The 57,671-nt window shown below is 48.6% G+C and carries 49 protein-coding genes and 2 pseudogenes; 43 read left to right on the plus strand and 8 right to left on the minus strand.

The window, feature by feature from the left end; all coding sequences use genetic code 11:
- The first annotated feature begins 150 nt into the window (after positions 1-150).
- Complete coding sequence (locus tag DXB18_RS12460; RefSeq protein ID WP_118708118.1) at positions 151-1,641, plus strand: C69 family dipeptidase; 1,491 nt, start codon at positions 151-153, stop codon at positions 1,639-1,641.
- Positions 1,642-1,689: 48 nt separating this feature from the next.
- The gene (locus DXB18_RS12465; protein WP_118708120.1) at positions 1,690-1,935 is read left to right on the plus strand and encodes a LysR family transcriptional regulator; all 246 of its coding nucleotides are present in this window, start codon (positions 1,690-1,692) and stop codon (positions 1,933-1,935) included.
- A gap of 87 nt (positions 1,936-2,022) precedes the next feature.
- On the opposite strand, the gene DXB18_RS12470 is transcribed toward DXB18_RS12465, so the two are convergent.
- The gene (locus DXB18_RS12470) at positions 2,023-2,943 is read right to left on the minus strand and encodes a LysR family transcriptional regulator (RefSeq protein ID WP_182430567.1); all 921 of its coding nucleotides are present in this window, start codon (positions 2,941-2,943) and stop codon (positions 2,023-2,025) included.
- A gap of 261 nt (positions 2,944-3,204) precedes the next feature.
- On the opposite strand from DXB18_RS12470, the gene DXB18_RS12475 reads away from it, so the two are divergent.
- The 6 genes from DXB18_RS12475 (at position 3,205) to DXB18_RS12500 (ending at position 11,255) form a co-directional block, all read left to right on the plus strand.
- Positions 3,205-4,377 (plus strand): isocitrate/isopropylmalate family dehydrogenase, encoded by a 1,173-nt coding sequence (locus DXB18_RS12475; RefSeq protein ID WP_118708124.1) that lies wholly within the window; start codon positions 3,205-3,207, stop codon positions 4,375-4,377.
- 168 nt (positions 4,378-4,545) lie between these two features.
- Entirely contained in the window at positions 4,546-5,439 is an 894-nt protein-coding gene (locus DXB18_RS12480) for a MurR/RpiR family transcriptional regulator (RefSeq protein WP_347560892.1), read from the plus strand.
- Positions 5,440-5,624: 185 nt separating this feature from the next.
- Positions 5,625-6,545, plus strand: coding sequence for a 1-phosphofructokinase (gene pfkB / locus DXB18_RS12485; protein WP_118708126.1), 921 nt, complete (start codon positions 5,625-5,627; stop codon positions 6,543-6,545).
- Between the two features lie 3 nt (positions 6,546-6,548).
- Positions 6,549-8,603 carry a fructose-specific PTS transporter subunit EIIC gene (locus DXB18_RS12490; RefSeq protein ID WP_118708128.1) on the plus strand — a complete coding sequence of 685 codons (2,055 nt, stop codon included), beginning with the start codon at positions 6,549-6,551 and terminating at the stop codon, positions 8,601-8,603.
- Between the two features lie 374 nt (positions 8,604-8,977).
- On the plus strand, positions 8,978-10,408 hold the full coding sequence (locus DXB18_RS12495; protein ID WP_118708130.1) for an amino acid permease: 1,431 nt from the start codon (positions 8,978-8,980) through the stop codon (positions 10,406-10,408).
- A gap of 175 nt (positions 10,409-10,583) precedes the next feature.
- Positions 10,584-11,255, plus strand: a complete 672-nt coding sequence (locus DXB18_RS12500; protein WP_118708132.1) for a GntR family transcriptional regulator — start codon at positions 10,584-10,586, stop codon at positions 11,253-11,255.
- A gap of 101 nt (positions 11,256-11,356) precedes the next feature.
- Here the strand turns inward: DXB18_RS12500 and DXB18_RS12505 are convergent, their stop codons facing one another.
- Entirely contained in the window at positions 11,357-12,025 is a 669-nt protein-coding gene (locus tag DXB18_RS12505) for a hypothetical protein (RefSeq protein ID WP_182430568.1), read from the minus strand.
- A 239-nt stretch (positions 12,026-12,264) separates the two neighbouring features.
- Here DXB18_RS12505 and DXB18_RS12510 point away from each other — a divergent pair, with 239 nt between their 5' ends.
- Genes DXB18_RS12510 through DXB18_RS16590 form a run of 8 tightly spaced genes read left to right on the plus strand, consistent with a single transcriptional unit; the run spans position 12,265 to position 20,983 of the window.
- Entirely contained in the window at positions 12,265-13,389 is a 1,125-nt protein-coding gene (locus DXB18_RS12510) for a PrpF domain-containing protein (protein ID WP_118708136.1), read from the plus strand.
- A 47-nt stretch (positions 13,390-13,436) separates the two neighbouring features.
- A complete protein-coding gene (locus tag DXB18_RS12515) occupies positions 13,437-15,704 on the plus strand; it encodes a hydratase (protein ID WP_118708138.1) in 2,268 nt (755 codons plus the stop codon).
- A gap of 16 nt (positions 15,705-15,720) precedes the next feature.
- Entirely contained in the window at positions 15,721-17,115 is a 1,395-nt protein-coding gene (locus DXB18_RS12520; RefSeq protein WP_118708139.1) for an MmgE/PrpD family protein, read from the plus strand.
- 12 nt (positions 17,116-17,127) lie between these two features.
- Complete coding sequence (gene citD / locus DXB18_RS12525) at positions 17,128-17,430, plus strand: citrate lyase acyl carrier protein (RefSeq protein ID WP_118708141.1); 303 nt, start codon at positions 17,128-17,130, stop codon at positions 17,428-17,430.
- Positions 17,427-18,329 (plus strand): aldolase/citrate lyase family protein, encoded by a 903-nt coding sequence (locus DXB18_RS12530; RefSeq protein WP_118708143.1) that lies wholly within the window; start codon positions 17,427-17,429, stop codon positions 18,327-18,329. The genes citD and DXB18_RS12530 overlap by 4 nt, the downstream gene beginning before the upstream one ends.
- A 1-nt stretch (position 18,330) precedes the next feature.
- The gene (gene citF, locus DXB18_RS12535) at positions 18,331-19,893 is read left to right on the plus strand and encodes a citrate lyase subunit alpha (protein ID WP_118708145.1); all 1,563 of its coding nucleotides are present in this window, start codon (positions 18,331-18,333) and stop codon (positions 19,891-19,893) included.
- Positions 19,890-20,396: an SLC13 family permease gene (locus DXB18_RS16585; protein ID WP_243035311.1), complete on the plus strand. Its 507-nt coding sequence runs from the start codon at positions 19,890-19,892 to the stop codon at positions 20,394-20,396. Before citF ends, DXB18_RS16585 begins: the two co-directional genes overlap by 4 nt.
- 17 nt (positions 20,397-20,413) lie before the next feature.
- On the plus strand, positions 20,414-20,983 hold the full coding sequence (locus DXB18_RS16590; RefSeq protein ID WP_243103440.1) for an SLC13 family permease: 570 nt from the start codon (positions 20,414-20,416) through the stop codon (positions 20,981-20,983).
- A gap of 98 nt (positions 20,984-21,081) precedes the next feature.
- On the opposite strand, the gene DXB18_RS12545 is transcribed toward DXB18_RS16590, so the two are convergent.
- Positions 21,082-21,954 (minus strand): LysR family transcriptional regulator, encoded by an 873-nt coding sequence (locus tag DXB18_RS12545; RefSeq protein ID WP_118708147.1) that lies wholly within the window; start codon positions 21,952-21,954, stop codon positions 21,082-21,084.
- A 119-nt stretch (positions 21,955-22,073) separates the two neighbouring features.
- On the opposite strand from DXB18_RS12545, the pseudogene DXB18_RS12550 reads away from it, so the two are divergent.
- From DXB18_RS12550 to DXB18_RS12620, 14 genes and pseudogenes are all read left to right on the plus strand, one after another.
- A pseudogene (locus tag DXB18_RS12550) lies at positions 22,074-22,912 on the plus strand (isocitrate/isopropylmalate family dehydrogenase).
- 13 nt (positions 22,913-22,925) lie between these two features.
- Entirely contained in the window at positions 22,926-23,717 is a 792-nt protein-coding gene (locus DXB18_RS16595) for a four-carbon acid sugar kinase family protein (protein ID WP_243103445.1), read from the plus strand.
- Positions 23,629-23,889 carry a class II aldolase/adducin family protein gene (locus DXB18_RS12565; protein WP_243103449.1) on the plus strand — a complete coding sequence of 87 codons (261 nt, stop codon included), beginning with the start codon at positions 23,629-23,631 and terminating at the stop codon, positions 23,887-23,889. The genes DXB18_RS16595 and DXB18_RS12565 overlap by 89 nt, the downstream gene beginning before the upstream one ends.
- A 135-nt stretch (positions 23,890-24,024) precedes the next feature.
- Positions 24,025-25,317 carry an SLC13 family permease gene (locus tag DXB18_RS12570; protein ID WP_118708151.1) on the plus strand — a complete coding sequence of 431 codons (1,293 nt, stop codon included), beginning with the start codon at positions 24,025-24,027 and terminating at the stop codon, positions 25,315-25,317.
- 11 nt (positions 25,318-25,328) lie between these two features.
- Positions 25,329-27,062 (plus strand): PHB depolymerase family esterase, encoded by a 1,734-nt coding sequence (locus DXB18_RS12575; RefSeq protein WP_182430569.1) that lies wholly within the window; start codon positions 25,329-25,331, stop codon positions 27,060-27,062.
- 89 nt (positions 27,063-27,151) lie between these two features.
- A complete protein-coding gene (locus DXB18_RS16750; RefSeq protein WP_118708155.1) occupies positions 27,152-28,054 on the plus strand; it encodes a LysR family transcriptional regulator in 903 nt (300 codons plus the stop codon).
- Between the two features lie 158 nt (positions 28,055-28,212).
- Positions 28,213-29,250: a 2-hydroxycarboxylate transporter family protein gene (locus DXB18_RS12585; protein ID WP_118708157.1), complete on the plus strand. Its 1,038-nt coding sequence runs from the start codon at positions 28,213-28,215 to the stop codon at positions 29,248-29,250.
- 221 nt (positions 29,251-29,471) lie between these two features.
- A complete protein-coding gene (locus DXB18_RS12590; RefSeq protein WP_118708158.1) occupies positions 29,472-30,116 on the plus strand; it encodes an RraA family protein in 645 nt (214 codons plus the stop codon).
- A gap of 30 nt (positions 30,117-30,146) precedes the next feature.
- Positions 30,147-32,117 (plus strand): aconitate hydratase, encoded by a 1,971-nt coding sequence (locus DXB18_RS12595; RefSeq protein WP_118708160.1) that lies wholly within the window; start codon positions 30,147-30,149, stop codon positions 32,115-32,117.
- A 35-nt stretch (positions 32,118-32,152) separates the two neighbouring features.
- Complete coding sequence (locus DXB18_RS12600; protein WP_118708162.1) at positions 32,153-33,292, plus strand: PrpF domain-containing protein; 1,140 nt, start codon at positions 32,153-32,155, stop codon at positions 33,290-33,292.
- A 129-nt stretch (positions 33,293-33,421) separates the two neighbouring features.
- On the plus strand, positions 33,422-35,743 hold the full coding sequence (locus DXB18_RS12605) for a hydratase (RefSeq protein WP_118543030.1): 2,322 nt from the start codon (positions 33,422-33,424) through the stop codon (positions 35,741-35,743).
- 79 nt (positions 35,744-35,822) lie between these two features.
- Positions 35,823-36,332: a LysR family transcriptional regulator gene (locus DXB18_RS12610; protein WP_118543029.1), complete on the plus strand. Its 510-nt coding sequence runs from the start codon at positions 35,823-35,825 to the stop codon at positions 36,330-36,332.
- Positions 36,284-37,219, plus strand: a complete 936-nt coding sequence (locus tag DXB18_RS12615; RefSeq protein ID WP_118708164.1) for a 2-hydroxycarboxylate transporter family protein — start codon at positions 36,284-36,286, stop codon at positions 37,217-37,219. The genes DXB18_RS12610 and DXB18_RS12615 overlap by 49 nt, the downstream gene beginning before the upstream one ends.
- A 150-nt stretch (positions 37,220-37,369) precedes the next feature.
- Complete coding sequence (locus DXB18_RS12620; RefSeq protein WP_182430570.1) at positions 37,370-38,368, plus strand: LysR family transcriptional regulator; 999 nt, start codon at positions 37,370-37,372, stop codon at positions 38,366-38,368.
- 3 nt (positions 38,369-38,371) lie between these two features.
- On the opposite strand, the pseudogene DXB18_RS12625 reads toward DXB18_RS12620, so the two are convergent.
- Positions 38,372-39,002: pseudogene (locus DXB18_RS12625) on the minus strand (hypothetical protein).
- Between the two features lie 165 nt (positions 39,003-39,167).
- Here DXB18_RS12625 and DXB18_RS12630 point away from each other — a divergent pair.
- A complete protein-coding gene (locus tag DXB18_RS12630; RefSeq protein WP_118543093.1) occupies positions 39,168-40,001 on the plus strand; it encodes an aminotransferase class IV in 834 nt (277 codons plus the stop codon).
- 25 nt (positions 40,002-40,026) lie between these two features.
- Positions 40,027-41,094, plus strand: a complete 1,068-nt coding sequence (locus tag DXB18_RS12635) for a P1 family peptidase (protein WP_118543025.1) — start codon at positions 40,027-40,029, stop codon at positions 41,092-41,094.
- Between the two features lie 58 nt (positions 41,095-41,152).
- On the opposite strand, the gene DXB18_RS12640 is transcribed toward DXB18_RS12635, so the two are convergent.
- Positions 41,153-41,881, minus strand: coding sequence for a gamma-glutamyl-gamma-aminobutyrate hydrolase family protein (locus DXB18_RS12640; RefSeq protein ID WP_118543024.1), 729 nt, complete (start codon positions 41,879-41,881; stop codon positions 41,153-41,155).
- Positions 41,882-41,925: 44 nt separating this feature from the next.
- Positions 41,926-43,884 (minus strand): sigma 54-interacting transcriptional regulator, encoded by a 1,959-nt coding sequence (locus DXB18_RS12645; protein ID WP_243035309.1) that lies wholly within the window; start codon positions 43,882-43,884, stop codon positions 41,926-41,928.
- A 273-nt stretch (positions 43,885-44,157) separates the two neighbouring features.
- On the opposite strand from DXB18_RS12645, the gene DXB18_RS12650 reads away from it, so the two are divergent.
- From DXB18_RS12650 to DXB18_RS12680, 7 genes are all read left to right on the plus strand, one after another.
- Positions 44,158-45,837, plus strand: a complete 1,680-nt coding sequence (locus DXB18_RS12650) for a glutathione ABC transporter substrate-binding protein (protein ID WP_118543023.1) — start codon at positions 44,158-44,160, stop codon at positions 45,835-45,837.
- Positions 45,838-45,987: 150 nt separating this feature from the next.
- On the plus strand, positions 45,988-46,908 hold the full coding sequence (locus tag DXB18_RS12655; protein ID WP_118543091.1) for an ABC transporter permease subunit: 921 nt from the start codon (positions 45,988-45,990) through the stop codon (positions 46,906-46,908).
- 17 nt (positions 46,909-46,925) lie between these two features.
- Complete coding sequence (locus tag DXB18_RS12660) at positions 46,926-47,825, plus strand: ABC transporter permease subunit (RefSeq protein ID WP_118543022.1); 900 nt, start codon at positions 46,926-46,928, stop codon at positions 47,823-47,825.
- A gap of 14 nt (positions 47,826-47,839) precedes the next feature.
- A complete protein-coding gene (locus DXB18_RS12665; RefSeq protein ID WP_118543021.1) occupies positions 47,840-48,865 on the plus strand; it encodes an ABC transporter ATP-binding protein in 1,026 nt (341 codons plus the stop codon).
- The gene (locus DXB18_RS12670; protein ID WP_118543020.1) at positions 48,865-49,887 is read left to right on the plus strand and encodes a dipeptide ABC transporter ATP-binding protein; all 1,023 of its coding nucleotides are present in this window, start codon (positions 48,865-48,867) and stop codon (positions 49,885-49,887) included. The genes DXB18_RS12665 and DXB18_RS12670 overlap by 1 nt, the downstream gene beginning before the upstream one ends.
- A 127-nt stretch (positions 49,888-50,014) precedes the next feature.
- A complete protein-coding gene (locus DXB18_RS12675; RefSeq protein WP_118543019.1) occupies positions 50,015-50,827 on the plus strand; it encodes a M55 family metallopeptidase in 813 nt (270 codons plus the stop codon).
- A 23-nt stretch (positions 50,828-50,850) separates the two neighbouring features.
- Complete coding sequence (locus tag DXB18_RS12680; RefSeq protein WP_118543018.1) at positions 50,851-51,942, plus strand: M20/M25/M40 family metallo-hydrolase; 1,092 nt, start codon at positions 50,851-50,853, stop codon at positions 51,940-51,942.
- A 24-nt stretch (positions 51,943-51,966) separates the two neighbouring features.
- On the opposite strand, the gene DXB18_RS12685 is transcribed toward DXB18_RS12680, so the two are convergent.
- The gene (locus DXB18_RS12685; RefSeq protein WP_118543017.1) at positions 51,967-52,893 is read right to left on the minus strand and encodes a LysR family transcriptional regulator; all 927 of its coding nucleotides are present in this window, start codon (positions 52,891-52,893) and stop codon (positions 51,967-51,969) included.
- Positions 52,894-53,049: 156 nt separating this feature from the next.
- On the opposite strand from DXB18_RS12685, the gene DXB18_RS12690 reads away from it, so the two are divergent.
- The 4 genes from DXB18_RS12690 to DXB18_RS12705 all read left to right on the plus strand — a co-directional run bounded on the left by DXB18_RS12690 (position 53,050) and on the right by DXB18_RS12705 (position 56,170).
- A complete protein-coding gene (locus DXB18_RS12690; protein WP_118543016.1) occupies positions 53,050-53,772 on the plus strand; it encodes an AzlC family ABC transporter permease in 723 nt (240 codons plus the stop codon).
- Positions 53,762-54,079: an AzlD domain-containing protein gene (locus DXB18_RS12695; RefSeq protein ID WP_118543015.1), complete on the plus strand. Its 318-nt coding sequence runs from the start codon at positions 53,762-53,764 to the stop codon at positions 54,077-54,079. Before DXB18_RS12690 ends, DXB18_RS12695 begins: the two co-directional genes overlap by 11 nt.
- Before the next feature lie 148 nt (positions 54,080-54,227).
- Complete coding sequence (locus DXB18_RS12700) at positions 54,228-54,629, plus strand: DUF6465 family protein (protein WP_243103452.1); 402 nt, start codon at positions 54,228-54,230, stop codon at positions 54,627-54,629.
- A 107-nt stretch (positions 54,630-54,736) separates the two neighbouring features.
- Positions 54,737-56,170 carry an RsmB/NOP family class I SAM-dependent RNA methyltransferase gene (locus tag DXB18_RS12705; protein WP_118543013.1) on the plus strand — a complete coding sequence of 478 codons (1,434 nt, stop codon included), beginning with the start codon at positions 54,737-54,739 and terminating at the stop codon, positions 56,168-56,170.
- A gap of 35 nt (positions 56,171-56,205) precedes the next feature.
- On the opposite strand, the gene DXB18_RS12710 is transcribed toward DXB18_RS12705, so the two are convergent.
- Positions 56,206-57,642, minus strand: a complete 1,437-nt coding sequence (locus DXB18_RS12710; RefSeq protein ID WP_118543012.1) for a DUF1576 domain-containing protein — start codon at positions 57,640-57,642, stop codon at positions 56,206-56,208.
- Positions 57,643-57,671: the final 29 nt, after the last annotated feature.

The following is a 57,671-nucleotide window of genomic DNA, read 5'->3' on the forward strand; positions in this document are numbered from 1 at the left end:
GTGCAAGAGTAAACTCCACCGCCCTTTGGAGAAGTGGAATTTAAATTTTCATTTTAGGAAGGAATAGAAGTTCTGTCTTTCTCATTGTTTTTTTCTGTATCCTGCGGTAAGATTGTTATATAGAAAAATTGACATCAGGAGGATACAAACATGGCTTGTACAACAATTCTTGTAGGAAAACATGCATCTTACGACGGTTCTACCATGATCGCCCGGAACGATGATTCCGGATCCGGTCATTTTACCCCGAAAAAATTTGTAGTCATTCATCCGGAGGAGCAGAAGCGGACTTACCGTTCTGTGCTGTCTCATGTGGAAGTGGAACTTCCAGAGCATCCGTACCAGTTTACAGCGGTTCCAAATGCAGTGGAAGGAAAAGGAATCTGGGCAGCCAGCGGCGTGAATGAGAAAAATGTAGCCATGACAGCGACCGAGACCATCACCTCCAATCCACGGGTACTGGGAGCAGATCCGCTTGTAACGTATCAGCCGGCGGAGGACGAAAAAGACGAAGTTCCGGGAGGCATTGGTGAGGAGGATATCGTTTATCTGGTACTTCCTTACATAAACAGTGCCCGGGAAGGTGTACTTCGTCTGGGAAGCCTTTTGGAGACTTACGGTACATATGAAAAGAACGGTATCGCTTTCCAGGACCGGGATGAAATCTGGTGGCTGGAGACGATCGGAGGGCATCACTGGATCGCAAAAAAGGTTCCGGATGACCGGTATGTGGTGATGCCGAACCAGTTTGGCATGGATGAATTTGACCTGGAAGATGCGTTTGGTGCAAAAAAAGAACATCTCTGCTCTGCGGATTTGAGAGAGTTTATTGAAAAAAATCATCTGGATCTGAGGCTGGATGAGGAAAGTGTCTTTTGTCCGCGCGATGCGTTTGGCAGTCATACAGATTCCGATCACGTTTATAACACGCCGCGCGCATGGTACATTGAGCGCTGCCTGAATCCACATACCTTTACCTGGGATGGGGCAGATGCTGAGTATGGACCGGAGTCAGATGATATCCCGTGGAGTCTGGTCCCGGAGAAGAAACTGACCGTGGAAGATGTGAAATATGTGCTTTCCACCCATTACCAGGGAACGCCATACGATCCGTATACACACAGTGGAAATCTTTCTGAGCGGGGAAAATATCGTGCGGTTGGGATTAACCGGAATGACTTTGTGTCTGTGATCCAGATGCGTCCGGATCAGCCGGAGGATGCGGCGGTGATTCAGTGGCTGGCATTTGCCTCGAATGCGTTTAATGTGTTGGTGCCGTTTTACGCAGGTGTTTCGGAGACACCGGAGTATCTTGCCAATACGACCAAAGAAGTTTCTACCGATAACTTTTACTGGAACAGCCGCCTGATCGCAGCCATGACCGATGCTTCCTACGGAAAATCCATTGTCCATGTGGAGCGTTACCAGCTGGCAGTTCAGTCGGATGCGTATGCAATCCTGCACAAATATGATGCGTCTTTGAAAGAAACAGAAGATATGGAAGAGCGGCGGATTCTGCGGGAAGATGCAAACCGGGAGATTGCACAGATGTTAAAAGAAAAGACGGCAGACACCCTGGATAAGGTTCTGTTTGAACTGAGCAGTCAGATGAAGAATGCCTTTTCCAGATCGGATAACTAGTCTGCAAAGAAACTTGTTTGGAGTACAAGATCAAATGGGGAGAAGTGTATGAATGAGAAAGAACTTCGCTATATGAAATGCATCGCGGAGGCAGGAAGTATCCAAAAAGCAGCGGTTCTGCTTCAGAAGAATCCTTCTTCCTTAAGCCGTGCGGTACACCGGGTGGAGGAGGATATGGATATTATCCTTTTTAAGCGGACTCCAGAGGGGCTGCAGCCAACGCAGGAGGGAGAATTGTACCTTCAGGCGGCGGGAGAGATTCTCTCCATGTATGATGAGTTAAAAGAAAAATAGGATGATATAGAAAAATAGATGGTGGCAGCAGTTCATCAAATGATTGAAAAGCAGATATCTGTAAAAAAAAATCCAGCAGGCGAAGTATTACACTTCGTCTGGCTGGATTTTTTGTTTCAGAAAACGGATAAATTCTTTTGCGCACCGGGAAAGCGGGCGTCCGTTCGGGTAGCCGATGACCAGCTTCCAGGATGCGTTCAATGCCGGATCCAGTGGATAGCAGGCGAGGTTTTCGACACCGGAAAAAAGATTCAAATAAGAATGCGGGAGAAAGGTGATCCCCATACCGGCAGCAGCCAGGCGTTTGGCTGTTTCCATATTTTTTGTGGTATAACGGATATTGGGTTTGATGGAGAGCTGGGACAGAATCGAGTCTGCCACCTGCCGCAGTTTTTGTCTGCTTGCTACCATGAGGAAAGGTTCTTGTTCCAACGCTTTCAGATCGTAGATGCTTAAAGTGCGGTAGTCTGGAAATTGGTATTTACGGGCAAGCGTAAGCGGCATGACCAGATAGAAGTCATCTTCGGCTAACAGATCATAGTGGATGGCTTCATTGGGTGTTTCGTAGTGCATGACAGAAAAATCAAGTTTTCCGGACAGCATCCGTTTGTCCAGTTCCGTGGAGTTGTTTTCCTTAAACTGGACGGTAATATCCGGATAGATCTGCTGGAAAGCAGGAAGGATCCTCGGGAGAAGATAGGCGCCAAGATTGAAGGGAATGCCAAAGGTCAGGCTTCCTTTACGCATCTGGCGGTATTCATCCAGATCGGTTTCGAGCTTTTTATAGCGCTCCAGGATGTTTCTGGCTGTTTTCAGATAACGCTCTCCGAACGCTGTAGGAACCAGGCCTTCCTGGGTACGCGAAAAGATCAGGGTGCCAAATTCCTGCTCGACTTTGTTTAAAGATTCGCTGAGGGAGGGCTGGGAGATAAAAAGCTCCTGCGCGGCTCTTGTGATAGTTCCATGTTCTGCAATGGTAAGCATATAGAGCAGTTCGTTCTGTGTCATGGAGAAACCTCCGGATATTCTGGGATGATATGGCTGGCATATGGTGCGACAGCAGTGTATGGCCATGCTATAGTTTGTATAGTTCTATAGTTTAGTTTACCACACATCATGCAAAAATCCTATATGAGATATGCTGATTTATGTATTTTACCTATGAATAACTCCATGTTAAGATAAAGCCATAACAAACAACGAGATTGCAGTTCATATCCAATGTGGATCATGAGCGGCAACAGACGAATCATTCATGGAGGGAAAATCATGGAGAAGAATGTAGAGAACGTAAAAGCTGCACAGGAAAAATTCGGGGAGCTGATCCAGTCCGAGTTTGAGCGCATTGAGCGTATGAAAGCAGATAACGAGGTGACCGACTTCGATAAGCTTAAGAAGATCGTGATTGGTGTACTCCCGGGCGATGGCATTGGTCCGATCATCATGAAGCAGGCACTTCGCGTATTAAATGATCTGCTGGCACCGGAAATCGCAAGCGGCCGTATTGAGATCCGCGAGATTGAGGGCATGACCATTGAAAACCGTGCCGCAAAGCTGCAGAGCCTTCCGGATGATGTATTCGAAGAAATCAAAAAATGCAACGTCCTCATCAAAGGACCTATGGTTACCCCGCGTGCCGGCGAGCCGTGGCCGAACCTGGTATCCGCAAACAGCCTCTTACGCCGTGGGCTGGAGCTGTTCGCAGCGGTCCGCCCGATCAAGATCCCGGAGAAGAACATCGACTGGACCTTCTTCCGTGAGAACATTGAGGGTGAGTATATCTGGGGCAATAAGGGCATTCAGGTGAATGATGACCTGGCAGTCGACTTCAAGGTTCAGACCAAACAGGGAAGTGAGCGTATCGCGAGAGCTGCTTTCGAGTTTGCAAGAAAGAACGGCAAGAAGAACGTGACCATCGTAACCAAGGCAAACATCGTAAAGCTGGCTGACGGCAATTTTATCAAGGCTGTCCGCAAAGTTGGTGAGGAGTATCCGGAGATTGAGATCCAGGAGCGTCTGGTTGATGCCATGTGCGCAAAGATGCTGGATCCGGAATTCAACAAGGGCATTGAGGTTGTAGTTCTGCCGAACCTGTATGGCGATATCGTAACCGATGTAGCTGCCGAACACCAGGGAGGACTGGGAACCGCATCTTCTTCCAATCTGGGTAACAAATATGCGATGTTTGAGGCAATTCATGGAACGGCTCCGTTCCTGATCAATCACGGCAGAGGCGATTACGCAGATCCGTGTTCCCTGATCCGCGCTGCTGGCATGCTGATGGCTCACATCGGTTATGCTGACCGCAAGGCAGTCCTGGACAAGGCTCTGGATATCTGCACCATTACCGAGCGCAAGAAAGTGGTTACCACCGATGTGGATGGCGCAAGCGCAGCAGAGTTTACCGATTACCTGTTAGAGACCATCGACAAAATCAAATAGTTGAGATATTTTCCCCTTCTATGAAAAATCTGTTGCGGAAATGGCAAGATGCCGGAACTGCGGCAGATTTTTCTGTGTTTCGACATGCAAGTTAGCATGGACCTTCTCGTTTTATCCATTTCTTTTTTTGAAGAGCTGTGGTATAGTGGTGTCAGGAAATAAATTTACATGAAATCGGAAGTGGACGGAATGAATGAAGCGCGGAATGCAACGTCGGTGATCTGTTCGGCCTATGACAGTTTTTTTGAGGCAGAGAAAAAGATCGCGGATTTTTTGATGGAACACAAGGCAGAGGCGGCAGGTATGACTGTCGGGGAGCTGGCCAAAGCAAGCCAGACCAGTGATGCAACGGTGTCACGCTTTTGCCGCAGATGCGGCTTTAAGGGCTTTCAGGATTTAAAGCTGGCTCTGACCAGGGAACTTTTGGAGGAAGAGCACCAGGAGCAGGAGGTTACGAATGAGATTGACCGGAATGATCTGACGCAGTCCCTGAAAAATATCCTGGCAAACAAGGTGGCGGAGCTGACGGAGACGTTTCGTATGATGAATCCGGAAAATCTGGAGCAGATATTAAGAAAACTGGAGCATGCAAAAACGGTACAGTTGGCGGCGGTAGGAAATACCTTGCCGGTTGCACTTGATGGCGCGTTTAAATTGAATCAGCTTGGAATCCCGGCTGTGGCAGGAACCATCTGGGAGGCACAGACGGCATATGCCCTGAATCTGGGACCGGAGGACGTGGTCCTTATGATTTCGAACTCCGGTACCTCCAACCGCCTGCAGATTTTGGCGGAGGGCGCGAAGGAGAACGGAGCAACCGTGATCCTGATCACGAATAACCCGGAATCGCCGCTCGCACAGATGGCAGATTACCGTATCATTACGGCAACGAGGGAAAAACTTTTCACGGAAGAATTCTGGTTCTCCCGTGTCGCGGCGACAGCGGTGATGGAGATGCTGTATCTGCTTCTGATGGCGGGAAAGAAAGATGCCCCGGAACATATCCGGCGTCATGAAAAAGCCATTTCCGCGGATAAACAGCAGGAAAAAAGGAAAGAATAATATCGGGATTTTCAACAAAAAAAGGCGGGATTTTCGAATAGAGACCCCGTCTTTTTGTTTCATTTGACGAAAATCGATATGAAATAAACTTTCATATAAAACACTGTTGACGAAAACAAAAAATCATATTATGATGAATTCAACGATAAGAAATAAAATTTCTTAAAACCGAGGAGAGATGACATATGATTTACACAGTAACCTTTAATCCGGCCCTGGACTATGTGATCGCTGTGGATCATTTTGTACCGGGTCAGATCAACCGTACAAAGGAAGAAACGATGGTCTGCGGCGGAAAAGGCATCAATGTATCCGCCTTACTTGCTAATCTGGGGGTTGAGAGTACGGCTCTTGGATTTGTAGCTGGCTTTACCGGGGAAGAAATTGTACGCCGGTGTCAGAAGGCAGGGTTTCACTCAGATTTTATCCGCGTAAAAGAAGGCTTGTCCCGCATCAACGTGAAGATGAAATCGGATGAAGAGACCGAAATCAATGGAATGGGACCACGCATTACGGAAAAAAATGTGGAACTTCTGTTTGAACAGCTTGATTTCCTGAAAGCGGGCGATGTTTTAGTGCTTTCCGGCAGCATTCCATCGAGTTTAAGCAGCAGCATCTACAAGGAAATTATGGAACGGCTTTCTGACCGTGATATTCAGATTGTAGTCGATGCAGAAAAGCAGCTTGTCTTGGAAGTGCTTTCGCTTCACCCATTCCTCATTAAGCCAAACAACCAGGAACTGGAGACGATGGCGGGAAAAACACTTTCCACCAGAGAAGAAATTCTGGAGGCTGCGAAATGGCTGCAGGGTCAGGGGGCACGCAATGTACTGGTGTCGATGGCAAAGGATGGAGCTTTGCTTCTGACAGAAGATGGAGACGTTTACGAGGAAGGAGTATGCCGCGGAACAGTGGTCAACTCTGTGGGAGCTGGGGATTCCATGGTGGCAGGCTTCCTTGCCGGGTATTTTAAGACAGGAGATTATGGTTACGCATTAAAGCTTGGAACCGCCAGCGGCGGAGCGACTGCTTTTTCACATGGCATTGGCAGCCGGGAAAAAATTATAGAACTGTTGAAACAGCTGACTGAGAAACAGGGGGAGTAACGTATGCGTATTACAGAGTTGCTGAAAAAGGAAAGTATTGGACTGGGAGTATCCGTATCTACAAAAGAAGAAGCGATCGATAAGCTTGTTAATCTGATGGATGCGGGCGGCAGATTAAGGGATAAACAGGGGTATAAGGAAGGAATTCTGGCAAGGGAAGCACTTGGAAGCACGGGAATCGGCGGCGGAATCGCGATTCCGCATGCGAAGGTGGAAGCAGTAAAGGAGCCGGGACTGGCTGCCATGGTCGTGCCGGACGGTGTGGATTATGAAGCGTTTGACGGTTCCCTGGCACACATCCTGTTTATGATCGCGGCACCGGCAGAAGGGGCAGATGTGCATCTGGAAGCATTATCCAGACTGTCCACATTGTTGATGAATCCGGACTTTATGGAGGGATTATGGAAGGCGGATTCCAAAGAAGCATTTTTGAAGGTCATTGATGATGCGGAGACTGCAAGATTCGGAGTGGAAGAAGCAGAAGAAAAAGATGCTGAAAAAGATGCGGAAGGGAAGACCGTTGAAAATGCTGCAGAATCTGCAAAGAAAGAAAACACAAATTCTGCGGCAGTTTCTGCAAAAGATAGGGTAGAAGATAAAAAGTCTGGAGACCAAAAGTCAAAAGCGTCAGGTCAGAAGTCAGGTTACCGTGTTCTGGCAGTCACAGCTTGCCCGACCGGCATTGCCCACACCTATATGGCTGCGGAAAGTCTGGAAAACATGGCGAAAAAGCTTGGTATTTCCATCAAGGTTGAGACAGACGGTTCCGGCGGTGCCCAGAATGTGCTGACAAAAAAAGAAATTGAGGCAGCCGAGGCAATTATTGTTGCAGCGGATAAGAATGTTGGTATGGCGCGCTTCCACGGAAAACCAGTAATTCAGGTTCCGGTTGCGGATGGCATTCACAAGGCAGAAGAACTCTTAACCCGTGCCGTGAGCGGCAATGTTCCGGCTTACCATCACACAGAGGATGGAGAACAGGCAGAAAAAACAGAAGAGGGAAAGGACAGCATCGGAAGAACCATTTACAAGCATCTGATGAATGGTGTGTCCCATATGCTTCCGTTCGTGATCGGCGGCGGCATCCTGATCGCACTGGCATTTTTGCTGGATGATTATTCCATTGATCCTTCCAACTTTGGTAAAAACACACCGCTCGCAGCTTACTTAAAGACCATCGGAGAGCAGGCCTTTGGCATGATGCTTCCGATCCTTGCCGGTTTCATTGCCATGAGCATTGCAGACCGTCCGGGACTGGCTGTTGGTCTGGTTGCAGGTCTGATCGCAAAGATGGGCTGTACCTTTGCGAACCCGGCAGGCGGCGATGTGAATGCCGGATTCTTAGGCGCGCTGTTTGCCGGTTTTGCAGGCGGTTATCTGGTTCTTGGATTGAAGAAGCTGTTTTCGAAGCTGCCAAAATCCTTAGAGGGGATCAAACCGGTTCTTCTGTATCCGGTAATCGGTATTTTCCTGGCAGCTGTCGTAACAACCTTTATCAACCCGTACATGGGTATGATCAACAATGCACTGAGTAATTTCTTACATGGCATGGGCGGCACCAGCCGTATCGTGCTTGGCATGATCCTTGGCGGTATGATGTCCATTGATATGGGCGGTCCATTCAACAAGGCAGCTTACGTGTTTGGAACGGCTCAGCTTGCAGAAGGCAACTTTGAAGTCATGGCAGCTGTCATGGCAGGCGGTATGGTTCCGCCGATCGCAATCGCACTGTGCACTACTTTCTTCCCGAAGAAATTTACGGAGAAGGAACGCCAGTCTGGTTTGGTGAACTATGTCATGGGACTTTCCTTCATTACAGAAGGTGCCATCCCGTTTGCAGCACAGGACCCGCTGCGCGTGATTCCATCCTGTGCGATCGGTGCTGCGGCAGCAGGAGGACTTTCCATGGCATTCGGATGTACGCTCCGGGCACCGCATGGCGGCATGTTTGTGCTTCCTACCATCGGCAATCCGCTTATGTATCTGGCGGCGGTTGTGATCGGATCGGTGATCGGATGTGTGATTCTTGGATTTTTGAAGAAGAATATGGAAGACTAGGAGCTTGCACGGACTGGAAAAGAATGTTGTCTGCGTGAAGAAAAACGACAGGAAAAGTATAAGGGAACTTGAACGGTTTTACCAATCGGTAAATGGGAGTATTTTGCAATAAATAGGAAAGGAAGGAATCCGGCTGAGGGGAGAAAAGTCGGATTCCTTCCTTTGTTTCATAGTCCGCAATTTCTTGTGAAACAAAAAGGATTCATCGGCTGTTTGCTAAAACAGGGAGTTGGAAAGTTATGTTCATTCGTCAAAAATTGTCAACAATCTACAATAAACTATTTACAATCGAACCAATTAACGATAAAATAGGAGTACTTAGTAACTGTCGAGATATCAGATGGTTATATGATAAAAAACAAAGGAGAGGAATTATGTCAGACAAAAACAAGATCACATGGAGTGCGCTTGCTCTCATGGCATTTTCAACGGTATGGGGATTCGGAAACATTGTGAACGGCTTCGTGTATTTCAACGGAGTCCAGGTTATTTTCAGCTGGCTGTTAATGTTTGCGCTGTATTTTATCCCTTATGCGCTCATGGTAGGTGAACTGGGTTCTGCATTTAAGAGCACAAGCGGCGGCGTGAGCGGCTGGCTCTTTGAGACAACCGGAGCGAAGATCGCTTATTATGCAGGCTGGACCTATTGGGCATGCCACATCACCTACATTGCAAGTAAATCGAGCGGCGGCTTAAAGGCGTTAAGCTGGGCAGTGTTCCGCAATGCCGAGACCTACGACACACTTCCGACACACATGATTCAGATTGCAACCCTGATTGTATTCTTAATCGGCTGTTATGTAGCCAGCAAGGGCTTAAATCCGTTAAAAAAGATGCTTACCCTTGCGGGAACTACGACATTTATTATGTCTCTGCTTTACATCGTGATGATGCTCGCAGCACCAGCGATCAACCCGGCAGCAGAGTACACCCATGCGGATTTCTCATTAAAGGGTTTGATTCCGCAGTTCAATTTAGGCTATGTGACATCCATTTCTATTCTGGTATTTGCCGTGGGTGGATGTGAGAAGATTTCACCGTATGTAAATAAGGTAGAAAACCCAAGCAAGGGATTCCCGAAAGGCATGATCGCACTTGCCGGTATGGTGGTTGTCTGTGCAATTCTTGGTACTTTGGCTATGAGCCGTATGTTTGATCCGGCTGTGATCAATGCGAGTGAGGAAAGCTTCAATGCCTATGCGGCAAATGGTTCCTACTGGGCATTCCAGAAGCTTGGCCAGTATTACCATCTTGGCGATACCTTCCTGATCATTTATGCACTTTGCAACGTGATCAGTCAGTTTGCGGTTCTGGTACTCAGCATCGATGCACCGCTGCGAATGCTGTTAGACAATGAAAGCACCGCACAGTTTATCCCTTCTGCGTTAAAGAAAAAGAACCAGTACGGCGTATACAGCAATGGTATTAAGATGGTAGTTGTACTTTCCGGCGCGATCATTCTGGTACAGTCTTTTGTACCGGGAGCAGCAGCGGTTCTGCGTCAGCTGACCAAATTAAATTCTGTCTGCATGCCGATGCGTTATTTATGGGTGTTTGTTGCTTATATTGCTTTGCGCGGAGCCATTGACAAGATTCCGGCCGAGTACCGCTTCGTGAAAAACCAGGCAGTAGCAAAGTTTTTCGGCGCCTGGTGTTTCTTTGTGACGGCAGCAAGCTGTCTTTTAGGTATGTATGATAAGAATCCATTCACCTTTGCATTGAATGTGATCACCCCGGTCGTTTTAACAGCACTGGGACTGGTCCTTCCGCAGATTGCAAAAAGAGAAAAAGAGAAGCAGGCTTAATGCCGAAATAAAAAGTAAAGTGGGATATCAGAAAAACATTCTGAGTTCCACTTTACTTGTTTAAAGTGCTATGGTACAATAGCAAAAACTGATACACGAAAACACAAATTGTAGGACAAGATCAAAGCATTATGGACACGCATTGCGTGAGTTCTGGCAGAAAACAAGAGGTAACATGGGCAGACTGGATTATCGGACATTAAGAGAAAACGTTGCAGACGAGATCAGAATGAAGATCATAAGCGGGGAACTTACTCCCGGCGCAAGAATTGTGGAGCAGGACCTGGCATCGGAATTCGGTGTCAGCAGAGGTCCCGTAAGGGAAGCATTGCGTCAGCTGGAGGAAGAGGGCCTGGTAGAATATACCCGTAATGCCGGCTGTTCTGTGCGTCAGATCGGCCCGGAGGATATTTACGAGATTTATTATATGCGGGCAAATTATGAGATGATGGCGGTAAAGCTTTACGGAAAGGCATTTCCGAAAGAAACATTAGAGCAGATGCAGCATATTTTAGACCAGATGACACAGCTGGACTGCAAGGCTTATCGGGAGGTCTTTGAGCTGGATAACCGTTTTCATGCACAGATCATGGATTTAGTTCCATTTAAACGTCTGAAAAAGGCCTGGGAAGATTTAAACTATGGGAATATCGTGATCGGCTATAATATGTTCGTAGATCGTCAGGATGTCACGGAAATCCAACACCGGATCCATGAAAAACTGTTGTCTGTCTGCAAAAATGGAAGTCTGGAGGAGATTGTGGAGGCCATTCAGTATCATTATCTGTACGGCCTGGAAAAGCTTATCCGGAAGATGAAACAGGAGACGGATGTGCAGAGCGCGTAAATCGCGGAAAATGGAAGAACGTGTAAGTAAAAATAAAAAAGTAAAAGTAAAATACAAAAAAACGAGAATACGCACAAAGACGTGTTCTCGTTTTTTTAAGTTTATGACCGGCTGGAACCGGCAACGATCACGCGGGAGCCGCTTTCGGTTCTGGTCTCCTGGGTGGTCTGCTTGTTTGCGGTGCTGTTGTTCTGTTGGTTTGCTTCCTCGCCGATGGTAAAGGAGTTTGCGGTATCAACATGGGTGGTGCAGGTACCATCTGCGTTGAAGGTATAAGAAACACCGCTTATGGTGCGGGTGGTCCCGGCATACATGACACCATTTGACGGGTCAAAGTAATAGGTGTTTCCATTGACGTTCTGGAAACCGGTCTGCATCTTGCCGTCGGTTCCGAATAAGTACCAGCTGCCGCCGATTTCCATGGCAACGTTTAACGCACATTTTCCGGATTCCGGATAGAAATAGTAGCGGGAACCGCTTATGGTTCTCCAGCCGGTCCAGAGTGCACCGTCATCATTCATATAGTAGTAATCCTGATCCAGGTGAAGCCAGCCGGTAACCAGGCTGCCGTCGGAGAGGGCATAGTAGTATTTGTCGGAAGCAGTATCATGAATCAGACCAGTACCCAGAGAACCGTCTGCCTGGTAGTAATAAAGTTTACCACTTGATTTGGTTACGCCTGCAGCGTATGCACTGAAGCAGCTTCCAAGCACCATGGTTCCTGCCAGTCCGGCAAGAAGTACAGTTTTTATCTTATGATTCTTTCTCATTTCTGAAATCCTCCATTTATGTAACATCTTTTTTGTTTCTATTATAAACCCTGGAATCGTTCCAGGGTCAAGTTTTTTCACCGATAGAAATCATTTCCCAAATTAGAATTGGATATTATAGAAACATTCCAAATGGTTATTGATAACGATAAAAATAGACCATTTTACTTTATGATATGGATAACGTATAGTAAAGATAACAAAAAAACGAGCATGAAATCGGAAAGGAGTTGTCAGTTATGTATATGAAAAAGTATCCATGCGTGTATATGCGCGGCGGCACCAGCAAAGCCGTATTTTTCCATGAGAAAGACCTTCCGGAGGACAAAAGTCTCTGGGATGAAATTTTTCTGAAAGTGATGGGAACGCCGGATGTGAAGCAGATTGATGGAATGGGAGGTACCGTCTCTTCCACCAGTAAAGTCGCGATTATTTCCCCGTCAGACCGGGAGGACGTCGATGTAAACTATACTTTCAAGCAGGTTGATATCGTGATCCCGCGTGTGGATGGAAGCGCAAACTGTGGCAATATTTCTTCTGCAGTAGGACCATTTGCGATTGATGAGGGACTCGTCCCGGCAGTAGAACCGATTACAGTCGTGAGAGTATTAAACACCAACACCAACAAGATCATTGAAGAACATGTACGCGTGGAAGACGGACATGCCATGGTACACGGCGATGAGGTCATCAAGGGTGTTCCAGGAACCGGATCCCGCATCGATATGTACTTTGAAGATCCGGCTGGTTCCAAGACCGGAAAGCTGTTCCCGACCGGAAACAAGCGTGATATCTTCGATGTTCCGGGATATGGCGAGATTGAAGTGACCGTACTGGACTGCTCTAACCCGATGGTATTTATCCGGGCAAAAGATCTGGGAATCAAGGGAACCGAGCTGGTGGAATTAAACCAGAATAAAGATGTGATGGAGCACATTGAGCGAATCCGCTGCATCGCTGCACAGAAATGTGGCTTTGTAGAGAACTGGGAGGACGCAAGAACCAAGTCTACCTCCGCACCGAAGGTTTCCATCATTTCCGAGCCGCAGGATTACACCGACATGGACAAAAACGAAGTAAAAGCAGAGTCCATGGATATCTGCTGCCGGGCAATTTCCGTAGGATCCCTGCACAAAGCTTATCCGATGACCGTTGCAGTCGGAACCGGGGCAGCAGCAAGAATCCCGGGAACCATTGTCAACGAGATCGCGAAACCGGCACCGGATCAGGATATCATTAAGATTGGTCATTCCAGCGGCGTGACGGAAGTTGACGTCAAGATGGACGGCGAGCGTGTCATCAAGGGCGGTGTGACCCGTACCGCAAGACGGATTATGGACGGCTGGGTTTATGTCAGAGACTGATTGATGCTAGTCTGCATTCGTTTGGAAAATGAAAGGAGAATATTCACATGGTAACCTTACATGAAGGAAAACATTACATTGTAAAGAATGATCATATCGCAACTGCAGAGGAGGCTGCAAAGCTTTCTGATGAAGAGGGCAGGAAACAAACCCTGACCTATCAGGTGCTGGAAAAGCACAATCACTCTGATAACATGGAGCATCTGGAGATCAAATTTGATTCCATGGGTGTTTACGATAACACTTACGTTGGTATCTTACAGACGGCATACGCAAGCGGACTCAAAGAATTCCCGATGCCGTGTGTCTTCACCAACTGCCATAACTGCCTGTGCGCGGTAGGCGGAACCATCAATACCGATGTACATAAATACGCAGAGTCTGCCTGCAAGAAGTCTGGCGGTATCTTCGTTCCGCCGCATGAGGCTGTCATCCACCAGTACATGCGTGAGATGATCGTCAAATCCGGCGATATGTCCATCGTATCCGATTCTCATACCCGTTACGGTACCCAGGGTTCCGTATCTATTGGTGAGGGCGGTCCGGAGCTGGCAAAGGCAATGCTTGGCAAATATTATGAGATTGATTACCCGGAGGTTATCGGCGTATTCATGACCGGCGCTCCGAAGCCGTGGGTAGGACCGATGGATGTAGCATTGAGCATCATCGGCAAGGTATTCAAAAACAATTTCGTAAAGAATAAAGTGCTGGAATTCATCGGACCTGGCGTCAGCAGCCTGTCCATGGATTTCCGTAACGGCATCGATACCATGACCACCGAGTCTGCCTGCCTTTCCTCTGTATGGGCAACCGATGACAAGGTCAAAGAGTACTTCGAGATCCACAAGCGTCCGAATGACTTTAAGCGTATGCAGCAGGGTGACGCAGCTCTGTATGACGGCATCGTAGAAATCAATCTGGATACCATCGTTCCGATGATCGCACTGCCGTTCCATCCGAGCAATGCCTACCCGTTAGCAGATGTGATCGCAGATCCGGAGAAATACCTTGGTATGGTAGAGAAAGAGGCAGAGCGTGTCTTCGAGAACAACAAAGACATCCACTTAGATCTGCGCTCCAAGATCCACAACGGAAAGATCAAGGTAGACCAGGCAGCAATCGCAGGCTGCGCAGCAGGCTCCTTTGAGAACATTTATGCGGTAGACCAGATCGCGAAGAGGTTAAACCACGGTCTTGGAACTTTCCCGTTAAACATCTACCCGGCATCCCAGCCGATCATGTATGAGTTAAACAAGATTGGTGTGCTGAATGACTTAATGAACTATGGTGCACGCGTGAAGACTGCATTCTGCGGACCGTGCTTCGGTGCTTCCGATGCTCCTGGCAACAACGATTTCTGTATCCGTCACAGCACCAGAAACTTCCCGAACCGCGAAGGTTCTAGCCCGGCAAACGGCCAGATTGCATCGGTAGCGCTGATGGATTCCAAGTCCATCGCGGCAACCGCATTCAACGGCGGCTACTTAACCTCTGCTGAGAGCTGTCCGGTTGAGTTCACGGTTCCGGCTTACGAGTTTAACATCAACATTTACGATAACATCGTTTATAACGGTTATGGCAAGGCACAGCCGGAAACCGAGATCGTTTATGGCCCGTCCATCAAAGACTGGCCGCAGATGTCTGCCCTGACCGACAATCTGCTCCTTCAGGTGGCAAGTGTGATCCGTGATGAAGTAACCACCACCGATGAGCTGATCCCATCTGGTGAGACGGCATCCTACCGTTCCAATCCGTACAAGATCTCTGAGTTCACCCTGATCCGGAAAGACCCGGAGTACGTCGGCAAGGCAAAAGCCGTTCAGGTCTATGAGAAAGCCCGTGTGGCAGGCGAGGCAGCAAAGACTGCGGAAGTTTACGAAGTTTTAAAGGCAGTTGGCGTCAACGCACCAACGGAAGAACTCATGAAGACCACTGGAATCGGTTCTGTTCTGTATGCAAAGCGTCCGGGCGATGGCTCTGCGCGTGAGTACGCAGCAAGCTGCCAGAAGGTACTGGGTGGTCTGGCAAACATCTGCATCGAGTATGCAACCAAGCGTTACCGCAGTAACTGTGTCAACTGGGGCATGCTGCCGTTCACCTACCCGGATGACAACATCAATCTGGAGGTTGGCGAGTATGTATACCTGCCGGGCATCCGCAAGGCGGTAGAAGATGGTGCAACCCGGTTTGAGGCAACCATCATCGGAAAAGACGGAAGCACCCGTACCATGGAGCTTCAGTTAAACGGTGTGACAGAAGCAGAGAAGAAAGTACTTCTGGCAGGCAGCCTGATCAACTCTTACAAAGCAGAATAGAAATGGGGGCGTGTGTATGTCGGATCTGCGGAAATTAGCACAATTTATTCATGACATCACATGGGACCAGCTGCCGGAGCGCGTGCGGGAAACTGCCGCGCTCCGCGTGCTTGATCTGGTCAGTGTGGCAGCCGGGGCGGCAAAAGATCCGCTGGTGGCAGCAGCGAAACAGGCACTGGGCGCGGTAAGCGGCTGTGGTAATGTTTCTGTCTGGGGCGATAGCCGGAAATATCCGCTGGCAACAGCCGCGATGTTAAATGCCATGCTGGCGCACACTCTGGAGCTGGACGATGTCCATACGGCATCTAAAACTCACGGCAGCGCAAGCCTGATCCCGGCCGCCTGGTCCTGTGCGGAGTATCTTGGGAAAAGCGGAAAAGAGTTCCTTCTGGCAGTGGTCTGCGGCTATGAGACTGTGAACCGGGTAGGCATGGCATTCGGAGTATCTGCGCATCGGAACCGGGGCTGGCATGCCACGGCAACCTGCGGCGTGTTTGGCTGCGCTGCTGCCTGCGCGAAGCTTCTGGATCTGAGCGTGGACCAGATCGTGTCAGCGCTTGGCATGGCGGGAACCCAGTCGAGTGGTGTCTGGGCTTTCCTGGGAGATGGAAGTAACTGCAAAATCCTGCATCCGGCGAGAGCTGCGGCAGACGGAATCGAGGCAGCATTTCTGGCAAAGGCAGGCATGACCGGCCCGGAGCATATTTTTGATGCGAAGGATGGCGGACTTTTGTTTGCCATGTCGGACGGCGGAGATGTTTCGAAACTCAGCCAGGGACTGGGGGAAGTTTATGAGATTTTAAATATGGATATGAAGCCTTATCCATGCTGCCGGAGCGCACACTGCGCGATCGATGCGGTTCTCGACATCCGCAGGCAGATGGAAGCGCACATGGGCCTTACGATCCAGAGGGAAGGCGAGGCAGAGATTCTGGCAGAACAGATTCAGAAAATCGAGATCGATACTTATCTGGTGGGCTATAAACAGTGTGCGGTCAGCGATGGCTGTCTGCATCCAAAGACGATTCTGGATGCAAAATTTTCCACGCCATATTCCGTGGCAGCAGCATTTCTTTACGGAACCGTGGCAATGGGACAATTTGAACCGGAAGTCGTGGAGAAGAAAGCAGTTCAGGATCTGCTGGCAAAAGTTATCGTGCAGCCGTCAGACCATTTTACGGAACAGTACCCGAAACATTGGGGCTGTTTTATGAAACTGACCATGCAGGACGACACCTGCTATGAGACAGAGGTGGAAGATCCGTCAGGAAGTGTGGAACGTCCGTTAAGCAGAGCGCAGGCCAGAAACAAGGCAGAAGAATTTCTGTCGGTGGTATGTCCGGGACATGAGCAGGAGACTATAGAGAAAGTTTTAAATCTTGCTGGAAGCGAAAGGCTTCCGGTGATATAAGGAGGAAAAAGCATGTTAGTGAAGAAAGCTGCCATGGCAGGAACCCTGGAGTCCAGTGATGCCCAGGTTACTGTAGAGCCTGGAAATGGCACGGTAGAGCTTTCCATCGAGAGCAGTGTGATTCATCAGTTTGGAAAGCAGATCAAGGCAACGGTTCTGGAAACCTTAAACCGTCTGGAAGTAACCGATGCAAAGGTAACGGTGGTAGACAAAGGAGCATTGGACTGCACCTTAAAGGCACGCGTTGAGTGTGCCGTATACCGCTCCAACGATATCACGAAAAATCTTCCATGGGGAGGTGCAATTCAATCATGAGCCATCCAAATAAGAAAAGACTGAGACGTTCCATGATGTTCTTAAACTGCCAGAAGCCGGGCCTGATCAAGGATCCGTACATCTACAAGCCAGATTCCATCATGCTGGATCTGGAGGATGCGGTTGCAGAGAACCAGAAGGATGCAGCAAGATATTCCTTGTATCATGCACTGCAGGAGATTGATTACCGCGGAGTTGAGCGTGTTGTCCGCATCAACGGACTGGATACCCCGCACTGGAAAGAAGATATCCGCGTCTGCGTGGCTGGCGGCGCGGATACCATCCGTATTGCAAAGACCGATACCGCACAGGACGTACATACCGTAGAGGAGCATGTGCTGGCAGCTGAGAGAGAGTTCGGAAGACCGGAAGGCTCCACTCTGTTAATGGCAGCTCTGGAGTCCTGCAAGGGTGTCTTAAATGCCCTTGAGGTTTGTAAGTCTTCTGACCGTCTGATCGGTATTGCTCTTTCCGGCGGTGACTACACCAAGGATCTGCAGACCGTGATCACCGGAACCGGTGTGGAGCTGCAGGGAGCAAGACAGCAGATGATCATCGCCGCAAGAGCAGCCGGTGTGCAGTGCTGGGATACCGTGTTCACCAACCTGGATGCTATGGATGTGTTCGAGGAAGAGGTCAAGATGATCAAGATGATGGGCTTCGATGGCAAATCCCTCGTAAACCCGCGTCAGATCGATGTTGTCCATAAGATCTTCACCCCGACCCAGAAGGAGATCATTTTCGCAGAGAAGGTCGTAAAAGAGATCGATGAGAAGAAGGCACTGGGTATCGGCGTATTTACCGTAGACGGCAAGATGATCGATATCGCATTCTACGACGGCGCAAAGAGAACCATTGCATTAGCAAAAGCATCAGGCGTATATGAGGGGGATTTATAAGATGATCAATGCAGTAGGAAGAGAAATCCCGGAAGAGGTATTAAAGGCAACCGGTAAGGAAGCATTCAAGGGCGCTTACGCTTACGATAATCACGAGTATAAGAAAGCAGCTCCGAAGGCTCATGCCATGATGGACCCGAATAGAAGCAAGATCGTGGAGAACATTCATGAGGCACTGGTGAAGTGTGAGATCAAAGATGGCATGACCATTTCCTTCCATCACCATTTCCGCGAGGGCGACTACATCGTGAATATGGTCATGGAAGAGATTCATAAGATGGGAGTTAAGAATATTACGATCTGTGCAAGTTCTCTGGGAAAAGCACACGATCCGATTGTTCCGATGATTGAGGATGGTACGGTGACCGGAATTCGTTCCTCAGGAGTGCGTGGCAGGATTGGAGAGGCCATCTCCGCGGGCAAACTGAAAAATCTGGCAGTGATGTGCTCACACGGCGGACGTGTCAGAGCTATCGAGTCTGGCGAAGTCCACATCGATATCGCATTTATCGGCGCTCCGACCTGTGATGAATACGGCAACATGCGGGCAAACGGCGGGAAGAGCGACTGCGGCGTATTGTCCTATGCCATGGCCGATGCCGAGTACGCAGACCGTGTGGTAGCAATCACCGATTGTCTGGTGCCGTTCCCAAACATCCCGGCAAGCATTTCCATGACTCAGGTAGACTTTGTCTGCGTGGTGAATGAGATCGGTAATCCGGCCAGGATCGCAACCGGCGCAGCAAAGCCGACCTCCGACATGAGAAAGCTGAGAATGGCAGATTACTGTACGCAGTTTGTCATCCGTACCCCGTATTTCAAAAATGGATTTTCTTATCAGACCGGAGTGGGAGGTGCCTCTATTGCATCGACGATCTCCCTTGCAGATGAGATGGAAAAGCGTGGTATCCGGATGAGCTTTGGTGTTGGTGGACTGACCAAACCTATGGCTGATCTGCTGGACCGTGACCTGACAGATCTTCTGGTAGACACGCAGGACTTTGATCTTGGGGCAGTAGAGTCTATTAAGAAGCACCCAGACCGTCACATTGAGATCAGTGCTTCCGAGTATGCAAACCCGTTTAACAAGGGCGCGTATGTGAATAAGCTTGATTTTGTTATTCTGGCCGCACTGGAAGTAGATGTAAATTTCAACTGCAATGTTGTAGTAGGGTCAGACGGAATCATTACCGGCGCCCAGGGTGGACATCCAGATACCGCCGCAGGCGCAAAGTGTACCATCGTTATTGCGCCGCTTATGCAGGGAAGAATCCCGGCAATCTGCACGAATGTAACTACCGTGACGACTCCGGGTGAGACCGTAGATGTTGTCATCACCGATTATGGTATCGCAATCAACCCGCGCAGACAGGATCTCATCGACTGCATGAAAGACAGCGGTCTGCCCATCTGCACCATCGAGGAATTGCGAGATCAGGCTTATGCCATTACAGGTGCACCGGATCCGGTACAGTTTGGCGATAAGGTAGTTGGTATCATTGAAGCACGTGACGGCAGCATCATGGATGTAGTCCGCGAGGTAAAGGAGTATTCATTTTCTTGATTTCTTATTTCACCATGATGTCAGATGCGGGATTATTTGATCCGATCATCAATTTTCTGATTAAACGGGCAGGAAAGAATGTGGCAACCATTTTCATCGCAATTGTGCTTACCACTTTTGTGGCACATCTGGATGGCTCCGGGGCAACCACATTTCTGATCGTGGTTCCGGCATTTCTGCCAATCTGCAAGCGTATGGGAGTACGTCCGCAGGCACTTTTAGGAGCTATGTGCGGTGCATACGGCGTGATGAACCTGGTTCCGTGGGGCGGTCCGACCATGCGTGCGGCAAGTGTGGCAGGCGTAGAGGCCGGAGACCTGTATGGCTTTATGATTCCCGGTGTTGTATGCCTGGCAATCGCAGCGTTTGGCATTGCAATCGTAGTTTCCATGATTGAGAAAAAAACGGAGCGGAAGCTGGAATTCATGTACAGGAACTGGCGAATGCGAATGGGGAGAAGAAAGAAACAAAGAAGAGCATTTATTATTTCAACCTCGTGCTGACTCTGGTGATGTAAGTATTGCTGTTTAGAGACCTTCCGGTTCCGCTGTATTCCATTTTTATGGTAGCATTTGCAATCGGTCTGATCGTAAACTTCCCGAATGCAAAACAGCAGAACAAGAAGATCAAAGAGTATGGCACCAATGCCATGGTTATGACCATGACCCTGTTTTCCGTTGGTATCTTCATGGGCGTCATCAAAGATTCCGGCATGGTAGAAGCGATGGCAAACGCAATTGTTGCTGTGCTTCCGTCAGCAATCGCTCCGCATATGCACTGGTTCATGTGTCTGTTCTCCGTACCGCTTCTGATGATCCTTGGTACCGATGCATTTTACTATGCACTGCTTCCGATCATCATCGGTGTGGTCGAGCCATTTGGCGTAGCACAAGAGACTGTGGCGGCAGCATTTCTGCTGACTGCAACCATGGGAACTCCGGTCAGCCCGTCTGTAGCAGCAACTTATGTAGGACTTGGTCTTGCAGATGTTTCAATTGGTGAGCACATCAAATATTCCTTGAGACTGGTGTGGCCGGCAAGCATTGCGGTGCTGATTATGGCTACCGTGATCGGTGTGATCAAATTCTAAAATTTTATCAAATCAAATCAATCATTTCTGCCAAAGCAGAGACTTGTGTGAAAGGATGCAGGTCTCTGCTTTTTTGTTGCCATGTATCCGGAGGAAGATTAAAACTTATTTTCGGAAACGGAACTGCCGAGCAGTGCATCCAGAAACAGTTTTACCTGCGGGAGTTCGGCATACTGATGTTTGTAAAGCACATAGGTATTTCGGAGGAACGGAGAACCATCTTCCATATAAAGTTCTTCGATATAGCCATCAAAATCATCCAGACAGATGCGTGGCAAAATGCACCAGCCAAGGCCATACCGCGCCATTTCCTTGCAGGTATCAATGCTGTCAATCCACATATGCGGACGGATCTGGGCAAGATCGTGTGCAGTCAGCCACCGGTCAATCCGGGCGGATAAGTCTGAGTCTGTGTGGCGGCCAATGTAGGAATATTCGCTTAAAGACCGTCCCTGGTTTTCTTTGCTGCAGACGAAGCACATCGGTTCGGAAGAGATAAGCTGTATGGCTTCATCCCAGACATACTGTCCCCGCATGATCGCAATGGCAATTTCATCCCGGTTTAATAACTGGAAGAGATGCTTGCTCTGTCCGGTCGTGATCTGTACGTCCACGAGCGGATACTGGTCGGTGTAAGCCTTGATGATTCTGGGGAGCCGGTAGTGGGAGAAGTTTAAAGACGAACCGAGTCGGAGTGTGCCGCAGACTTGATTCTGACAGGCAGAAACCTGTTCCTTTAACTTCCGGCTGTTTGCCAGGATTTCAGAAGCATAGGGAAGAATCTGTTCTCCGGCAGGTGTAAATAAAATCCCCTTTTTGGAGCGCAGAAACAGGGTACACTGAAGTTCTTCCTCCATTTTCTGAATCCGTTTGGTGATGGCAGGCTGTGTCATATACAGTTTTTGCGCTGTCTTTGTGATATTCTTTGACTCATTTAATTCTAATAACAGTTCATAATCTTTTTCATCCATGGTGAGCATGCCTTTCTGAAAACATTCCAATAGGTTATTGATATTGATAAAATTATACCATTGTACTTTATGATAAGCAACTGAAGGTAGCAATCAAGGGACCGATGAGTGTAGAAAAAATGAAAGGACGGTTTGTATATCAGCGAAAAGACGGAAGCAGCCATATTTATCCATCCAACAACAATGTGATACGGCAGGAACTGGATTGCTTTGCATGCCCGAGACCGGCAAAAGGAATTCCGGGAATTTCCGGTAAAAATGCAGACATGGATGTTGTAGTGATCCGGGAAATTTCGGAAGGAATTTATTCTGCGATCGAACATCGGATTGGCGGAGATACTGCCTCGGAAGCTGTAAAACTGATCACGAAAAAAGGGGCAGAACGGATTGCAAATTATGCGTTTGAATACGCATTAAAGTATGGAAGGAAAAAGGTAACCTGTGTCCACAAGGCAAATGCAATCAGTCTGACAGATGGCCTCTTTTTGGAAACATTCCGCAGAGTAGCAAAGAATTATCCACAGATCGAATCGGATGATCTGATGGTTGATGCAACAGCCTTTTATCTTGCTACGGAACCGACGCGTTTTGACGTGATCGTTACCATGAATCAGTATGGAGACATTTTATCGGATCTGTGTGCAGGTCTTGTTGGCAGTCTGGGACTGGGGGCTGGCGCAAATATTGGTGATCAGTGTTCTGTTTTGAAGCCTGTCATGGTTCTGCCCCGGATATTGCCGGGAAAAATATTGCAAATCCAACATCCCTGCTTTTGTCCGGAGCTATGATGCTTCGCTATATGGACCTTAAAAAGTGGGGAGATCTGGTAGAGGAAAGTGTAAGAGCCGTTCTGACAGAAGGAACATGCATTACCAGGGATGTAGGCGGAACTGCGTCAACGGATGAGTTTACGGATGCAGTGATCACGAAGCTTCTGGAAAAGAAAAAGGAAATCTGAGTGGAGAAATTTTATGACCATTTTGGGATGTGTCGCAGATGATTTTACGGGAGCAGCCGATATGGCCTCTTTTTTGAAAAAAGGAGGCATGCGGACACTCTTGCTAGATGGTACACCAGAAGAAATGCAGGAAACCGATCAGGCAGACGCGATCGTGATCGCATTGAAAACCAGAACGCAGGAAACAGAGAAAGCGGTCAGCCTCTCTCTGGATGCCTTACACTGGCTGAAACGCCAAAATTGCAGTCATTTCTATATCAAATATTGTTCTACATTTGATTCTACCCCAAAAGGAAATATTGGTCCGGTGTGCGATGCTGCTATGGATTTTTTACAGGTAAAAAGCGCTTTGATCTGTCCTGCATTGCCGGTAAACGGAAGGACAGTAGAACAGGGCAACCTGTATGTGAATGGTACTTTGCTGCAGGACAGTTCCATGAAAGACCATCCGCTTACACCGATGAGGGATTCCAACCTGAAAAGACTGATGGAGGCGCAAAGCCGGTATTTCTGCCTGGAATTTTGGGAAAGTATCAAATCATATTTATCATCCGGTCCTGTTTTGGTTTATTCCAGCGCCGCACCGGGTGTTCCGGTTATGACTCCAGTGGGAAACAGGTGTTTGCGCCTGGTTCTGAAATCAGGAAATTTTGGAAATGCACAGCACCTATGCAGTTTTATGGGGAATGCAATGCGTGCCGGGTACTTTAGATGTAATGCCGGATATTACACCTTACCTTCGCATGAAACTGGGAACTGTGGGTTGTGTGGAGTATGCCATGCCCGGCTCAAAAGAATTATTTGATGCGTTTGAAAAAGAAGCGGACCACAGTGCCGGATGGCTTCTTATGCGCCATGGAACCGTCGTTCCGGGGAAGACGATATTAGATGCGTTTTACGCGCAGGAGGAGTTGGAGGAGACGGCGAAGATCCTGTGGGAGATGTATGGAAAGTTTTTGAAATTTCAGTTAGTATGATATTACTAATAAGCAATTACTTATATGTATAAAAATTATATTAATTAGACGAAAGTAAATGCTTAAATTATAATAATAATACAAAACAATCCTGGCCAGGAGAGAAATCTATTCAATAAAGTACAGGGGGTTTTTATGAATACACAATTTTGGATTTGTATTGCGATTTTTGTTTTAATGATCCTGGGGTATATGCAAAGCAAAGTTTCAAAAACAGTGGTGGCATTAACAGCGATGGTTGCCCTGGTTTTGACCGGGTGCCTGGAAGCAAAAACGGCTTTGGCTGGATTCTCGAATTCTAATACGATCGTAATGGCTACAATGTTTATCGTTTCGGAAGGATTATCGAGAACACAGGCAGTTCATAAAGTATCTACATTGGTAAACAAAATTAGTAAGGGCTCTTTTACCATGATTTTAATGGGCTATGTGTTGATTACCATGCTTTTGGCTCAAATTTCAGGAAGTTCTTCTGCTGCATTTGCAATTATGTTTCCGATTGTTTTTGCAATGTGTGACAATATGGGATTCAGTCGTTCAAAAATGTTGTTTTCTATTGGTATTGTATCGATAGCAACTTGTGCAACACTTCCAATTGGCGGAAGCGCAGCAACCTTTGCCCAGTATAACGGATTTCTGGAATCAAATGGAGCAACTGCTTATCAACTTGGTTTTTGGGATCCGATGATTGCCCGTCTGCCGAGCCTGGTTGCTGTTTGCCTGTATGCTGCGTTTGTTGCACCTAAATTTAGTCCAGACCTTAAGCCGGTTATGGTTCAGGAAACAAAAGAAAAAGAAAAGAAAAGGGAAGTACTGTCTCCGGTAAAAGAAGTAGTTGGTTATGGAACATTCTTATTTGTTATTGTAGGACTGCTTGCAGCAGATGCAATTCATGTTCCATCTTGGATCATCACATTAATTGGAGCTTTGGTTATTTGCGCTACAGGTGTGTTATCATCAAAAGAAGCATATGCTGCAGCATCACTTGGTGGAATTGTTATGATGTATGTCGGTGTTCTTGCTATGGGTAATGCGCTTACAGCAACGGGAGCTGGAGAAGCTGTAGGAAGTGCTGTAGCAAAAATGATTGGAAATACAACAAATGGATATCTTATTGGTTTGGTATTTTTCCTTGCACCATTCATTCTGACGCAGTTTATGAATAACCGTGCTGTTTCCAACATCTTTGCACCAATTGCAATTCTGACATGTAATGCGATTGGCTGCAATCCGATTGGACCGATGCTTTTGACATTATCTGGTTCTCTGGCTTCTTTTATGACACCAATGGCTACTGCCACTGTAAATATGGTTATGGGACTTGGCGGATATAGTCAAAAAGAGATGATTAAAATGAGCATTTTGCCATCTATTATTTTAACAATTGTTAATGTTGTATGGATTATGACAATTTATCCTGCATTTTAAGAGAGGACTACATGATGAAAAAAATGAAATGGGTTGTACTACCGGAAAAACAGTGTGAAGTTCCGGTAGATTTAATGAATCCGGAAAAATGTCAGGTTCACGGAGCATTTTTTATGGATTTAAAAACAGAGGAAACACAGGGAAGAATGCTGATTTATATTCCGGAATTGTGGAATAATAATGATCCGGTTCTTGTAGTAGCTTCTCCGGAATCAATAACAGAGGAAGAGTTTATGCTGAAACATGAAATTTGCGAATTTTCAGAGAAACAGGGAGTTTTAATTGCGGTCATTAGAACAGAAAAAGAAGGACATGGAGAAAAAACGGCAAGATTGTTGGGGGAAGCTTACAAAAAATTGCAGAAACGCGAATATTTTGTTGCTATGCAAGATTGCTTTTATGCCATGGGATTTGAAGAAGGAAGTCAGGCTGTCATGAAAATGATGATGGTCATGGGAAATGACTGGTCTGGAGCAGCATTTTGGGGAAAAATTACAAATGAAGCTGAAACATGGATGAAACCCGACAGGGATCAGGGGACGCAATCTGAAGAAATGTTTATATCAGGAAAGCGTGGGCAGCTGCCTGTGTGGCTTTTGCAAGAGAAAGAAACAGAAGAACTGCAGCAGGCGAAAACATATTGGATGGGGGAAAACCGTGCTCAGGATATTCCCGTATATGATTCGAGAAAAACAGAAATATATTTACCAAAGCATCTTTCTATGGTTTCTTCAATCAATGATGCACAGATTGCCCAGGTTCGGGTTACATTGGGATATAGTATAGAACAATTGTCTGAAAGTTATTTGAGCTATGTCTGGAATTATATAGGTGCAGCCAGACGACATCGTTCTTATGGGAAAAAAGTGCTTCGTTATTATCGTGACCCTGCAAACAGGGAAAATGGTGCAGAATATCATCAGATTGTAGTGGATGGAATGAAACGGGAATGGTATGAATATATACCGAAAAGATTGAAAAACACTGAAAAAAGACTTCCTGTGGTTGTGGTATTTCACGGGAGAGGGGGAAATGGACAGAGCTTTTTTGATATTACGGATATGAGCCTGGTAGCGGAAGAAAGAGGATTTATTGCATTGTTTCCAACTGCGGATCTTTACCAGATCCGTCCAGAAGGCTATCGGGCTGTACGGCTATGGAATGGAAATTATAACGGCAAAAATATTGACAGTATGCCTTTTGTACGTGCCATGTTGAAAAATCTGGGGGAAAGACAGAATATCGATGAAGAGCGGATTTATGCATGTGGTCAGTCGTCAGGAGGTTATATGACGGCATGCTGCGCATTTCAGGCTTCTGATATTTTTGCGGCAGTAGCTCCATGGTCTGGTTTTACTTATCCGGGGTCAGAAATTTTGAAGTTGCCAGACAACGTAGAAAATACCATTGCAGGGATGCCATGGTATTTACTGGCAGGAAAAAAAGATCCATCATTTGGCGCAGAAGTGCCAAACCTTTTGAATCCTCAATGTCCTTTGGATTATTTTCTTCGATATGTTGCAGACGAGAATGAATTGAATTTGGAATATGATACCTATGAATGTTATCCGATTACATATTATATTTGGAGAAAAAAAGAAGTTCCTATGCTTACATTAGGACTGGTGGACGATATGCCGCATGCAAATTATGCGGAAGAGAGTCGAATTAGCTACGACGATTTTCTATGTCGTTTCAAAAAAGATGCCAGCGGGGAACGCTATTATATGGGAAGAAAATTATAAATTTTACAGAAAGAAAAAAGAGATCTGTTTAACAGGTCTCTTTTTTGTTATAATGGAAATATACAAGTAAGGAAGGAAATCTAAAAAACATGAAATTACAGGATATGGAAATGTTTCTTGTGATGGTTCAGGAAGAAAGTTTGAATAGAGCAGCGGAAAAGAGTTATATGACAGAGGCGGCGGTAAGTCAGCAATTAAAAAAGATAGAGCAGGAACTGGGATGTAGTTTATTTTATCGGTCAAAAGGGAAAAAACTGGAGCTTTCGGAAGCAGGCACTTCTTTCAAAAAAACATCGGAAGTAATTTTGAATGAGTATCATACATTTTTGAATGAATTGAAAAACAATAAAGGATTACAAATTGGTGTTTCCATTCGGCAGGCAGAAATGGCAGTGAAAGCATTAAAAAGTATGGCAGAAGATTTTTCATCGTTGCGCTATTGTTTTATCGAAACAGGGCACATGGAACGGGAAGAAATGGTTAGAACGGAAAAACTGGATCTTGCGTTTACAAGTCTGCCGATGGAAAGTAATGGCTTGGGGTATACGATTGTACATAAAATACCGATAGGAGTTTATCTTGCAAAAAATAGTTTGCTGAGAGATTTTTCTTACAAAAAAGCAGGGAGGAGGTATTCTTATGTGGCAGCTAATATGTTAAATCAGGAACCGTTGATGCTGCCAGGGCTGTCTATGCCGCATCAACGAACACTTGCGCTTCAGATTTTGAAGAAATATCAAATTAAGGCTGATATTAAGGGTACTTTTGAGACTTTGACGTATGGGAGAATTGTGGCAGAGGAAGGAATTTGCAGTTCTATTTCTATATTGACGAGCGACATTCAGGAGATTCCAGAAAATTTCTATTTGATTGATGGATGTGACATTACATATGATATGGCAGTTATATACCGTAGAGAAAGAAGAATGGATCCAGATATTCTCAAGATTATAAAACATTTTAAGGATTATTTTTCTAATGCCCGTTTTTAGGGGTTACAATTTGTGCATTCCTACATTTAAACATATATAGAAAAAATCGTATAAAGTACATGTAAAAACATGTATATGCCGAATAACCAGCAATCGGTTAGTATAAACATATGAGCTGCAGCACATGTACGATAATATGAAAAAGTGAGGGTATTGGGATGGAGCTATTAAAGAAACGCTATTATGGAATGCCAATATGGATGATTGCGATTTGCCTGTTTCTGATTTATGGGGCCATTTATCTTGGTTTGCTTCCGGATCAGGACATGTTATCCATTATTACGATCATGTTTGCTGGTGGCTTGGTACTGTATGAGATTGGTGAGCATCTTCCGATATGGAAAGATTTCCTTGGCGGAGGAGCAGTTATGGCTTTTTTCGGAGCTGCTGTATTGGAGTATTTCCAGATCCTTCCGGCAAAATATGCAGATGCAATTACTTTCTATTATGATGATTTTGGCTTTCAGACAGTATTTATCACGTTGCTGATTGTGTCTGCAGTACTTGCGGTAAACAGAAAACAGCTTGTTAAAGCATTTAGCGGATATATACCTGCCATTCTTGGAGGTATTGCTGCAGCGATTTTATTTGGTATTTTAGGTGGTCTGATCTGCGGGATCAATTTGAAAGATATTGTTGCATATTATGTACTTCCAACTATGGGTGGTTTGTTGCTGGCCGGAGCGGTGTTTGTAGTATCCCGTGTATTTTCCAAGAATATCCTGCCGGCAATTGGTCCGGTATCTTTGCACATGTACGCTTATATGGTAGTGTTTACAGCAATCCTGAATATTGCCAATGTGATTCCGGTAGAAATCAAAGAGGGTGTGAAACGTCTCTCCAATTTCTTTACAAAGCCGCTTATGTGCTATTGCATGTTTGGTATCGGTGTTGCATTTACAGATCTTGCGGATTTTCTTGCAGTATTAAACTGGCAGACCCTGTTGATCAGTGCCATGGTTGTTCTTGGTGCAATCATTGGTTCTGGCACAATTGGTATGTTGTTTGAATTTAATTTTGTAGAATCTGCGATCACAGCTGGACTTTGTATGGCAAACCGGGGTGGCTCCGGAGATTTGCAGGTTCTTGGAGCTGGAAAAAGAATGAATTTGATGAGCTATGCACAGATTTCCTCTCGTATTGGAGGTGCAATCATATTACTTTTGGGCAGTGTAATTTTTGGCTTTATGGCATAGCTGGAAAGAAGCGGTGTTTCTGCAGATAATTGCATTTTTGAAAACGAGAAAAGAAGTGATCTTGGATGATTGCTTCTTTTTTTGTGGCAATGCGCCATGAGTGTTCTCGAACATGTCATCTCATTATAGAAAAAAGTATATAGAAACTATGTAAAATCATGTATTTTACTTATGATAATCCATGCGTTACAATCAAATCATAAAACGGAAGGGGAATACACATGGATACTTTGATAAAAAAAACACAATTCACCCGTCCGCCGAAAGACCTGATCGAACGGCTGCGGGCATTTACCACTCCGGAACTTTGCGACGGGGCGGGATTATATCATTCCATGGATTACCGGATCAAACCCTGGATCGGCAGAAAGAAGATCGTGGGTCCGGCGGTAACGGTCGATGTGCCAAGTGGAGAAGGAAGTATCGTCGCAGATGCAATCCTTGCGCTGGAAGAAGGAGACGTGCTGGTTATTGCAGGGAAAGGCAACTGCGACTGTTCCTACTGGGGAGATCACCGGAGTATTTGCGCGAACCTTATGAAAGCAGAGGGCGTGGTGATCGATGGTGCTTTCCGGGATCTGGAAGGATGTGAGGAAGCAGGCTTTCCGGTCTATGCGAAAGGTCTAACCTGTGGTACAGCGGCAAAAAGCGGGGCAGGAGCCATCAACGTTCCGGTCAGCTGTGGAGGCGTCTGCGTAAGACCGGGTGATATTGTGATCGGGGATGTCAATGGTGTCTGTGTGCTTACCCGGGAAGAGGCGGAGGGTGTTATAGAACGCGCATTGAAAAAGATAGAAAACCAGCGCTATACCATCGCTGAGATGGAGCGTACCGGTGAGGTTTATACAAAATTGTTGAAAAAATAAAAGCAAACAGAGAAAAAGGAGCGTATTCACATGGGAATGAACATTACAAAAAAGATTCTTTCTGCACATCTTGCGGCACCTTCTGAGATGAAGCCGGGAGAGGAAATCCTTCTGAAGGTGGATCAGACTCTGACCCACGATATCAACGCGGTTATGACTTATCTGGCATTTGAGCAGGTTGGTCTGGACCGCATCCGTACAGAATGCAGTGTCAGCTATCTGGACCACAACCTGTTATATCTGGATAACAAGACTCCAGACGACCATATTTACCTGCAGTCTGTCGCAAAACGCTATGGTGTTCATGTTTCCAGACAGGGAAACGGAATCTGCCACGCAGTACAGGTCGCACGGTTTGGTGTTCCCGGAAAGCTGTTAATGGGCGGCGACAGTCATACTCCGCATGGCGGCTCGATCGGCATGCTTTGCATTGGCGTGGGCGGCATGGACGTGGCAACTGCGATGACTGGTGTTCCGATGCATCTGAAAATGCCGCAGATCATCAGGGTGAATCTGACTGGCCATCTGCAGCCGGGCTGTAATGCAAAAGAGGTAATCCTGGAAATGCTGCGCCGCGTTGGTATTAAGGGTGGTCTTGGCAAGGTATTTGAGTATGTCGGACCGGGCGCTGCAACCTTAAGCGTTTCGGAACGTGCCAGCATCACCAACATGGGGGCAGAGATGGGGGCAACTACTTCGATCTTCCCGGCAGATGAGCGTGTACGTGAGTTTTTGAGAGCGGAGCAAAGAGAAAAAGACTTTACAGAAATCCTTCCGGATGAGGATGCGGAGTATGACGGTGAGATGGAGCTGAACTTAAGCGAGCTCGTTCCGCTTTGCGCATGCCCGCATCAGCCGGACAATGTGATCCCGTTAAAGGATGTGGAAAAGAAAAAAGTACAGCAGGTATTTATTGGAAGCTGTACCAACTCCAGCTATTCGGATATCGCGAAAGCAGCACTGGTATTCAAAGGCAGACATGTGCATGAGGATGTGAGCTGTACCTGCGCAATTTCTTCCAAGCAGATTTACAAACTTCTGATGCGGGATGGCTATATCGATATCCTTCTGGATGCAGGGGTAAGACTTCTGGAGCTTGCCTGCGGACCGTGCTGCGCCATCGGTCAGTCACCGGCTACCAAAGGTGTGGCCGTTCGTACCTCAAACCGGAACTTTAAAGGCCGTGCAGGCAATCCGACGGCAGAAATTTATCTGGTGAGCCCGGAGAGTGCGGCTGCAACCGCGATTACCGGTACCTTTGCAAGTGCAGAGGATATTCTTGGAAGTGATCTGTCCGTATTGGCAGAAGTGAAAGAGCCGGCAGAGTTCCCGGTAGACGATTCCATGATTATCGAACCGCTTCCGGAAGAAGAAGCAAAGAAGGTCGAGATTGTGCGCGGCCCGAACATTCAGCCGCTCCCGGTCCCGGACGCTCCGGAACAGTATTTAAAGGCACAGATCAGCTTAAAGACGGTAGATAACATTACGACCGACGATATCACCCCGGCCAGCGCGGAGTTTTCGAGTATGCGTTCCAATATTCCGCTCATGAGCCAGTATTGCTACCACCGCTACGATCCGGAGTTTGCAGCACGCGCGAAAGCCATGGGCAGGAGCATTATCATCGGCGGTGAAAACTATGGTCAGGGATCTTCCCGCGAGCATGCTGCCATTAACCCGATGTATCTGGGGGTCAAAATGGTGATTGCAAAGAGTATTGCCCGCATCCACAAAGGAAATCTGATCAACCACGGCATCATCCCAATGGTATTTGCGGATCCTGCAGATTACGACAAACTGGATCTGCTGGATGAGCTGGAGGTTGAAGGTCTCCTTGATCAGATGAAAACGAGAGAAGTAACCATCAAAGACCTGACAAAGGGGATTTCTTTCAAGGCAAAGCTGGAGCTTTCGGATAATGAGCTGGAGGTAATCCTTTCCGGAGGCCAGCTGCGTCACCTTCAAAAGCAGTTAAAAGAAATGGAAACTGCAAAAAAATAGGGAAATGTCAGAACAAAAAGAAAGGAATGGTCAGTATGAGAACTTTTAAAACGGTATTTATGCGTGGCGGCACCAGTAAGGGTTGTATGTTTCATAAAGAGGATCTTCCGGAAAACCGGGATGAGTGGGACAGCATTTTTCTTCAGGCCATGGGTGACCCGGATCCAAAACAGATTGACGGGCTTGGCGGAACGGTTTCTTCTAATAATAAGATTGTAATCGTCTGGAAGAGTGAGGAGCCGGGGATTGATGTAGAGTATCTGGTGGGACAGGTCATTGTTGGAAAGAGTCAGGTGGATTATAAGTCTAACTGCGGAAATATGACCGCGGCAGTTGGTCCGTATGCGGTAGAAGAGGGGATGGTTGCCATTACCGAGCCGGTGACCACGGTCCACATGTTAAACCGGAATACAGATAAATACATTGATGTGACGGTTCCGATCGATCCAGAGACAAAAACATTCGCCCAGGAAGGAGACTGTGCCATTGCAGGTGTGGATGGAACAGCAGCGGAATTGAATGTAAAATTTCTGAATCCGGCAGGAGCGAAGACTGGAAAGCTCCTTCCGACCGGGACCTGCGTAGAGACTTTGGAGATTCCTGATTTTGGTCCGGTCGAGGCCACCATTCTGGATGTGTCCAACCCCATGGTGCTGGTAAAGGCTGAGGATATCGGCATGACCGGTACGGAACTTCCGGAGGAAATAAACAGCAATCAGGAAGTTTGTGCGCTCCTGGAGAAGATCCGCGGTGTTGCCTGCTGCAAGATGGGCTTTGCAAAAGATCTGCAGGATGCCACAAAGAACAGTCCGGCGGTGCCGAAGGTCGGCTTTGTGACGGTGCCGAAATCCTATACCGATATTGCCGGACAGCAGGTGAAGGCAGAGGATATGGATGTTTGTGCCCGTGTCATTTCGGTATTCAAATGCCATAAGGCATGTCCGCTGACTTCTGCAAGTGCCATCAGCGTGGCAGCAGCCATGAAGGGATCTGTAGTAGAGAAGGTGCTTCGCAGTTCTGGCAATGCGGGAAGTGTCCGTATCGGTCATCCGAGTGGTATCATGACGATGGTGCCGGAACTGACAAAAGAACATGGAGAGCTGAAGCTTCCGAGTGTAGGGGTCCAGAGAACGGCACGCCGCATTATGGATGGAACATTGTATATCCGCAGGTAAATGAAAATGCGATGAATATTTGACAGACTGCCGCAAGGTGTCCATGGTGGCATTTTGCGGCAGTTTCCTATTTTTTATAAAAGACATTTTGTGACAGACGCAAGATGTTCTGAATTGGAGGAGATTGAAATGGTAAGATTAACCGGTCATGGAGTTGTGCTTACAGCTGACGGCAATTTTATAAAAGCAGGAAATGCAGCAGAACAGGCGGAAGGAAAAACAAAGACAATGGCATATGGAATCCTGAAAGCCCACAATCACAGCGGCAATATGGATCAGCTTCAGCTGAAATTTGATGCTCTGGTATCTCCAGATAATAACTATGTGAATATTTTACAGACAGCCCGGGCGAGCGGGATCCAAAAATTCCCGGTCCCGTATGTGCTTTCCAACTGTCACCATACACTCTGTGCGGTGGGCGGTACGATCAATGAGGATGACCATGTATTTGGCCTTGGAAATGTGAAGAAATACGGCGGCATTTTCGTTCCGCCGTACCGGGCAGTCCTTCATCAGTATATGCGGGAAATGATGGCTGGGTGCGGAAAGATGATCCTCGGGTCAGACAGTCATTCCCGTTATGGTGCCCTGGGTACGATGGGTATCGGAGAGGGCGGCGGTGAGGTGGCAAAACAGCTGCTTGGGCGCACTTATGATATTGCCTACCCGCCGGTGTTGGCTGTGAACCTGACCGGGACTCCAAGACCGGGCGTTGGTCCGCAGGATGTGGCGCTGGCCCTGATCGCGGCAACATTCCAGAATCATTTCAACAAAAATAAGGTGTTGGAGTTTGTGGGAGAGGGCATACAAAATTTAAGCATGGAATACCGTATGGGAATCGATGTTATGACAACGGAGAGTGCAGCGCTTTCCAGTGTCTGGTGTACCGATGAAAAAACGGAAGAATTTCTGACCGGACACGGACGTGGCGATGCCTACCGGAAAATGCAGCCAGAGAGCGGAGCGTACTACGACGGTCTTATTGAGATTGACCTTTCCAGCGTGGAGTGCATGATCGCACTGCCGTTTCACCCAAGCAATGCCATGTCAATCCGCGAGTTCAAGGAACGGATGCCGGAAGTGATCAAAGAGGTGGAAGAAGCAGGAAACAGGATCAAGGGAGACCATGGTGAGCCGTTTTCTATCCAGTCTCACTTGAAAAATGGGGAATTCTATGTAGACCAGGCACTTGTCAGTGGCTGTAGCGGCGGTCTGTTTGAAAATATTGTCGCTATGGCGGATATCCTAAAGGGGTATGGAATCCCGGGAAGCGGTCTGAATCTTGGCATGAATCCGGCCAGTCTCCCGGTCATGGCAGATCTGATGGAACAGGGGATTGCCGGGGAACTGGCAGTCAGTGGTGTAACTCTTCGTCCGTGCATTTGCGGTCCCTGCTTTGGCGTGACGGATGTACCGGCAAACAACCAGGTCAGCATCCGCCACATGACCAGAAATTATCCGAACCGGGAAGGCTCAAAACCGGGACAGGGGCAGATGGCCTGTGCCTGCCTGATGGATGCCCGCTCGATTGCAGCAACTGTCCGGAATGGCGGAAGACTGACTGCAGCAACGGAACTGGATGTGGAGTACCGCAATTTAAAGCATCATTTTGACCCGAAGATCTATGAAAACCAGGTGTTTGATAATTTTGGAAAAGGCGATGATTCCGTGGAACTGACGATGGGACCGAACATTGCAGATTGGCCGCAGATGCGACCGTTAACGAAACATCTGTTATTAAAAACAGCAGGTTCTTACCATGGATCGGTAACTACGGATGAACTGGTTCCATCCGGCGAGGCATCATCTTTCCGGTCCAATCCTGAAAAGATTTCTGAATATACCATGATCAGCCGCGATCCAGAGTACGTTGGCAGGGCCAAAGAAGTACGGAAACTGGAGCAAAGCCGGAGAGAGCAGATCTGCAAAGCGGAAACTTTGGCGGGAACAGGATCCGCTACAGAACAGAGAGATGCAGTACATACAGACGCAGTACATACAGGCGATGCAGCGTTTGACCATCTTCTGAAAAAGCTTACCGGTGAACTCCATTGCAGCGTTTCTGATATTACCCTTGGAAGCCTGATGGTCAGCGATCAGATTGGTGATGGCTCGTCTAGGGAACAGGCAGCCAGCTGCCAGAAGGTTTTAGGTGGCTTTGCAAACCTTGCGAATGAGTATGCTACGAAACGATATCGTTCCAATCTGATCAACTGGGGCATTCTGCCGCTCCGGACAGAGGAAGCGCTGGAAATTCCGGTGGGAAGCTATCTGCTGATCCGGAATGTGCGGGATGTGGTGGCTGCGTGCAAAAATCCAGTTACCGTACAGGTTCTGGATTCGGAAGCAGGAACGGTGCAGTCAGAAATCACATGCACACTGGATGCATTGACGGAGGAGGAACGAAAGATTCTGTTATCAGGTTGCCTGATCAATTATTACAGAGGCTAAAGAGGGAATGTAAGCCAGCTGTTACTGTCTGTAGAAGGAATAAACGGTAACGTGCAGGCAGAAGAAAAGGAGAAGCCGCATGGATTTCAAGCAATACCAGTATGTGTTAAAAGTTGCGGAACTACAGAACATGACAAAAGCAGCAAATGAGCTTTATGTCTCGCAGCCTGCACTCAGTCATTACATCGCAAAGGTAGAGGATGAGATTGGGGCAGTTTTGTTTAACCGGAACACGACACCAATTTCCCTGACGACGGCGGGGGAACGGTATGTGGAGACGGCCCGGATGATCCTGTCGCTCAATGACCGGCTGCGGCATGACATTTCCGATATCAATGATCAGAAGAAGGGGCGCGTGATCGTGGGGATTTCCCATGCACGCGCATCTTTCTTTCTGCCATATGTGCTGCCGCAGTTTCAGTGTCAGTATCCAGGAATTGAGGTGCAGACCGTAGAGGTGCGTTCGGATAAGATCGAGGAATATGTGTCGAAGGGCAAGTGTGATATTGGTGTGCTGCCGCTGCCGTTGACCGGAAACTTTTGGTCAAATCCAGCGCATTATACTTACCGGCTATTATTGCCGGAGTAATTGGTTCCATTCTTTTTGGTGCGCTTGGTGGAATTCTGTTTGGAAAAGATCCGGTGCAGGTTGTTATGGCTTATGTATTGCCGATCATGGGCGGCGGAGCTGGAGCCGGCGCAATTCCAATGGCCCAGGTTTACGCAGACGTAACCGGTGAAGATCCGGCCGGATATCTTTCTTTTGCACTTGCGATTCTGGCAGTCGGCAACATTGTATCCGTAGCGTTTGCGGCCATTTTGCAGACCGTTGGAATTCTGGTTCCGAAATTATCCGGCAACGGCGAATTGGTTTGTGATTCAGCGAAAAAAGTGGAAACGGAAAAGAAAGAATCTGTTAATGTGAGTATGGACGATCTTGGCGCAGGCATCTTTTTGACCGGTGGTTTCTTTATTCTGGCACAGCTTTTTGCCAAAAAGATTCTTCCGTCTGTTGCAGGCGTATCCATTCCAAACTTTGCCTATCTGATTATTTTTGCAGCACTGGCAAACGTCTTTAACCTGATTCCTGAGCATTTAAAAGCAGGAGCACAGAAATGCCAGCAGTTCTGCGCAAACAAACTTGTGTGGATCCAGATGGTCGGCGTTGGCATCGTAATGATTAACTTCAGCGAGATGCTGGAGGTGCTTTCCCTGGCAAATTTCGTGATTGTCATTCTGATCGTTCTGGGTGCTGTACTCGGTTCTGCAATCTTTGGATGGGCTGTAGGATTCTTCCCGATTGAGAGTGCCATTACTGCAGGCCTTTGTATGGCAAATATGGGAGGAGCAGGAGACCTTGCCGTGCTCGGCGCAGCGAAGCGCATGAACCTTATCAGTTATGCACAGATATCTTCCAGAATCGGAGGTGCCATGATCCTTCTATTGTCCAGTATTGTATTTTCTATTTTTGCATAAATATTGAGATGACACCGGTAGTATATCCGTTGATTTCATTGGAATTGTCAAAGCACATACGTTCTTATGATTGCGAATGGTTGGGGAAAAGGATATAATGAGATTGAAGATGGAAAAAAGAAAGAATTTCCCCATATCAGGAGGAGACGTATGGATTTTCGCGAAATGCTTTATATCACAACGGTTGCTGACTGCCGCAGCATCACGGCTGCGGCACGCAAGCTTTATATATCCCAGCCATCACTCAGCCACATTGTATCCAAAGTAGAGCAGGATGTCGGCGTGAAACTGTTTGACCGTGGAACTTCTCCACTGACAGTTACCTATGCGGGCGAAAAATATGTGGAGACAGCCAGGAAAATTCTGCTGATGAGCGATAACCTGCGGAAAGAGCTGATTGATGCGGGACTTGGCGAGAAGGGACGCATTACCTTTGGCATGCCGACGGAGCGCACCGGATATATGCTTCCGGCAGTGATCCCGGATTTTAAGCAGCAGTATCCGGGAATTGAACTGCAGGTGCGGGAAGCGAAGTCCGATGAACTGCTTCAGGCCATCATGCGAGATGATATCAGCTTTTACGTGATTCCCCGCGACCAGGGAGAACTTCCGGTGGGGCTGAAGGCGGAACTCATTTACCGGGAACATTTGGTTCTGGTGGCAGATTCGTCCATGATTCGGGCAGACATGCTGATGGAGACGGAACGTGCAGATGCTGTGCAGATGCAGATCCCGGCTGACCCGGGCAAAGAGACCGCGAAAACAATGCAGAAGGCGGGGGCCGCAGCTGTCCTTCCCCGCGTCAATCTGTCTGCCATGAAGGACGTTCCCTTCATTATGTTAAAAAAGGGCCATGCCATTCGTCAAAAAACCGACACGGTACTCCGACAGTATGACATAGACCCTAAGATTATGATTGAACTATCCAGCTGTATTTCCGCCGTCCAGCTTGCGGCTTCCGGCCTTGGTGTTGCCATTGTGCCCCAGCGGGCCGTGGAGGTGCTTGGCGGAATGGAGCGGTTCCATTGTTATGACTTTTCGGCAATGCCGGAATACTGGAATGTCAACGCGGTTTACAAAGAAACCATGTATCTTGGCCGGGCAGAGCGGTTCCTGATCGACCTGATGAAGAAGAAGTTCAGCTGCTAAACACTATCCGCGAAGCTTCATCAGCCGTTCCTGAACCGTGGCAATGAACACCAGTCCGGTGACAACATGCGGATTCTTTATTGTAGTTACCTTTTTCAGATCAGCAGTCATGATGCCGCCCTCCACGGTTTTCACGGCTGCTTCTTTTAACTGGCGGCCAAAAGTTTCCAGCTCTTTGTTCTGATCCAGCTCACCGCGTTTCTCAAGGGCGCTGGCCAGCATATCACTCATGAAAATGTCTTTGAAAATCTCACGGAAATTCCGGTCATAGACCTTGGAAATCGTATCTTTTGCGGTGAAGACCAGCTCACATTTTCCAGGCTGGTCGATCTTCATCTCGGAAGCCCGGTAGAGATCGCCGTAAGCATGACGGGCCAGAGTGATGGGCTTAGTCCAGGTTTGGGGTGATGGTGGCGCACTTGACAGCAACGCCGTATTTGTTGGCGGCATTGGCGGAATCCACGGTAACCTGGTCATCAGTAAGGTCACGGTTGCGGATGCTTAAGTCGTAATAGTCTACCAGCAGATCCACAAAAGGGAGAATCAGTTTTTCCCGGGTTTCTTTCCACAGGATTGCAGCCATCTCATCGCCGTCCATCTCGACGAGCGGCGTCGTCATTTTGATTTTTTCCATAATCTTTCCTCCTCTGAGTGCCAGACACTATGTTTTCCTTTAGCACAACTATTTACTTTTGAAAATCCGCATTGTATACTTAACGTTAGTTCCATTTAATACACGGGACAACACGGCAAAGCGTTGTGCTTCGAAACGACTAAGGAGAAAAATAACATGGAGAAAATGAAAGATCTGGCATATTACAATGGCAAAATCACCCGGATTGACGACATGATGATCCCGGCCAACGACCGTGGATTTTATTTTGGAGATGGAATTTATGAGGCAGCGATGGTGTTTGATTATAAGATTTACGCGCTGCAGGATCATCTGGACCGCATGTTCAACAGCGCGGCTATGCTCCGCATTGAGCTTCCATACACAAAGGAAGAAGTCGGCGCGTTGCTTAATAGTATGGTGCAGAAGCTGGAGAGCGGCTGCCAGTTTCTGTACTGGCAGGTGACCCGAGGAACCTCTCCGAGAAATCACCTGTTCCCGGGGGAGGGTGTTTCCAGTAACCTGTATGTATACAGCAAGCCGTGGAAGGGTGTGCAGATGTCCGATGAGTACCGCCTCATCAGCATTCCGGATACCCGTTTCTACCACTGCAATATCAAGACCCTGAATCTGATTCCAAATGTGATGGCCGCCCAGCAGGCATCCGAGTCAGGCTGTAACGAGACGGTCTTTGTCCGGGACGGATATGTGACCGAGTGCTCCCATTCCAATATTTCCATGGTGAAGGACGGCGTATTTATCACCCATCCGTTAGATAACCTGATCCTTCCGGGAACCGAGCGGAAACACGTCATCCGCTGGTGCGGCGAGCTTGGCATTCCGGTGGAGGAGCGTGCGTTTACCCTGGAGGAGCTTTATACGGCAGATGAGATCCTGGTGACCAGCACCAGCCACCCGAGCATGCGTGCCATGGAACTGAACCAGAAGGCCGTTGGCATGAAGAATCCGGAACTGATCCAGAAGCTGCGTGACAAATATTTCAGCGAGATCGGAAAATAAAACGAAAAACAAGAGGAATTCAGACATGGAGAGAAAACGAATCCGGGACTTCGGTATCGTGCCGGGGCGCCTGGAGACTGGAAAACGAAATAAGATTACGGATGTGCCTGGCGTAAAAGTCGGGCATTGCACCGTGAAAACCGAAGAAAACCATACCGGTGTGACGGTGATTCTGCCGGGAGAGGATAATGCCTTTGCAAAGAAATATACGGCAGCAGCCTATGTCCACAACGGCTTTGGGAAAAGTGCCGGCCTGGTGCAGGTGGAAGAGCTTGGAACCCTGGAAACGCCGATTGCCCTGACCAATACCTTAAATGTAGGAAAGGTATGGGACGCCATGGTAGATATTGTGGTGGAACAGTGTGAACAGGATGGACTGGAACCTATGAGCATCAATCCAGTGGTGGGAGAGTGCAATGACAGCCGCATCAACCAGATTCAGAAGCGGGCGGTGGGAGCGGACGAGGTGCGTCAGGCTTTTGTGTCAGCTTCTGAGGAGTTTGAGGAAGGAGATGTGGGGGCCGGAACCGGAACCATTTGCTATGGCATGAAGGGTGGCATTGGTTCTGCCTCCCGCGTGATCCAGATCGGAGAGAAGACATATACCATCGGCGTGCTGGTGCAGTCCAATTTTGGCGCAACAGAGGATTTTGTATTAAATGGTGAACCGGTTGGGGAAACGATTCTGGACTGGAAACAGGAGAAAGATGATATGGCGGCTTCAGAAGAAGACAAAGGATCGATCATGAGTATCCTTGCCACGGATCTTCCGCTGACCAGCCGCCAGTTAAGACGTGTTCTTCGGAGAACCGGTGTTGGCATTGCCCGCACCGGCGGCTACACCGGACATGGAAGCGGTGAGGTCATGATCGGATTTACCACAGCCAACCGGATCCCGTCCGGTGCGGATGAAGAATTGCTGCTGCTTCAGGCCATCCCGGAGCATGTCATCAACCGGGCTTTTCTTGCGGCTGCGGAGGCAGAGCAGGAAGCCATCTTAAATTCCATGACGGCAGCAGAGCAGACCCGCGGACGGGCGGGAGAACGATATTACAGTTTGTCGGAATATCTGGAAGATGGACAGAGCTCATGACGCAGAAAAAAAGTGGATTGCAGGATGAGAGCAAATGCTCTGTCTGCAATCCACTTTTTTATTTGTTAGCGGCTTTTCTGGCTGCCTCGATCAGCCCGGTAAAGACCGGAAGCATGTCATCGGATGCCACCAGCATGGCTTCTGGGTGCCACTGGATGCCAAGACCGTAGGGATAATCGATCAGCTCAATGGCCTCCACGATGCCGTCATCGGCGGTACCGGCGATCATTAAGCCATCACCCAGCTTTTTCACGCTCTGGTGATGGTAGCTGTTGGTCCAGACCCGCTCGCCGAACATGTTATAGAGGGTAGTGCCCGGTTTCAGTGTGACCTGATGGCTTACATCGCCCCGGTCATCCTTGATCATGTGTCTTGCGGTGCCTTGTCCGTGCAGGCTGTTGTCCTGGTACAGGGTTCCGCCGCAGGCTACGTTTAAGACCTGGTGTCCGCGGCAGATGGCCAGGAACGGTTTTCTTGCCTTGATGACGCGGCGGATCAGCCCGATCTGGCTGCGGTCCAGCTTCAGGCTGGTGTCGCCTACCAGCGGATGGGCCATCTCTCCGTAGCAGCATGGGGTAATATCGGCTCCACCGCTGAAGATAAAGCCATCGCAGGCATCCACCATGGCATCTAGCTGATCTTCATTGGTAATGGAGGGCAGCAGGAACGGAACCCCGCCGCCCTTTGTGACTGCATCGTTGTAGGTCCAGCCATTGGTGGAAAGCGGTGCGCCGGATACCGGATTTTTTGTATTTATTGTGGTAATTCCAATCTTTGGTAACAGCATAAAGTACCTCTCTTTATCAGATTCAAACGGCTGTTAGTATACCATCAATGCCGGATGGATGCAAGACCCAGCTCGGTGATCTCGCAGCCGCTGCGGGTGCGTCCGACCCGGATCAGCCCTTCCTCAGCAAGCTCTTTTAAGAGACCGCGCAGCTTTCCATCGCTGACTGTGATCTCTTTTTTTGTCAGGGCGGCCATGATGGTGCCGCGCCCAATCCGAGGGGTTTGTGCGATCAGGGAAAGCACCTCGTTTTTCAATACGCTGCTTTCGCTGACCGGCTGGTTCACCCGGCTCCGGATATAGGAGGGAAGCTGGGAAAGCACCAGGGGATGGGCGGAGTACAGAGAGAAGAAATACCGGCTTAAGTTGAATAGTTCCTGAATATTTCCGGGGTAATCGTAGTTTGTCAGGAAATTCATCAGGCTGGAGGAGATCAGATCTTTCAGCCGGATATTTGGGTCATGGAACAGTTCCCGGAAAAAATGTTCCATCAGAACCGGGATGTCTTCCCGCCGCTCTCGCAGGGGGATGGTATCGATGGAGGCCGCGTTTAAAAAGAAGAAAAGCTCTTCCCGGAAACGCCCGTCCAGGACATCCTGATACAGATCTTGGCTGGTGGTGGCGATAATACGGATATCCAGATCGTCTATGGTGTTCTGCAGAATGCTGATGAGGGTATCCTGGGTGGAGAGTGGAAGACGCTCTACGCCATCAATCAGCAGCGTACCGGTATCGGCCAGCTTTAACTGGTCTGCAGCTTCCAGGCCGGTATACAGGGAGTTGAAAATGATCAGCGGGTTCTGCCTGCGGCTGGAGGTCTTGTGTATGGCCGTGGCAATTTTCTTTTTCTGGGTGCCGTTTTCACCCTGGATCAGTACCGGAAAATCGTAGAGTGCCAGGCGGCGGGCATACTCCAGCATGTTCAGCACGCGGCCGGAAACCGACAGGATACTGTCAAAACCGCTGTTGAGCCGGTAGAAATCTGAGGAAGGATCCCGTATATCGACTGGGGTAATGTCAGGGGCCGGGGAGGAGGATACAGGCTGGCTGCTCAGCAGGTAAAGCGGTTTGTGGCCGGGCAGGGAAAGCTGCAGGACACTGAGCTGCCTGCGCAGGCCGCTGCGGCTGACCAGCTGGTAGTCCGCGCTCTGGCAGAAATTGTGGGAAGCATACTGGGAAGGCAGCCAGGAGGAAAACAGACTGTTCATGCATTCATTTTCCAGAATGTCCCAGTCCTGGCAGAAGGAGCGATTCACCATGCTGATGCGGCCTTCGTCTGTCATGAGGCAGAGACTGACGTTTAAATTGCTCATAACGGCCTGCAGGAGTTGTTTGGAAAATACATAGTTGGTGTAATGGGTTCCGGTTAACTGGATGATCTGCAGAATCCGGTTCACATAGGTCCGCGTGATCTGGTTGGTTAAGCTGGACGGAAGCTGAAAGCAGGTGCATAGATCGTGAATCGTGGAAATATCAATGATCCGGTTCCCGATATTGATAATATTGGGGACATGGTGCGGAACCAGCTGAGGCTCGCCCAGGGTGATGGCATACTGGATGGACTCATCGGTCTGGGTACAGCCCTGATAAAAAGGAACAAAGTGGTATTGGGTGATACCGGCATCTTTGAGTTGTCCGAGAATATCCAGAACGGAATCCTGCGTGTCATTGACCAGATAGACAGAGGAACCTTGTGGAATCCGGATGATCTGGTCCAGGAAAGCAGGGTTAAAGGTGCGGGTACAGATCAACTGGGTGATGTGTTCCGGAATGGAAACCGGAAATGCATCCCTGGTGCGGCTGCTGGCGAACAAAACACAGGAATAGGGATCAAGCTGTGCCGGATCATGGATCTGGTAGGGATCCATGATATCGAAGCGGATATATTCTCCGAGAAGAGTCGAGAGATATTCCTGAAATTCACGGCGGATCGGCGGGTGAAGGCAGATGATCAGTACTCCCGGTTTTTGAAATTCCATAACGGGCAGTTCGGAATAGGACATGTTTTTACTCCTCCTGATTTATGAAAAAAATATTGGGTTAATTATAAAATAAATATGCATATAAAACAATCTAAACTATTAAAAAAATAAAGAACTGTAAATATTTATCAAAAAATAGCATTTTCTATTTGACATTGTAATGTGGTAAAGTGTAGAATGGAAAACATGCAAGGGTGCATACACGGGAAGGGAAACGTATGCTCCATGCTTTTTTTATATACATGGAGCGTAAAGAACGTGTAAAGATTCCTGAAAGAAGAGGAGGATCAATTTATGAAGAAGACAAAAACAAAGCTTCTGGCTGTGCTCCTTACTGCAGCCATGGGCGCACTGACCGCATGCGGCGGTTCTGGTTCTTCTGAGACCACTGCAGCAGCTTCCGGCGAGTCACAGGCAGCAGAAACTACCGCAGCTGTAGAGCTGGCAGAGGGCGAGTCCGTATCCCAGGATACCGACATCACCGCAGCTATGCTGGTAGATTTCACCACCATGGATCCGATGGATACCAGCGATACCTTATCCGGCGGTATTCAGAGACTGATGATGGACGGTCTGTTCGGCTTCGATGATGATATGAAGATCATCCCGATGCTGGCTACCGACTACGAAGCAAACGACGACGCTACCGAGTTCACCATTCACTTAAGAGAGGGCATCCAGTTCTCCGATGGTACTCCGTGGAACGCAGAGGCAGCAAAGGCAAACTTTGACCGCTGGGGTGATAAGAACCTTGGCTTAAAGAGAACGACCTTACTGTGCAATGTATTAAAAGAGACAGAGATTGTTGATGATTACACTGTAAAAGTAACCCTTCAGAGCCCATTTGGCGCATTCATCCCAACCCTGGCCCATCCGGCCTGTGTTGTTATGAGCCCGGCTGTGATCGCAAAGGGCAATGAAGAGTGTGCAAAGAACCCGGTGGGTACCGGCCAGTACACCTTCGTAGAGTGGGTAGCAGGTGAGCACGCTACCATCGCTTTAAACAAAGACTGGTGGGGCTATAACGCAGATATCTGCGGCGGCACCGCTTTAGTAGACCCGGATGCCGGTTTCAAAACCATTACCTTCAAGCCGGTATCTGAGAACGCAACCCGTGTCGCAATGCTGCAGTCCGGCGACGCTCAGTTCATCTGGCCGGTTCCGACTGAGAGCATTGAGACTCTGCGTGGCGACAGCAATGTAGCAGTTGGCCAGGAAGAGGGTATCGTAGTACGTTACCTGATGATGAACAACCAGAAAGCACCGTTTAACGATGTGAGAGTCCGTCAGGCCATCAACTACGCGATCAACAAGGATGCTTACTGCGCAGTTGTTAAGAACGGTGTGGCAACTCCGGCAACCTCCATCATCGGACCGAACGTCCAGTTCTACAAGGGCAACGATGTATATGCATATGACATCGAGAAGGCGAAATCCTTACTGGCTGAGGCCGGTTATCCGGATGGCTTCAAGACCAGCATCATGTGTGCTTCTACTACTGCAAACTTAAAGCAGTGTGAGTTTTTACAGCAGCAGCTGGCTCAGGTCGGCATCGACGTTGAGATCAACGCTCTTGAGAGCGCGGTGGTAAACCAGAAGATCCAGGATGTGAATGTTCCTGGCTCTGAGGCAGAGGTTGATATGTATGTGATCGGCTGGTCCCCGTCTACCGGTGATGCGGACTGGGGTATCCGTCCGCTGATGGCGATTGAATCTGAGCCGCCGGCAAGCTACAATATCTGCTACTATGAGAACGAAGAGGTTGACCAGCTCTTAAAAGACGCATTATCTACCGCGGATGATGCCAAGAGAGCTGAGGCTTACGCAAAAGCCCAGGATATCATCTGGGAGGAGAGCCCGCTTGTATGTCTGGCAAACGACAACAACACCTGGGCCAGCTCCGCAAAGATGGTGGACGCAAAGGTCTTCCCGGATAACTGCCTGAACTTAAGAAACGCTAAGCTGGCAAAGTAATCCATATTTAGCTAAGAAACAGATCTGACAGAATGATATACTGTAAAACAGGTGGTCTGGCGGAAATCTGATCCGCCGGACCATTTTTGCAGGAAAAAGAATCCGATTAACAGGGGGTACTCCCCAAAAAGAATGAAAGGTGTTGAGTGTATGTTAAGGTACATAGGTAAAAGAATCATTGGAGTGATACCTACCCTGATTATTGTGGTAACCTTCGTATTTTTCTTCGTACGGCTGATCCCGGGTGATCCGGCACGTCTGGTAGCCGGTCCGCAGGCAACGCTGGAAGATGTACAGGTAGTTAGAGAAGAACTGGGTCTGGATAAACCAATCCATGAACAGTATATTACATATGTAACAGGTCTGCTGAAAGGTGACCTTGGTACATCTCTCCGGACCAAGCGTCCGGTTGCGGTGGAGGTTTCCAACCGCTATGCCAATACGGCAAAACTGACCCTGCTGGCCCTCGCATGGAGCACCATCGTGGGTGTGCTTCTCGGCGTATGGTCCGGAAGACACAGAAGCCGCTGGCAGGATTACACAGGAATGACACTGGCTGTGTCCGGCATATCGCTTCCTTCTTTCTGGGTTGGCTTTATGCTGATCATGGTATTTTCCGTGAATCTGAAATGGTTCCCGACCACGGGTGCGGATTCACTGAAGAGTCTCGTATTACCTTCGATCGCACTGGGATCCAGTATCGCGGCAATCATTGCCCGCTTTACCAGATCCTCTATTATAGAAGTATTAAAAGATGATTATATCCGTACTGCGCGCGCAAAGGGCTTAAGAGAGCGCGTTGTTGTATGGAAGCATGCGTTCCGCAACGCGATGATCTCCGTGGTTACCGTAGTCGGCCTGCAGTTTGGTTTCCTGCTTGGCGGTTCCGTAGTAACCGAGTCTGTATTCGCGTTCCCGGGCCTTGGTTCTCTGCTGGTTGAGTCTGTAAACTATCGTGACTATCCGGCGATCCAGTCCCTGATCCTGATCTTTTCATTGCATTTCGTTGTGATCAACCTGATTGTAGATGTGCTTTATGCTGTACTCAATCCGGAAATCCAGCTTGACTAAGAAAGGAGGAGTTTAAGATGGCAAAAGAGAAAAAAGTAAATCAGGACGAAGAGACCCTGAACGAAAAAACGGACATCAGCACTCCGCTTTCTGAGTTTGTCCGTAAATTTAAAAAACAGAAGACCGCCATTGTGGCCCTGGTTTTCATCCTATTTTTAGTAGTGCTTTCCTTTACTGCAAAATTCATTGCTCCGTATGGGATTAACGATTTCGATTACAACGCGATCATGCAGGCACCGACCGCGGCACACTGGTTCGGAACCGATGAGTTTGGACGGGATCTGTTCTCCCGTATCATCTGCGGTACCGGAATTTCCTTAAGTGTCGGCCTGTTCTCTGTCAGCATCGCGGCTGTGATCGGCTCTTTCCTGGGTCTGATCGGCGGTTACTACGGCGGCATCATTGATTCCATTATCATGCGTATCTGTGACGCGCTGTTCGCGTTCCCTGGCATCATTCTGGCCATCGCGATCGTAGCGATCCTTGGCAGCGGCATGACCAATGTTATCATTGCGGTAGCGGTGTTCAACATTCCGAAATTTGCGCGTCTGGTACGAGGCAACACCCTGGCAACCAAGAACAGCGTGTTCGTACAGGCAGCAAAGAACATCGGCGCGGATGATAAGCGTATCCTGTTCTACCACATCCTGCCGAGCGCGATCCCGGACATCATCGTGCAGTACAGTATGTCCATCGGATCTTCCATTCTGACTGCGTCTTCCTTAAGTTTCTTAGGCATGGGTGCCCAGCCGCCGACACCGGAGTGGGGCCTGCTTTTAAGCAACGGACGTACTTACATGATGAACAGCTGGCATATCACCCTGTTCCCGGGTCTTGCGATCTTCTTAACCGTACTCAGCTTCAACCTGCTGGGCGATGGACTCAGAGACGCACTCGATCCGAAGCTGACTGATTAAGGAGGTGCAGGAATATGAGCGAAACAATCAAAGTGGAGACAACGAAAGATGCCTCCGGCAAAAATATTCTGGAAATCAAAAACATGCACACCTGGTTCCACATGGACAGCGGTATTGTCAAGTCCGTGGATGGTGTTGACATTGAGTTAAAAGAGGGTTCCACCCTTGGTATCGTAGGTGAGTCCGGAAGCGGAAAGAGCGTAACCGCCCTGTCCGTTATGGGCCTGCTAATGGGAACCACCGGTAAGATTGAGGAGGGCGAGATCCTCTTAGACGGCAAGGACATTGTTCACATCAGCAATGAGGAGCGCAGGAAGCTGCGTGGAAGCAAGATCTCCATGATCTTCCAGGAGCCTATGACCAGCTTGAATCCGGTCATGAAGATCGGTGACCAGATCATGGAAGCCATTCTCATGCATCAGAAGGTGAGCAAGAAGGAAGCAGAGGAGAAAGCCATTGAGATGCTTCGCATGACAGGGCTTCCCCGTGTGGAAAAGATGATGAAGGAGTATCCGTTCCAGCTTTCTGGCGGCCAGCGCCAGCGTGTCATGATCGCGATGGCTCTGGTATGCAACCCGGAAATCCTGATTGCGGATGAGCCGACCACGGCCCTGGATGTAACCATTCAGGCACAGATCCTGGACCTGATGAACAAGTTAAAGAAAGAGATCGGAACTTCCATTCTCTTCATCACCCATGACCTTGGCGTGGTGGCAGAGGTCTGTGACCAGGTGGTTGTCATGTACTGCGGCCGCGTGGTTGAGAAAGGTTCCGTCTATGACATTTTCGATAACCCGTCCCATCCGTACACGGAGGGCCTGTTAAATTCCATCCCGAAGCTGGGTGAGCACGTGGAAGAGTTGGAATCCATTCCGGGCAACGTGCCGAACCCGAAATACATGCCGAAGGGCTGTAAATTTGCTCCGCGCTGCAAATATGCGTTTGACCGCTGTCGCGAGGAAGAACCGGGATTTACCGATCTCGGAAACGGACACCAGAGCCGCTGCTGGCGCTGCGTGAAAGAAGGGGGTAAGGACTGATGGCAGACAATTTATTAGTTGTCCGGGGACTGAAGCAGTATTACCCGGTAAAGGGCGGACTTGGAAAAGAGCCGTCCTATGTGAAAGCAGTCGATAATGTGGATTTTGAGGTAAGACGCGGGGAGGTATTCGGAATCGTAGGAGAGTCCGGATGCGGAAAGTCTACCCTTGGAAAAAGTATCTGTAAGCTGATCGAACCGACGGAAGGCTCCATCGTATTAGACGGAGAGGAAATCTCCAAATACACACCGAAGCAGATGCGCCCGATCCGCAAGAAAGTCCAGATGGTATTCCAGGATCCGTATGCATCCTTAAACCCGCGTATGTCTGTCCGTGATATCGTGGCAGAGCCGCTCATCATTCACGGCCTGACAAAAACCCGTGAGGAGACGGATAAAAAGGTCGTAGAGCTTCTGCGCCGTGTTGGTCTGGACGATTACCATGCAAACCGTTATCCTCATGAGTTCTCCGGCGGCCAGCGTCAGCGTGTCGGCATTGCGAGGGCATTGGCGGTACAGCCGCAGCTGATCATTGCCGATGAGCCGGTTTCTGCACTGGATGTTTCTATTCAGTCCCAGGTATTAAACCTGATGAATCAGTTAAAGCGCGACATGAACCTGACCTACATCTTCGTAGCCCACGACTTGAGCGTTGTGGAGCACATCAGCGACCGTGTCGGTGTTATGTATCTGGGCAACTTTGTGGAGGAGGGCGACAAGTACAGCCTGTACCAGAACCCGCTCCACCCGTACACCCAGGCCCTTCTTTCCGCGGTTCCGATCCCGGATCCGAAGGCAAAGAAGGAGCGGATCATTCTGGAAGGCAACATTCCTTCCGCGCTGAATCCGCCGACTGGATGCAAATTCCACACCCGCTGTCCGAAGTGCATGGAGCGCTGCAAAACCGAGGCTCCGCAGAAGTACCAGGTAGGTGACGATCATTTCGTATACTGTCATCTGTACGATACCGAGGAAGCGAAGAAGAATGCAAAGGCTGCAGAGAACGCAGTTACGCATCAGTAATGGAATCTAAATGGCAATTGCATGGCATAGGAGCCGGTTTCATGACGAAATGCCATGAACCGGCTTCTTTTCCGCTTTTTGAGAAAAAGATGCAATAAAAATTTTCATAAAAAGAGAGGCACGAACAATGAAACTGTTTATCAGTGCAGATATTGAAGGCTGTGCCGGAACAACCCTCAATTATGAAACCCACAAAGACGAACCGGCTTACCAGAAATACGCGAAGCAGATGACCGATGAAGTTGTTGCTGTCTGTGAGGCAGCCCTGGCTGCAGGCGTGGATGAGATCGTAGTGAAGGACGGACACGGGGATGCCACCAATATTGATGTGATGGCCATGCCGGAGCATGTTACTCTGATCCGCGGGAAGAGCGGTCATCCAATCAACATGATGTATGGTCTGGATGAGACGTATGATGCGGTGTTTTACGTTGGATACCATGCGCCGGCCGGCGATCCGGGAAGTCCCCTCAGCCACACATCTACAGGCGCCAGCAACTTCATTGAGCTGAATGGAAAACGCATGAGTGAGTTTATGCTGAACACCTACACGGCAGCCATGTACGGTGTGCCGGTCCTGTTCTTATCCGGCGATGAGCGGATCTGTGAACTTTCAAAGGAGCTGGTTCCGCAGATTACGACCGTGGCATCCAAGAAGGGTGTGGGCGGAAGTGCCTGGAACGTATCTCCGAAGACTGTGATCGCGGATCTGAAAGCCGCTGTCACCGAGGCGCTTTCCGGCGATGTAAAGGCAAAGCTTGCAGCATGTAAGATCGCGCTTCCGGAGCAGTTTACCTATGAGGTGAACTATAAGGATTTAAAGAAGTCTTACCAGATGTCCTTCTATCCGGGTATGGAGTCTGTAGACGCGCGCACCAACCGTCTGACCAGCAAAAACTGGATGGACATCGTGACTGCGCATTCATTTGTAGTATATTAAAGCATATAGGGAGGAAATGAGAGATGGCAGATTTAAAGACAATTGCGGATTTGACCAATGCCTTTGGCCCGAGCGGTTTTGAGGAAGAGGTTGTAAAGGCAGTGCAGAAGCACTGTGAGGGACTGAACTTAAGAAACGATGCAATGTATAACGTGTATGCCACCATGCCGGATGCAAAGGGAAACCGCCCGGTATTCATGCTGGATGCGCATACCGATGAGTGCGGATTCATGGTACAGAACGTAGAGGATAACGGTTTGTTGAGCATCATCACCCTGGGTGGATTTCACATGACAAGTCTTCCTGCCCACACTGTGATCGTGCGTAACAGCAAAGGCGAGAAGATCAAGGGCATCATCACCTCCAAGCCGGTACATTTCTTAACTGCAGCGCAGAAAGCAGATAATTCCCTTACCATCGAGGAGCTAAAGGTGGATGTGGGAGCAAGCAGCAAACAGGAAGTAGAAGAAGATTACGGCATTCACATTGGTGATCCGATCATGCCGGATGTAACCTTCTCCTACGACGAGAAGCATGGCATCTGTTCCGGTAAGGCTTTTGATAACCGTCTTGGCTGTGTCTGCATCATCGAGACCATGAAAGCCCTGATGAAGGAGACCGACAGTCTGGCCGTTGATGTAGTCGGAGCCTTTGCTTCCCAGGAGGAAGTCGGCATGCGCGGCGCTACTGTAACAGCCCAACAGGTAAAGCCGGACCTGGCCATTGTATTTGAGGGATCCCCGGCAGACGATTTCTACTACCGTACCGGTGTGGCACAGGGCTGTTTAAGAAAGGGCGTTCAGATCCGCCATATGGATAACAGCTATGTGGCCAATGACGCGTTTATGGCTTATGCTCATGAGATTGCGGACAAGTATGGAATTAAATGCCAGGATGCAGTGAGACGCGGCGGCAGCACCAATGCCGGTAAGATCCATCTGACTCATCAGGCGGTTCCGGTACTGGTACTGGGCATTCCGTCCCGTTACGTGCATACTCACTACAACTTCTGTGCGAAGGAAGACATTGAGTCTACCATTAACATGGCAGTTGAGGTCATTCGCGGCTTAAATGAGGAACGCATCCGCCATATCATGCGCCAGGATGTGCTGTAATTACAAAATTGAAGAAAAACCTGTTCAGGCCAGCTCTTCCTTTGCGATGCGGATGAAGAGCTGGTCTGCTTTTGAGAGAAAGCCGTCTTTTAAGGTGGTAATGCAGGTCTCCCAGTACGCGTGATATTTTTCATCAATGCTCAGAAGAACCGGCGGGAAACCGGATGGGGTGATACTGGAATATTCCATTGGAACGAGAGCCAGCCCCATGCCTTTTGCGGCCAGAAGCTGGGTCGTTTCAAAGTTCCGCAGAGTCATGGCAATGCGTGGTCGTGTAATTCCGGCACGGCGCAGTACATCATCGGTGATCTGGCGGATGCGCTGGGAGGAATGCAGCATCAAAAAGGGTTCTTTTGCTGCAAGGCGGATGTCCAGAACCGGGTGAGGGTATCCTTCCCGGGTTTCTGCCAGGGCGGTTAACGGATGATCTGGTGCGATGGCCAGAACAAAGGGGTCCCGCTTCATGATGTCGTAATGGAACTGCGGATGCTGGGTCGGATCAGATGGCGCATGCATCAGGGCGAAGTCCAGCTCGCCGGACAGAAGAAGCTGTTCTAGCACAGTTGTGTTTTCTTCCCTGATGTTCAGTTCGATATTGGCGCAGAGGCCGTGGAAACGGGGAAGAACCTTGGGAAGTACCAGGGTTCCCAGATGGTTGGTAGTGCCCAGATGGATGCGGCCGGTTTTTAAGTTATTGATGTCACTGATCTCCATCTCGAAATCCTGGTACAGCTTTAAAACCTGGATTGCCATGTGGTAGTAGCGTTCCCCGGCAAAGGTCAGGGTCAGGCCGCCGGATGTCCGGTTGAAAAGCTCGGTTCCAACGGATTCCTCAATACGCTGGATGGACTGGCTTAAGGAAGGCTGTGCGATAAAAAGCTTTTTTGCAGCCCGGGAAATGTTTTTTTCATCTGCCACGGTTTTAACATAGAGAAGTTCTTTGGTAGTCATGGGATCCTCTTTTCTGCTTGGTTTCTGCATTGCGTGATAAATGGATTATAATACAAAAACGGAAAAAATACAAAGACCGGGCCGTGCGCGGTTGACTTGCTTCCCGGACTGAGATAGAATGGAGCCGGTTTTTAAAAATTGAGAAGGGGTTTTACAATGGAACAGCAAAACGATAAAATAAGTTTTCTTGCGGGACTGCGTGATGGCGTACCCATTGGACTGGGCTATTTTGCCGTGGCGTTCACCCTTGGCATTACAGCGGGAAAAGCGGGCATGAACGCACTGCAGTCATCCCTGATGTCTGCGCTGATGCTAGCGTCGGCAGGAGAGTTCGCAGCCATCAGCATGATCGGATCAGGAGCCGGTTTCATGGAGATGATCATTACCACGGTGGTTATTAACATGCGGTATCTCCTGATGTCCAGCGCATTGTCCCAGAAGGTACAGCAGAATCGGCCGTTTCTTCACCGCATTTTCATGTCTTATGCGGTCACCGATGAGATTTTTGGAATTTCCATGGCGGTTCCGGGAAAGCTGAATCCATTTTACCAGTATGGCGCGACCTGTGTGGCAGCTCCGGGCTGGGTGCTTGGTACATTCCTCGGCGCCGTGGTTGGCATGATCCTTCCGGCACCGGTTATGAGTGCCATGAGCGTGGCCATTTACGGCATGTTTCTTGCGGTGGTGATTCCGCCGGCAAGAAAGGACAAAATCATTGCCGCAGTGGTTGCGATTTCCATGACCGTGAGCTTTTTATTCCAGAGCATTCCGGGACTTAAGAACATTTCATCGGGTTTTCAGATCATTCTGCTGACGGTGCTGATCTCAGCCGTGGCAGCGGTATTATTCCCGGTAAAGGAGGAGCAGCATGAATCATAATATTTACGCATCCATTCTGGTCATGTTTCTGACGATCTATGCCGTGCGGGCCCTGCCGCTGACACTGATCCGGAAGGAAATCAAAAATCCGTTTATTCAGTCTTTTCTATATTATGTACCCTATGTGAGTCTGTCCGTCATGACATTTCCGTCTATTCTCTCCGCAACTGGAAACCAAATCACGGGAATAGTCGGATTTGCGGCAGGCGTGATCCTGGCCTGGATCGATGGCAATCTATTCCGGGTTTCCATCGGTGCCTGTGTGGCTGTGTATATAGCGGAGATGATCGTGAACGCTCTGCACTAAAATGGAAACAAGCGAGCTTTGCCCCCTGGAAACCAGCGGAAAACATTGACAAAAACAGGAAAGAGATTTATAATTCCCTCATCGTCTGTCTAAAAACGGGCGGTGGGGAGCAATCCATAATTGGAATCGAATGAGGAGGATAAGAACTATGGCAACAAGAAGAAACGCAGCTAAGGCAGCAGCAAAAGCGGCACCGAAGACTGAGTCCGTAAAGGCAGAAGTTAAGACCACTGCAGCAGAGGTTAAAGCAGAGGCTCCGGTAAAGGCAGTTGTTGAAGCACCGGCAGCAAAGCCAGTCGAGACCACCAAAAAAGCACCAGCAAAGAAAGCTCCTGCAAAGAAGGCAGACCCGAAGGCTTGCGTAGTTATTGAGTTCGCTGGCAAGCAGACCGTAGCAAAAGACGTTCTGGATAAGGCAGTGAAGGCATATGAAGAGGCTCATAAGGGCGCAGAGATCAAAACCATTGAAGTTTATGTAAAACCGGAAGAAAATGTTGCTTACTATGTAGTAAACGGAGAAGGTTCTGACGATTATAAGGTAACCTTATAATTCAGGAATCTCAGTTGTATCTGTACACTTTGTGAAGAGTGGAGTGAGGCTTTGGTTCAAAGCCTCACTCATTTGTTTTATAGATTTACAGGAAAAGGAGAGACACGATGGAACAGCAGGAAACCTGGAAACTTCCGGAAGCCTTTGTGACAAGAATGAGAATTATGCTGGGAGAGGAATGTGATGCCTTTCTTGCAAGCTATGAGAAAGAACGGGCTCTTGGCCTCCGGGTCAACACCATGAAGGTTCCGGCAGCAGAATTTGCCGGAAAAAACCAGGCCGAGTTTTCCCTGCGCCCGGTTTCCTGGTGCCCGGAAGGCTTCTATTATGCTCGGGAAAGCCGTCCGGGACGCCATCCTTACCATGAGGCAGGTGTTTATTATATCCAGGAACCTAGCGCCATGGCGGTAGTGTCCCTGCTGGATCCGAAACCTGAAGATAAAGTTCTGGATTTGTGTGCGGCTCCGGGCGGAAAGACCACTCATATTGCGTCCCACCTGAAGGGAAAAGGGTTTCTGGTCAGCAACGAGATCCACCCGGCCCGGGCAAAAATCCTCTCCCAGAACGTGGAGCGCATGGGCATTGGCAATGTCATTGTGACCAATGAGGATTCCGGTACTCTGGCAAACTTTTTCCCGGAGTTCTTTGACTGCATGGTGGTGGACGCGCCATGCTCCGGCGAAGGTATGTTCCGGAAAGATGAGCAGGCCAGAAATGAGTGGAGCGAGGCCAATGTAAAGCTGTGTGCAGAGCGTCAGCAGGAAATTCTGGACAATGCGGCGGAGATGTTAAAACCGGGCGGCAGAATGGTCTATTCCACCTGCACCTTTGCGCCGGAGGAAGATGAGGACGGCATCGCTGTTTTCCTGGAGCGCCATCCGGAATTTTCCGTGGTATGTGTGGGCGCTGATGAAATGCCGGTGGGGTTATCCTGTGGGCATCCAGAGTGGAGTCACAACAAAAATCAGGAGCTTCAGGACACCTTTCGCATCTGGCCCCATAAGTCAGAGGGAGAAGGGCATTATCTGGCACTTCTTCGCAAGGCGGGAACGTGGGCCGTGGAAGATGGAAGAAAGCGGAAACAGCCGAAATACTGGAATGAAAAGGCAGGACGTTCCTATGTGGAAGAATTTCTGAAAAAGTCACTGACTGCGACCGGCCATGATGTACTGGAGACCGGTATGGACCGACTAATTCTTTTCGGAGACCAGTTATACCAGCTGCCGGAGGGAACACCGGCGTTAGACCGGCTGCGGGTTCTGCGTCCGGGACTGCACCTTGGTGCCTTCAAGACCAAACGGTTTGAGCCGTCCCACGCACTTTCCCATTACCTGAAGCCGGAGCAGGCTGTATCGGTTTTAAGGCTTGAGCGGGATGACACACAGGTACTGGCTTATTTGAAAGGAAATACAGTAAACGGCCCGGCTGATTTGTCCGGCTGGACCTTAGTCTGCATGGAGGATTATCCTCTGGGCTGGGGAAAGGCAGTTTCCGGAACTGTGAAGAATCATTATCCAAAAGGGCTCCGCATACAGGGTTAAACCTGTGTGCGAAGCCCTTTCGTGCCGTTATAATTTTAATCGTGGGTCTTAAAGGTCTCAACGATTGCGATCATATCTTCTTTGTGCAGCTTTTTGTTGTTCATAAAGTCTCTTGTCTTCGGAATGTAATGTTCCAGGATCGGCAGAAGGATCAGGGCGGTAATGCCACTGGTGAAACCTCCGTTGTAAAGCACCAGTCCGCCGTGAAGGGCACTGGTTGCCGTGCACATAGACGCGCACATAAAACCGGCCGCGATGCCTGCGCGTCTGCCATACCGTCCGGAAATCGGGCAGAGGCCGGTGGCGAATGCCACACCGTTTATGTATCCCTGGGTGGTGATGGTCCAGCTGATCTCCCGGCCATTGATGTAACAGATGGTCAGAGTGAACAGGTAAAGCAGCTGGTATCCGGCAAGAATTGGCCAGATGTTTTTCGGATGCTGTCCCATGCAGGTAAAAGTCAGGGCAGCAAGGATCACACCGATGGTGGCACCGGTAAAGCCGGCTCCCTCTGTGTAGACCATGATAATGTCTAAATAGAACAAAAAGAACATACCGACGGTACCGATGTTGATGAGGCAGACCGGCATGCTGTATTTGGTGGCAAAGTCAGTCTGGTATCCGGTGTCCCGGGTCAGCTCTTCGTAGCCGGAAAAGCTCTTTCCGTTTAAGAGGAAGCCGGCCAGGATGCAGATGCCAAAAACAATCAGAAAAAAGCAGTTGGCATAGAGCTGGAAGGAATGACCGAAATGCTCATATACCGGATTGAAACGTGTCAGCTTGGCAGATGCGTCTACTCCCATGGTGTTGTAGAAAAAGTTAAACAGGAAGAAGCCGAAAAGGCCAAAGGCCAGGCCGCCGTTGTACAGGTTGTAGCCTTTGTGCCATGCATGGGCACCGGGCAGGATGGCCGGTACGATGAAGCCAAGCATAATTGAAAATGCGATGGTTAAAAATACGCCGCTTACGGTAAGGGTTGGATGTTCGAAAACAAAATTGTCCTGGGTGTAGCGGAATAGCAGTTCTCCGATAAATGGCCCGAATGAAGTGGTAAACATGCAGACATGGAGGTTGCTCTTAAAGTCGAGCTTTTTTAACTGCAGATAAAGAAATGGGGCCAGAAAACAAGGCCACATGGTTAAAAAGTTCAGGCCGTAAAAGCAGTGGGCTACAACAAGAAAGTAGCCAGCCAGCGTGCTGGGGCGGGAGTCGCCTTTCAATCCCACCATAAAAATCCAGCAGGCCAGACCGCAGGCTCCGGCGTTTAACATGGCGCTGGGCAGTCCGCCGATTTCCAGATAATCGGTAACCAGAGGGCTGGGCGAGGTCATGATAAGATACCAGCCATGAAGAATATTGCCAGTTTCGTGTGTGTATACAGCTGCAATCAGCGAAGAAATCAGAAACGCAACAGAAAAACCAAGAGCAACCCCATTGATGAGGGTGCTGTTGGTTATTTTTTTAGTCTCCATACTTAAATCCCCTGTATTAGTATTTAATT

This window comes from Clostridium sp. OM02-18AC, assembly GCF_003481825.1.
Lineage (GTDB): Bacteria > Bacillota > Clostridia > Lachnospirales > Lachnospiraceae > Brotaphodocola.

Coding starts and splice junctions, on each gene's coding strand:
- DXB18_RS12460 (WP_118708118.1), top strand. CDS start 151: ATGGCTTGTACAACAATTCTTGTAGGAAAACATGCATCTTACGACGGT.
- DXB18_RS12465 (WP_118708120.1), top strand. CDS start 1,690: ATGAATGAGAAAGAACTTCGCTATATGAAATGCATCGCGGAGGCAGGA.
- DXB18_RS12470 (WP_182430567.1), bottom strand. CDS start 2,943: ATGACACAGAACGAACTGCTCTATATGCTTACCATTGCAGAACATGGA.
- DXB18_RS12475 (WP_118708124.1), top strand. CDS start 3,205: ATGGAGAAGAATGTAGAGAACGTAAAAGCTGCACAGGAAAAATTCGGG.
- DXB18_RS12480 (WP_347560892.1), top strand. CDS start 4,546: ATGAAATCGGAAGTGGACGGAATGAATGAAGCGCGGAATGCAACGTCG.
- pfkB (WP_118708126.1), top strand. CDS start 5,625: ATGATTTACACAGTAACCTTTAATCCGGCCCTGGACTATGTGATCGCT.
- DXB18_RS12490 (WP_118708128.1), top strand. CDS start 6,549: ATGCGTATTACAGAGTTGCTGAAAAAGGAAAGTATTGGACTGGGAGTA.
- DXB18_RS12495 (WP_118708130.1), top strand. CDS start 8,978: ATGTCAGACAAAAACAAGATCACATGGAGTGCGCTTGCTCTCATGGCA.
- DXB18_RS12500 (WP_118708132.1), top strand. CDS start 10,584: ATGGGCAGACTGGATTATCGGACATTAAGAGAAAACGTTGCAGACGAG.
- DXB18_RS12505 (WP_182430568.1), bottom strand. CDS start 12,025: ATGAGAAAGAATCATAAGATAAAAACTGTACTTCTTGCCGGACTGGCA.
- DXB18_RS12510 (WP_118708136.1), top strand. CDS start 12,265: ATGTATATGAAAAAGTATCCATGCGTGTATATGCGCGGCGGCACCAGC.
- DXB18_RS12515 (WP_118708138.1), top strand. CDS start 13,437: ATGGTAACCTTACATGAAGGAAAACATTACATTGTAAAGAATGATCAT.
- DXB18_RS12520 (WP_118708139.1), top strand. CDS start 15,721: ATGTCGGATCTGCGGAAATTAGCACAATTTATTCATGACATCACATGG.
- citD (WP_118708141.1), top strand. CDS start 17,128: ATGTTAGTGAAGAAAGCTGCCATGGCAGGAACCCTGGAGTCCAGTGAT.
- DXB18_RS12530 (WP_118708143.1), top strand. CDS start 17,427: ATGAGCCATCCAAATAAGAAAAGACTGAGACGTTCCATGATGTTCTTA.
- citF (WP_118708145.1), top strand. CDS start 18,331: ATGATCAATGCAGTAGGAAGAGAAATCCCGGAAGAGGTATTAAAGGCA.
- DXB18_RS12545 (WP_118708147.1), bottom strand. CDS start 21,954: ATGGATGAAAAAGATTATGAACTGTTATTAGAATTAAATGAGTCAAAG.
- DXB18_RS16595 (WP_243103445.1), top strand. CDS start 22,926: ATGACCATTTTGGGATGTGTCGCAGATGATTTTACGGGAGCAGCCGAT.
- DXB18_RS12565 (WP_243103449.1), top strand. CDS start 23,629: ATGCCGGATATTACACCTTACCTTCGCATGAAACTGGGAACTGTGGGT.
- DXB18_RS12570 (WP_118708151.1), top strand. CDS start 24,025: ATGAATACACAATTTTGGATTTGTATTGCGATTTTTGTTTTAATGATC.
- DXB18_RS12575 (WP_182430569.1), top strand. CDS start 25,329: ATGATGAAAAAAATGAAATGGGTTGTACTACCGGAAAAACAGTGTGAA.
- DXB18_RS16750 (WP_118708155.1), top strand. CDS start 27,152: ATGAAATTACAGGATATGGAAATGTTTCTTGTGATGGTTCAGGAAGAA.
- DXB18_RS12585 (WP_118708157.1), top strand. CDS start 28,213: ATGGAGCTATTAAAGAAACGCTATTATGGAATGCCAATATGGATGATT.
- DXB18_RS12590 (WP_118708158.1), top strand. CDS start 29,472: ATGGATACTTTGATAAAAAAAACACAATTCACCCGTCCGCCGAAAGAC.
- DXB18_RS12595 (WP_118708160.1), top strand. CDS start 30,147: ATGGGAATGAACATTACAAAAAAGATTCTTTCTGCACATCTTGCGGCA.
- DXB18_RS12600 (WP_118708162.1), top strand. CDS start 32,153: ATGAGAACTTTTAAAACGGTATTTATGCGTGGCGGCACCAGTAAGGGT.
- DXB18_RS12605 (WP_118543030.1), top strand. CDS start 33,422: ATGGTAAGATTAACCGGTCATGGAGTTGTGCTTACAGCTGACGGCAAT.
- DXB18_RS12610 (WP_118543029.1), top strand. CDS start 35,823: ATGGATTTCAAGCAATACCAGTATGTGTTAAAAGTTGCGGAACTACAG.
- DXB18_RS12620 (WP_182430570.1), top strand. CDS start 37,370: ATGGATTTTCGCGAAATGCTTTATATCACAACGGTTGCTGACTGCCGC.
- DXB18_RS12630 (WP_118543093.1), top strand. CDS start 39,168: ATGAAAGATCTGGCATATTACAATGGCAAAATCACCCGGATTGACGAC.
- DXB18_RS12635 (WP_118543025.1), top strand. CDS start 40,027: ATGGAGAGAAAACGAATCCGGGACTTCGGTATCGTGCCGGGGCGCCTG.
- DXB18_RS12640 (WP_118543024.1), bottom strand. CDS start 41,881: ATGCTGTTACCAAAGATTGGAATTACCACAATAAATACAAAAAATCCG.
- DXB18_RS12645 (WP_243035309.1), bottom strand. CDS start 43,884: ATGTCCTATTCCGAACTGCCCGTTATGGAATTTCAAAAACCGGGAGTA.
- DXB18_RS12650 (WP_118543023.1), top strand. CDS start 44,158: ATGAAGAAGACAAAAACAAAGCTTCTGGCTGTGCTCCTTACTGCAGCC.
- DXB18_RS12655 (WP_118543091.1), top strand. CDS start 45,988: ATGTTAAGGTACATAGGTAAAAGAATCATTGGAGTGATACCTACCCTG.
- DXB18_RS12660 (WP_118543022.1), top strand. CDS start 46,926: ATGGCAAAAGAGAAAAAAGTAAATCAGGACGAAGAGACCCTGAACGAA.
- DXB18_RS12665 (WP_118543021.1), top strand. CDS start 47,840: ATGAGCGAAACAATCAAAGTGGAGACAACGAAAGATGCCTCCGGCAAA.
- DXB18_RS12670 (WP_118543020.1), top strand. CDS start 48,865: ATGGCAGACAATTTATTAGTTGTCCGGGGACTGAAGCAGTATTACCCG.
- DXB18_RS12675 (WP_118543019.1), top strand. CDS start 50,015: ATGAAACTGTTTATCAGTGCAGATATTGAAGGCTGTGCCGGAACAACC.
- DXB18_RS12680 (WP_118543018.1), top strand. CDS start 50,851: ATGGCAGATTTAAAGACAATTGCGGATTTGACCAATGCCTTTGGCCCG.
- DXB18_RS12685 (WP_118543017.1), bottom strand. CDS start 52,893: ATGACTACCAAAGAACTTCTCTATGTTAAAACCGTGGCAGATGAAAAA.
- DXB18_RS12690 (WP_118543016.1), top strand. CDS start 53,050: ATGGAACAGCAAAACGATAAAATAAGTTTTCTTGCGGGACTGCGTGAT.
- DXB18_RS12695 (WP_118543015.1), top strand. CDS start 53,762: ATGAATCATAATATTTACGCATCCATTCTGGTCATGTTTCTGACGATC.
- DXB18_RS12700 (WP_243103452.1), top strand. CDS start 54,228: ATGGCAACAAGAAGAAACGCAGCTAAGGCAGCAGCAAAAGCGGCACCG.
- DXB18_RS12705 (WP_118543013.1), top strand. CDS start 54,737: ATGGAACAGCAGGAAACCTGGAAACTTCCGGAAGCCTTTGTGACAAGA.
- DXB18_RS12710 (WP_118543012.1), bottom strand. CDS start 57,642: ATGGAGACTAAAAAAATAACCAACAGCACCCTCATCAATGGGGTTGCT.